The sequence below is a fragment of the Nocardioides antri genome, from assembly GCF_008373765.1.
Lineage (GTDB): Bacteria > Actinomycetota > Actinomycetes > Propionibacteriales > Nocardioidaceae > Nocardioides > Nocardioides antri.
The window spans coordinates 1-55781 of record NZ_VUJW01000008.1 but is presented as its reverse complement, the minus strand read 5'-3'; the positions used below and the strand labels follow the sequence as shown (position 1 = coordinate 55781).

Sequence of the window (55781 nt, the reverse complement as noted above, 5' to 3'; positions counted from 1 at the left end):
CCGTGGCCGGTCGCGCTGCTCGCCGGGGTCGGCGGGCTGGTCGGCGCCGCCGTCCTCGCCCTGGTCGTGCCGGGCGAGCCGACCCGCGCCGACCTTCTCTGGGGCGCGGCCTCCGGGCTCGGGAGCGGCACCGGGAGCGCGTTCCTCTACCGCGGCTTCGCCACCGGCCGGATGGGCGTGGTTGCCCCCGTCTCGGCGGTCGGCGCCGCCGTCGTGCCCGTGGTGGTCGCGGTGGCCACCGGTGAGCGCCCGTCCTCTCTCGTCGCGATCGGCATCGTGCTCGCCCTGCCGGGGATCTGGTTCGTCGCCCGGGGGCCCGAGGCGACCCTCGACCCGGCCGCGCCGCCCGAGCGGGACGCCCCGGCCGCCAGCGGTCTCGTGGACGGGGCACTGGCCGGGCTCGGGTTCGGTGTGCTCTTCGTCGCACTCGGGCAGGTGCCCGACGGCGCCGGGTTCTGGCCCCTCGCGACCGGTCAGGCGACAGCGCTGCTGTCGATCGGCGTCCTCGCGACCGCGCTCGGCGCGTCCTGGGTCCCGACGGCCAGGTCGGAGTGGTGGGGCGCCGTCGCGGGGGTGATCGCGACCGGCGCGGTGCTGTTGTTCCTGCTGGCCAGCCAGACCGACCTGCTCACGGTCGCTGCCGTCCTGACCTCGCTCTATCCGGCGTTCACGATCCTCCTCGCCGCGGTGGTCCTCCACGAGCGGATCTATCGCGGGCAGGCCGCCGGCCTCGCCCTGTGCGGGGCGGCGGTCGCCCTGGTGGCCGCCGGCTGACGACGCGACGAGGGGCAGCCCGACTAGGGTTGTGCCTGCAGCAAGCCGAGGGAGAAAGCGCGATGCCGTCGCACGCCCAGGACGAGGCGCAGACCGACACGTCGCCGCGCCGGCTCCTCCTGCTGCGCGTCGTAACGGTGCTGAGCCTGCTCGCCGGCACCGTGTACCTCACGTGGCGGTGGGGATGGTCGGTCAACTGGGAGCACTGGTGGATCGCGGTCCCGTTGGTGCTCGCCGAGACCTACGCGCTCCTCGACGGCTACCTGTTCGGCATCACGATCTGGAGGGTCAAGCGCCGCGGTGCCGCCCCTCCCCCGTCGCCCGACGCCACTGTCGACGTCCTGATCACCACCTACAACGAGCCGGTCGAGATGGTGACCGCCACGGCGCGGGCCGCGCTCGCGATCGAGTGGCCGCACACCACCTACATCCTCGACGACGGCGCCCGCCCGGAGATGCGGGCTGCCGCCGAGGCGATCGGGGTCGGCTACCTGACCCGCTCCGACGACTGGGACGACCGGCCGCGGCACGCGAAGGCCGGCAACCTCAACAACGCGCTGCTCCAGACCTACGGCGAGTTCCTCCTGATCCTGGACGCCGACCAGATCCCGAAGCCGGAGATCCTGCACCGCACGCTCGGCTGGTTCCAGGACCCCGAGATGGCGCTCGTGCAGACCCCGCAGTGGTTCAGCAACGTCAGCGACTCCGATCCGCTCGGCAGCCAGGCGCCGCTGTTCTACGGTCCGATCCAGCAGGGCAAGGACGGCTGGAACGCGGCGTTCTTCTGCGGGTCGAACGCGGTGATCCGCCGCGAGGCGCTGATGCGGCTCGGCATCACGGGCTACGTCTCCGCGGTCGAGTCGGCGGTCCGCTCCGCGCTCGACGCGTCGGGCCGGATCCTCGCCCGGGCGGCGCGCCGGGCCCGCAAGGAGGACGCCGACACCGCGACCGCGGTGCGCAAGGTGCACGAGGGGGTGCGCAAGGCCCGCGCCGACCTCGACGCCGGAGCGCCGTACGCCGACGTCACCTATCGCTTCCAGCAGACCGTGCGGGAGGCCAGCCGGTCCCTCGTCGACCGCGACCTCGCCGCGATCCGCGCCGACCTGGCCGAGCTGGGCCTCGACCACGACGTCGGGATCAGCCTCGACCCGGGGAGTGGTATCCCGGTGGTGCGCGACGACGTGCTCGAGGAGCTGACCACGCGTGACCTGTCGCCGCTGTCAGCGCTCGAGGAGGTCAGCCGGATCATGCGAGCCGTCGACGTCACCCGCGCCGACGAGGCGCAACCGGTGATGCCGGTCGCGACGGTCTCGGTCACCGAGGACATGGCCACCTGCATGCAGCTCCACGCGGCCGGCTGGAAGTCGGCCTACCACCACGAGGTGCTGGCGACCGGGCTCGCGCCCGAGGACCTCGGCACGATGCTCAAGCAGCGACTCCGGTGGGCGCAGGGCACCCTGCAGGTGCTCCTCAAGGACAACCCGCTGACCAAGAAGGGCCTCACCGCCGGTCAGCGGCTGATGTACTTCGCGACGATGTGGAGCTACCTGTCGGGCTTCGCGGCGCTGGCGTTCCTCCTCGCACCGGTCTTCTACCTGGTCTTCGGCGTGCTGCCGGTCCACGCCTACGGGCTGACGTTCCTGGCACTGTTCACGCCGTACTTCCTGCTCAACCAGCTGGAGTTCCTCATCGTCGGCTACGGCGTGAAGACGTGGCGCGGCCACCAGTACTCCCTGGCCCTCTTCCCGCTCTGGATCAAGGCGTGCACGACGGCCGCCGCGAACGTGTGGTTCGGCCGCGAGCTCGGCTTCATGGTCACCCCGAAGGTCCGGGAGGGTGGCCCCCACCGGTTCCCGTTCCGGCTGATCTGGCCGCAGCTGCTGGTCATGGTGCTGCTCGTCGTCGCGGTGGTGGCCGGAGTCGTGCAGCTGCTGACCGGCAACAACCTGACCGTGATCGGCGTCGGGGTCAACACGCTGTGGGTGGGCTACGACCTCCTGGTCCTCAGTGTCATCATCCAGGCAGGGCTCTATCGGCCCGCCGACCACGACCCGAGCGACGAGCAGAACGACGAGGAGCTGGTGTCCTGATGCAGATCGAGCAGAGCGAGCGGGAGGGTGTCGTCGTGCTGACCACCTCGGGACGGTTCAACATGGTGTCCGCGCCGCGGATGAAGGCCCGGATCGACGAGACCGTGGCCGCCGGCAACCCCCGGATCGTCGTCGACCTGTCGGGGATCGAGTTCATGGACTCCTCCGGTCTCGGTGCCCTCATCGGCGGGCTCAAGACCGCTCGGCAGGCTTCGGGCGACCTGCGGATCGCTGCCCCCGGCGAGCAGGTCGTGACGGTGCTCCGGCTGACGAACCTGGACCGCATCCTCCGGCCGTACGCCAGCGTCGAGGAGGCCGTCAATGGCTGGTGACGGCTACGGCCTCCAGGGGTTCGCGGTGCCGGAGGGCGTCGAAGACCTCCACACCCTGCTGGGCCGCGCCGGCGCCGAGCATCCCGACCTCGACCCCTCCGACCTCATGCTCTTCGAGACTGCGGTGATTGAGATCGCCAACAACGTGGTCGAGCACGGCGTGCCGTCCGGGCAGGTGCGGTGGCGGTTCACGCTCCACGTGCGGCCCGACCAGCTCGAGGCGACCCTGTCCGACTCCGGCGAGGCGCTGACGGACGGGTTCGACCCGACGATGCCCGACGTGCTCGCCGAGGAAGGTCGCGGGCTCCCCCTCGCCCACGCGATCCTCGACAAGATCGAGTACACCCGGCACGACGACGCCAACCACTGGCGGATGGTGCGGCGCCGCACTCCGGACGACGGCGCCTGATGGCCGCGATGCCGGGCGGCTCCGCCAGCGAGGAGGAGAGGGTCGCCGCCGTACGCGACCTCCACCTGCTGGACTCGCCCCCCGAGGAGCGCTTCGACCGGGTCGTGCGGCTGGCGCAGCACATCTTCGACGTGCCGTACGTCGCGGTGAACCTGATCGACGAAGACCGGCAGTTCACCAAGGCTGCGGCGGGCGACCGGTTCGGTCCCCCGTCGACCAGCAAGCCCCGGGCGGAGTCGCTCTGCTCGATCGCGATCCAGGGCGACCGCACGTTGGAGATCCCCGATCTGCGGACCGATCCGGCGTGGGCCGGCCACCCGGTGACCCAGGAGGGCTCCGTCGGCTACTACGCCGGCGCCCCGCTGCGGGCGCCGGGAGGCCATCGCATCGGAGCGCTCTGCCTGGTCGACGTCGCGCCGCGGCGGGAGCTCTCCGTCGGGGAGCAGGCCATGCTGCGGGACCTCGCCGGCTGGGTCGAGCGGGAGCTGGCCACGGGCGCCGAGCTGGAGCAGGGGGCGGAGCTGCAACGACGCCTCCTCCCCCGCGGCATCCCCGACCTCCCCGGCTGGGAGATGGCCGGACAGTGCGAGCAGGCGGGCGCCGTCGGCGGCGACTTCTACGACTGGCAGGTCCTCCGGAACACCGGGCAGGTGCAGGTGGTCCTGGCGGACGTCATGGGCAAGGGCCTGCAGGCCGCGCTGCTCGCGGCCGGCATCCGCGCAATCTTTCGCGGCACGTCGCCCCACAACACACTGTCCGCCAGCGTGCGCCGGGTCGCCGACGACATGGACGAGGACCTCACCGAGATCGGCAGCTTCGTCACGTTCTTCGCCGTCCGGTTCGACCCGGCCGACGGCACCACGGAGTACGTCGACGCGGGTCACGGGCTGGCGTTCCTCGTCGGTCCCGACCGGGCGGTGCGCCTGTCAGGCGACAGCCTCCCGCTCGGCGCCGCGCCCGGCGACCCGTGGGAGCCCCGCCCGGAGCGGATCTCACCCGGCGAGATGCTGGTCATCCTCAGCGACGGGTTCCTCGACGTCCACGGCGACCCCGACCGCGTCCTCGAGGTCGTCCGGGCGGCCGCAGCGACCGACAACGACGCCACTGGGATCGCCTCGAGGCTCGTGCGGAGCGCCCTGGGCCGGCTCACGACCGACGACGTGACGATCGTCGTCGTGCGCCGCCTCGCCGGCTGACCCTACCGACGCCCGAGCGGCGTCCGGGTTGTGTCGCCGCCACCTTCTCCTGCCACTAGGGTCGGGCCCATGGCAGACCTGACCACGGCGCCCACCGCAGTCGACATCGCCGCACAGGTCCGTTCCGGGACCATGACCGCCCGTCGGGCGACCGAGGAGGCACTGGCCCGGATCGCGCGCACCCAGCCCGCCTTCAATGCCTGGCAGGTGGTGCGCAGGGACGCGGCGCTCGCCGAGGCGGATGCCGTCGACGCCCGGTCCGACCGGTTCGCGCTGCCCCTCGCCGGGGTGCCGGTCGCGGTGAAGGACAACGTCCCGGTGATGGGCCAGCCGATGCGGGACGGGTCCGCCGCCTCCGACCCCGCTCCGCAGCCCCGGAACCACGAGGTGGTGCGCCGGCTGCGCGCGGCGGGTGCGGTCGTGGTCGGCCTCACCCGGGTGCCCGAGCTGTGCCTGTGGGGCGCCACCGACTCGGTCTTCGGCATCACCCGCAACCCGTGGGACCGCGAGCGGACGCCGGGCGGCTCGTCCGGCGGGTCGGCCGCAGCGGTGGCGTCCGGGGCCGTGCCGGTCGCCCACGGCAACGACGGGCTCGGCTCGATCCGGATCCCGTCCGCATGCTGTGGGCTGGTGGGGCTGAAGCCCGGGTACGGCGTCGTCCCCTCCGACCTCGGGGCGGGCTCGTGGCACGGGATGGCCGAGAACGGACCGCTCGCCACGACGGTCGCGGACGCGGCACTGGTGTTCTCGGTGCTGGCCGGCGACGCGTCGTACGCCACCGTCGGCGAGCCGGGCACGCTCCGCGTCGCGCTCTCGACCCGGTCACCTGCTGCGGGTGTGCCGGTGTCGAAGGAGTGGTCGGACGCCGCGCGACGGGTCGCCCGCCTGCTCGCGGAGGCGGGTCACCGCGTCGCCGAGCGGACCCCGCGCTACCCGGCCACGCTGATGTCGACGACCACGCTCGCGTTGTGGACCACAGGTGCCGCCGCGGACGCCGACCTCTTCGCCGACCCGACGGCACTGGAGAAGCGCAACGCCCGGCACGTCGCGATCGGGCGGCGGCTGGCCGAGCGCGGCCATCCCAAGCCCGGAGCGCGGGAGCGGTGGCGTGCCCGCGCCGAGGAGTTCTTCGCCGACACCGACGTCCTGCTCACGCCGACCCTTGCCCAGCCGCCGATCAGGGCGAAGGCATGGTCGCGGGGCGGCTACCTCGCCACCGTCCAGGCCAATGCTCGCTACGCGCCGTTCGCGGCGCCGTGGAACATCGCAGGCTGGCCGGCGATGTCCGTGCCGGCCGGTCTCGACGGCGCGGGGCGCCCGCTCGGCGTGCAGCTCGTCGGGCGGCCCGGGTCCGAGGCAACCCTGCTCGCCGTCGCTGCCCAGCTCGAGCAGCTCCAGCCCTGGCCGCGGGTCGCCCCGTCAGCCCGCTGATCAGTCCAGGTAGTCGCGCAGGACCTGCGAACGGCTGGGGTGGCGCAGCTTCGACATCGTCTTCGACTCGATCTGGCGGATCCGCTCGCGGGTGACGCCGTAGACCTTGCCGATCTCGTCGAGGGTCTTCGGCTGGCCGTCGGTCAGGCCGAACCGCATCGACACCACGCCCGCCTCGCGCTCCGAGAGCGTGTCGAGGACGGCGTGCAGCTGCTCCTGCAGCAGCGTGAAGCTGACCGCGTCGGCCGGGACGATCGCCTCGGAGTCCTCGATCAGGTCTCCGAACTCGGAGTCGCCGTCCTCACCGAGCGGGGTGTGGAGGGAGATCGGCTCGCGACCGTACTTCTGGACCTCGACGACCTTCTCCGGCGTCATGTCGAGCTCCTTGGCGAGCTCCTCCGGAGTGGGCTCGCGCCCGAGGTCCTGCAGCATCTGCCGCTGCACGCGGGCGAGCTTGTTGATGACCTCGACCATGTGGACCGGGATCCGGATGGTGCGGGCCTGGTCGGCCATGGCGCGGGTGATGGCCTGCCGGATCCACCAGGTGGCGTACGTCGAGAACTTGTAGCCCTTGGTGTAGTCGAACTTCTCCACCGCGCGGATGAGACCGAGGTTGCCCTCCTGGATCAGGTCCAGGAAGAGCATGCCGCGGCCGGTGTAGCGCTTCGCGAGCGAGACGACGAGCCGGAGGTTCGCCTCGAGCAGGTGGTTCTTGGCGCGACGGCCGTCCTCGGCGATCCACTCGAGCTCTTCGAGGTTCTTCGGGGTGATCTTGGTGCCCTTGGCGAGCTTCTCCTCCGCGAAGAGGCCGGCCTCGATCCGCTTGGCGAGCTCGACCTCCATCTCGGCGTTGAGGAGCGGCACCTTGCCGATCTGCTTGAGGTAGTCCTTGACGGGGTCGGCGGTCGCGCCGGCCACCATGACCTGCTGCTCGGGCTCGTCGGTGTCGTCGGCGGCCGAGACGACGAAGGAGGCCTCCTTCTCGTCCTCCACGATCGTCGGGTCGGACTTGACGTCCTTCTCGAACTGCTCGTCGGGGAGGTCGGGCAGGATCTTCTTGCCGTCGGGGCCGAGGACCGGGACCTCGGCCTCGGGAGCGGCGGCCTCGGCAGTCTTCTTCGCCGGCGTCGCCTTCTTGGCGGCGGCCTTCTTGGCAGGCGCGGCCTTCTTGGCGGGAGCCAACTCCTGCTCCTCGGCGGCGGCCTTCTTGGCCGGCGCCTTCTTGGCCGTGCTCGCGGTGGCGGTCTTGCGCGTGCTCGTCGCGGCCACGGCGCGGCCGGACGCCGGCATGGCGACCGCGATCCCGAGACCGGCGAGGTGGCCCAGGAAGGACTTCAGGTGAGGCGCGGCGACGTCGGCGTCGGCGCACGCCTGCCGGACTTCCTCAGGACTCACGCTGCCCATCGGGGTGGCCCGATCGATGAGGGCGACGATGGAAGGGTGCGCGAGCACCGCAGCGGGGACCTTGCGTGCGTTCGACGACACGAACACCTCTCGATACGCAGAAACTGGCGGTAGGGCGCGGCGAAGCCCGGAGGCGTCAAGACCGCAGACCCCATTCTGCCACGCAGGTGGGAGCGGTCCGCACACCGGTCGACGGGTGGCCGGGCTCAACCGCCCGCGGCCGGGCTGAACGCGGCCGCGAGCTCGCGGAACCGCGCGACCTGGGCGGTTCGCTCGGCGAGCCGCTGCTCCTCGATCGTCCGCGCCGGTGCGTCCTGGAGCAGGCGCTTGGTGGCGGTCACGGCACCGTGCGGGTGAGCCGTGAGCGCGTCGACAGTGGCCGACAGCGCGCCGTCGAGGTCGGCAGCAGGCACGACGACCTGGGCCAGGCCGATCTCCCCCGCCTCCGCACCGGTGACGATGCGCGCCGAGGCGCAGATCTCGAGCGCCCGGGCGTAGCCCACCGCCGCGACCAGCGGCTTGGTGCCGACCAGGTCGGGCACGAGGCCGAGCGCCGACTCCTTCATGCAGAGCCTGGCGTCCTCGGCGACGATCCGCAGGTCGCAGCACAGCGCGAGCTGGAACCCCGCCCCGATGGCGTGCCCCTCGACCACGGCGATCGTGATGAACCGGGGGTCGGTGAGTAGGGCGAACGGTCGCTGGTAGACGTCGATCTGGTCGATGATCGCCTGGTCGTCCAGCGCCAGCGTGGCGACGAAGCTGCCCTCCTCGTCGGTCCTGCCGGGGTCGAGCAGACCGAGGTCGAGCCCGGCCGAGAACGTTCCGCCGGCGCCGCGGAGCACCACGACGCGGACCTCCGGGCCGAGCTCCTCGAGGACCTGCGCGATCCCGGCCCACATCCGGGGCCGCTGGGCGTTGCGCGCCTCGGGTCGATCCAGGGTGATCGTCGCGACCGCCCCGTCGACGTCGAGCCGCAGGTCCGCGTGGGCGAGCTGGTCCGGCGTCACCGGTCAGTCCCTCGCCAGGACGAAGAAGTACGGCGGAGCGCCCCTCAGGTCCATCACGCCGAGGAGCGTGTCGTCGTCCACGCGGCGGAAGACGTCGATGATCGGCAGGTGGTCGTAGACCATCGCGGCGGTCACCACGCCGCGGTGCTCGACCGCCCGGAGGCGCGCGCGATGCTTCGAGGTGCGCAACGCCGGCTTGAGCGCGCCCACTGCGGACCTGGACCGGGACACGACCGCCTGCGGCACCTTGTCGACCATGCCGAGCGGGATCTTGCGGGGCTCGACGGGGAAGATCTCGCCGCCGGGCGTCCGGAAGAGCAGCGGGTGCACGTGGTCGACGTCGTCGAACTGCTTGCCGTACCACCCGGACTGCTCGAGCAGCCCGTCCATCGGGTGCCCGGTCCCGAGCTCGCGACCGCGGTAGCGACCGGTGATCTCGTCGGGACGCACCGCAGGCAGGTCGTCGTAGAGGGCCAGCGCCTCGGCCGGCGTGCACGTCGGCTCGAGGTCGGCCAGGCGGGCTGTCGTCGTGCGGGTCTCGCTCATGGAGGTCTCTCCTTCTCTCAGGCCGACGCCGGCAGCCGGAGGGCGCCGGGGGCGGTGGCCGGGACGACGGGCTGCTTCGGGGCGACCGGCGCGATCCGCTGGTACGGCGCACCGAGGGCCGGCCGGGCGTCCTGCTCGCCCTTGTTCGGCCAGAACGCCATCGCGCGCTCGGCCTGGGCGGTGATCGTGAGCGACGGGTTCACCCCCAGGTTCGCGGTGATCGCGCTGCCGTCGGCGATGTGGAGGCCGGGATAGCCGTAGACCCGCTGGTAGGGGTCGATCACGCCGGTCTCGCGGGAGTCGCCGATCGTGCAGCCGCCGATGTAGTGCGCCGTCGCGGGGATGTTGAAGACGTCGGTCGCGATGTTGCCGGTGTAGCCGTCGGCCTTGTCGGCGTACTCCCGCGCGATCTCGTGCGCCAGCGGGATCCAGTCGGGGTTCGGCTCGCCGCTCCCCTGCTTCGTCTTCAGCAGACCGCCCTTCAGGTAGGAGGTCAGCGAGTTGTCGAGCGACTGCATGACCAGCAGGATCACCGACCGCTCCGACGCGCCCCGGAGGTTGAGCGAGCGCAGGAACGCCACCGGGTGGAGCACGAGCCCGAGCAGGAACCGGAGGAACCGGAAGGCGCCGCCGTCCACCATCGGGACGGTCTGGGCGAACATCGAGTTCTGGCCCTTGCCGTAGGTGCACACCTCCACGTGGGTCTGCGGCTCCGGGTGGATCGACGACGTGATCGCCACACCCTGCGCGAAGTCGGAGCGGGTCCGGCTCTGCACGCCGATGATCGCCTCGGAGTTGCTGCGGGTCAGCTCGCCGAGGCGCGGCGAGAGCTCGGGAAGGGTGCCGTCGTCCTTGAGCCGGTGCAGGAGCTTCTGCGTGCCGAGGGCGGCCGCGGCGAACACGACCTGCTCAGCGGTGAACGTACGACGTCCCTTCCGCAGCTTGCCGTTCGAGCGCTCGGTCTCGACCACGTAGCCCGTGCCCGCGTCGTTCCTGCGGACCGACGTCACCGTCGTCAGCGGGTGGACCTCGGCGCCGTGCTTCTCGGCGAGGTAGAGGTAGTTGGTCGTGGTGGTGTTCTTGGCGTTGTGCTTGCAGCCGGTGAAGCACTCCGAGCAGTGGATGCAGCCCGCCCGGCGCGGGCCCTCACCACCGAAGTAGGGGTCCGGCACCTCGACGCCCTCGTTGCCGTCGTTGAAGAACACGCCGACCTGGGTCCGGTGGAAGGTGTCGGCCACGCCGCGGTCGCGGGCGACCTGGAGCAGCAGCTCGTCCTTCGGCCCCACGCGGGGGTTCTCCACTACCCCGAGCATCCGCTTCGCCTGGTCGTAGTACGGCGCGAGCTCGTCCTGCCAGTCGGTGATGTGGGCCCAGGCGCGGTCGCGGTAGAAGTCGGGCAGCGGCTCGTAGAGGGTGTTGCCGTAGATCAGCGACCCGCCGCCGACGCCCGACCCGCTGAAGACCAGGCACTTGCCGAGCGCGCTGATCCGCTGCGGGCCGGTCAGCCCGAGGCGCGGCGCCCAGATCGACTTGCGGATGTTCCAGTTGGTCTTCGGCATGTTCTCCGCGTCCCAGCGGCGGCCGGCCTCGAGGACACCGACGCGGTAGCCCTTCTCGGTCAGCCGCAGTGCGGCCACGCTGCCGCCGAACCCGGATCCGACGACGATGACGTCGTAGTCGTGGCCCGCCATCACCCCACCACCTCGTAGTCGGCAGGATCGAACTTCGCCTGCGCCTTGTACTGGATCCCGAGGGTCGGCCAGTTGGTCGTGATCCGGCCGTCCTCGTTGCGGTACCACGACGAGCACCCGGTCCACACGCTCCCGGAGAGCTGGGACTGGATGCGCTCGTCGTACTCCTGCTCGACCTCTGGCCGCACGGCGAGCGGGGCGCCGGACGCGGCCAGGTGGCCGACGTACTCGCCGAGGTACTTCGCCTGCGCCTCGAGGAAGTAGATGATCGAGCCGCCACCGGTGTTGGTGTTGGGCCCGTACATGACGAACAGGTTGGGGAAGTGCGGAACGGTCATGCCGTAGTAGGCACGGGCGCCGCCGCGCCATTCGTCGTGGAGGTCGCGACCCTCGCTCCCCTTGATCGACATCGGCGCGAGGAACTCGGTGGCCTTGAAACCGGTGCCCCAGATGATGACGTCGACCTCGTGCACCAGCCCGTCCGCGGTGCGCACGCCGGCGGGGACGATCTCGGTGAGCCGCTGGGTGGTGACGTCGACGTTGGGCTGGGTGAGGGCCGGGAGGTAGTCGTTGGAGAACAGGATCCGCTTGCAGCCGATCTGGTACTTCGGCCAGACCTTCTCGAAGAGACCGGGCCTGGCCCTGGTCGACCGACGCATGTGCCACTTCGAGATCGCCTGGATCGTTGCGGCGAGCGGCTTGGAGTAGACCCAGGCGACGCTGAGGCCCTCGACCACGCCGTACCAGGTGCCGCGCTCGACCAGCTGCGTCGCGGGCACCCGCTCGAAGACCTTGTGGTGGAGCCGCGAGAACTCCCGGTCGAACCGCGGGATGATGTACGGCGGGGTCCGCTGGAAGACGGTCAGGTGCCCGACCTCGGGCTGGATGGCCGGCACGAACTGGATGGCGCTCGCGCCGGTGCCGATCACGGCCACCCGCTTGCCCTTCAGGTCGACATCGTGGTTCCACTCCGCGGAGTGGAACGTCTCGCCGGCGAACGTCTCGGCGCCGTCGATCGCGGGGACGGCCGGGCGCGAGAGCTGGCCCACCGCGGACACGAGGACGTCGACGACGACCGGCTCCCCGGCGTCCAGCTCGACGGTCCACTTCCCGGTGCTGTCGTCGTAGGTCGCGCCGCGGACCTCCGTGCGGAAGCGGACGTGCCGACGGACGTCGTACTTGTCCGCGACGTGGCGCATGTAGTCGAGGATCGCCGGCTGCCGGGAGAACCGGTGGGGCCAGCGGGGGTTGGGCTCGAAGGAGTAGGAGTAGAACGGCGACGGGACGTCGCAGGCCGCGCCCGGGTAGGTGTTCTCGCGCCACACTCCCCCGACGTCGTCGCCCTTCTCGAACACGACGATGTCGTCGAAGCCTTGCTTCTTCAGCTCGATCACGGCGGCCATGCCGCCGAAGCCGGTGCCGATGACGGCGACGGACGGTTTCATCGCTGGCCTCCTCACCGGGCGTGGACCCAGCGGATCAGCCGGGGCAGCAGCCGGACCACCCAGGCCTTGCGGCCGAAGGTGAGCAGGTTGATCGGCGCGGGGAAGCGCTGCGTCGCCACGGCGCGCGGCCGGGTGAACTCGCGGAGGCCCTCCGGCCCGTGGATCCGGCCGAAGCCGCTCTCGCCCCTGCCGCCGAGCGGCAGCGCCGCCATGCCGGCGAAGCCGAGCACCGAGTTGACCGAGACCTGGCTGGTCTCGAGGCGGTCGACGATCTCCTCGGCGTGGCCGCGGGAGAACACCGCGCCGGCGAGCCCGAACGGGGTGTCGTTGGCGAGCTTCACGGCCTCGTCGAGCGACTCGACCGTCGTGACGGTGACCGTGGGGCCGAACGTCTCCTCCTGCACGGCCGACGACGTGTGCGGCGGGTCGAGGATGACCACCGGCTCGATGTAGCGGTCCCCGATGCTCTCGCGGCCTCCGACGACGGCGATGCCGCCACCGGTGAGGGCGTCGTCGACGTGGCGCCGGACGATCTCGATCTGGCTGGGCATGGTCATCGGGCCGTACGACGCCGACTTGTCCGAGCCCGGGCGGATCGTGCGGACCCGCTCGGTGAGCTCCTCGAGGAAGGCGTCGCGCACCGGGCGCTCGACGTAGACCCGCTCGATGCCGACGCAGGTCTGGCCGCTGTTGCCCATCGCCCCGAAGGCGATGGCGTCCGCGGCCCGAGCCAGGTCGGCATCGGCAGCCACGATCGCGGCGTCCTTGCCGCCCAGCTCCATCACGACCGGCACCAGCGACTCCGCGCACGCGGCCATCACCTTGCGGCCGGTGGGGGCCGAGCCGGTGAACGCGAGCTTGTCGACGCCGGCCCGGCAGAGCGCCGCACCGGTCTCCCCGAAGCCGGTGACCAGCGAGAGCACGCCGTCGGGGGCGTCCGGGTTCGCTGCGGCGAAGGCGTCGACGTACCACTGCGCGATGGCGGGGGTGTACTCGCTCGGCTTGAAGACGACGGTGTTGCCGGCGGCCAGCGCGGTGGCGATCGAGCCGTTGGGCGTGAAGATCGGGTAGTTCCACGGGCCGATGACGCCGACGACCCCGTAGGGGAGGTTCTCGACCCGCGCGGTGAAGTTGGCGAGCAGGACGCCGGGCCGGCGCTTCTCCGGGCGCAGCACCTTGCCGGCGTGCTTGGCGACCCACGCGATGTGCTCGAGCGCCAGCATCAGCTCGAGCCGGGCGTCGGTGAGCGGCTTGCCGTTCTCGCGGTGCATCAGCTGGACCAGGTCCTCGCTGTGCTTCGCCAGGTGGCGCTTCCAGCGCAGCAGGGCGTCCCGCCGGCCGTCGTACCCCTGGTCGCGCCACCACGGCGAGGCCTCGCGGGCCCGGGCCACGATCGTGTTCACCTCCTCCGCGGTCTGCACGTCGAAGGTCGCGACGACCTCGTCGGTGGCGGGGTCGGTGCTCACCAGCTGGTGGGTCATCGGTTCTCCTTGCGGGTGGCGTTGTCGAGGACCAGTCGGACGCAGGCCTCGGGGTCGTCGTTGAAGGGCAGGTGCCCGCAGCCGGGCAGGTCGACGTGGCGGGCGAACGGGAGCACGTCGCGGGCGCGGGCGCTCTGGGTGCGGTGCGTGAGGAGGACGTCGCGCGTCCCCCAGGCGATGGTGACCGGGATGTCGGGGAGCCGGCCGGGGTCGTCGCCGGGACGGAGGAAGTAGGAGGCGAAGTCGCGTCGTGCGGCTGCGAAGGCGGGGGCTCCCGCGAGCCCGGCCATGTCGGCCCGCGCGGCGTCCGGGGACACCCGGGTGGGGCGGCCGAACATCGTCCCGAGCGCGAGGACGCGCCCGGCCGGGTGGTCGACCAGCCGGCCCAGCACCGGGCCCGCGGTCCGGGACGCCGTCCGCAGGCCGGTGACCACGCCCTGCGTCCAGCGGAGTCCGGGGCGTCCCCAGAACCCGACCGGGGAGAAGGCCGTCACCGACGCGGCGATCCCGCGACGACCCAGCTCGATCGCGACCCCGCCCCCCATCGAGCTGCCGACCAGGTGGGGTCGCTCGATGCGCTCCTCCTCGAGCCAGCCCGCGAGCCAGTCGGCGAAACCCAGCGGTCCAGGTCGGACGCCGTCGACCAGCGGCGAGGCACCGAACCCCGGCAGGTCGACGGCGATGACCTCGTGGCTCTCGGCCAGCCGGTCGAGGACCGGCTCGAAGCACTGCCACCGGCTGCCGATCCCGTGGACCAGCACGATCGGCTCGCCGGCGCCGCGACGGTCGACGCTGATCAAGGCCGGCCTCCCGTCCGTCGCGCGGCGGGCAGCTCGAGGTCGAGCGCGAGGTCGTTGATCGCGAGCGACGCGCAGTGCTGGACGAACTCGTCCCGCGAGGTGTGGCGCACACCCTCGCTCCAGGCGAGGAACAGCGCGAAGAGCGCGGCCGAGAACCCCAGCAGGGTCCACCCGCTCTCGGGTCCGCGCAGCTCGTCGGCACGCTCCGGCATCACCTCGCCGATCACGGTGAGCACGAACTCGGGCATCGCGGCCTGCGACCGCGGCCGCAGGGTGTCGTCGGCGGCGGACTCGCGGAACAGGATGCGCCCGAGCCGGGGGTCGTCCTCGACGACGGCGACGGCGGTGTCGAACGCCGCGATGATCGCCGCCGTCACCCCCACGCTCTCGGCCGCGTCGACGACCGCAGCCAGGATCGGCGTGCGGATCCGGCTGACGGTCTCGTCGTAGACCGCCTCGAGGAGCTCCTCGCGCGTGGCGAACAGCTCGTAGAAGTAGCGGGGGCCCACCGACGCCTCGCGGCAGGCGGCGCGCATGGTGAGCGCCGCGACGCCCTGGGTGCCGACCAGGTCGATCCCGGCCTCGACCAGGCGCTGCCGGCGGTCGGCCTCCCGGGCGTCGGGGGTCTGCCCCTGCCAGAGCCGGCCGGTGCGCTCCTGGGTGCTGGCGGCTGCCGCGGTGGTGGTCACGACGACGACCGTACAGGAATCAGACGCTTCCGGGAAGCGCCTGATTCCTAAAACTCGGGGCCGGTCATCCGGCCGACGCGGCGGTCGCCTTCTTCTGCTTCTTGTAGTCGCGCACCTTCTGCAGGGAGTCGGCGTCGACGACGTCGGCCACCGACCGGTAGCCCTCCAGGGCGTAGTCGCCGGCCACCGCCTCCCAGCCGTCGGGCCGCACCCCGACCTGCTTGGCGAGCAGCGCGACGAAGATCTGCGCCTTCTGCTTGCCGAAGCCGGGGAGCTCCTGGACCCGCTTGAACAGATCCTTGCCGGTCGTCGCCTCGGTCCACAGGCGGGTCACGTCGCCGTCGTACTTGGACTCCACCAGCGCCGCGAGCTCCTGCAGCCGCGCGGCCATCGACCCCGGGAACCGGTGGATCGCCGGCGGCTGGCTGCACAGCTCCTTGAACTCCTCCGGATCCGCTGCCGCGATGGCGGCCGGGTCGAGCGTGCCGAACCTGCTCAGCACCTTCCAGCCACCACGGAACGCGTGCTCCATGCCGTACTGCTGGTCGAGCATCATGCCGACCACGACGGCGAACGGGTGCTGGTCGAGGACCTCATCGGCTTCCGGCAGGCCGGTCATCTGGAACGACATGAGCTCATCCTCCCCCATGCCGCCAGCGCCGGGCCGGCTGCGTCAGCCCGCCTTGAGGAGCATGAGGTTCCGCTTGCCGGCGTGCTCCAGCTCGCCGATCTTCCGGTAGCCGCGCTGCCGGTGGAACTCCAGCGACGGGGTGTTGGTGTCGTAGACCTCGAGTGCCACGGGGAGGTCGGACTCGATGGCGTCGTACAGCCGCGAGGCGACACCCTGGCGACGATGTGTGTCCGCGACGACGATCCGGTCGAGGTAGACGTAGTCGTCGAGACGGTCCTCGAACCAGTCGTAGCGGGACGAGTCGTAGGCGGCACCGGTCGGGAGGGTGATCACGAACCCCGCGACGTCGCCGTCGACGTCCAGGACCAGGGCCTGGTCGGACTGCTTCACCAGGAGGGCTGCGGACTCGTAGTCCAGCTCGCCGACGCCGTGCAGGGCGTCCTGGTTCAGGTCGACGATCGTGTCGAGGTCGTGCTGCTCGATGGGACGGATGACTGCGTTCTCGTCTGGGCTCATCGACCTCGACGTTACGGAGTCCGGGTGCGGCATTGCCAACCGGAACCGCCGACCGTGCGCCTTCTCACACCGGGGTTTGAGACTCGAAGCGATAGTCATCGAGGTCGAACCGGCTGCTCGTCCACATCGTCGCGAGCGTGGGCGAGGGCCGGAACGGCACGTCGCCGTGGGCGTCGAAGTAGTAGCTGTTGGCGGTCGCGCACGACGGCTGGAAGAAGACCTGGTGCCGGCGACGACCGAGGACCTTCTCGAAGTACCGGTCGTTGGCCTCGGCGGTGACCTCGACCCGGGTCGTGCCGGTCCGTCGGGCCTGCCGCAGGCAGCGGACGATGTGGGCCATCTGGGTCTCGATGAGGTTGAAGTACGACGACCCGTTGTAGCCGTAGGGGCCGAGGATGGTGAAGAAGTTCGGGAAGCCCGGGACGCTGACGCCCTGGTAGGCCTGGAACCGGTGCTCCTCCCACCACGACTCGAGGTCCACTCCCCCGACGCCGGTGACGGAGAACGGCGGCATGTTGCCCTTCTCGAACACCTTGAACCCGGTGGCCAGAACGAGCACGTCCGCCTCGTGCTCGGCGCCCTCGACGGTCCGGACGCCGGTCGGCGTGATCCGCTCGATCGGGCTCGTCTCGAGCAGGACGTTGCTGCGGTTGAACGCCGGCAGGTAGTCGTTCGAGAAGCTCGGCCGCTTGCAGCCCAGTGCGTACGACGGCGTCAGCTTCTCGCGCACCTCCGGGTCCTCGACCGCCCGGCGGAGGTGGGTGAGCCCGATCCGCTCCCCCACGCCGGCGACCGGGACGACGTTGTGGAAGTGGGCGGCCAGCGGGAAGGTCAGCTCCACGAAGGTCTGGCTGACCAGCCGGCTGGCGCGCTTCGCGCCCGGGACGCGCAGGGCGAGGCGGGCCGGCAGCGGCAGCGCCGAGTCCAGCTTGGGCAGGCACCAGATCGGCGTCCGCTGGAACACCGTCAGGTGCTCGACCTCGCGGGCGACGGACGGGATGACCTGCACCGCCGAAGCGCCGGTGCCGATGACCGCGACCCGCTTGCCGGCGAGGTCCACGTCGTGGTCCCAGCGGGCGGTGTGCATGACCGTGCCGGCGTAGTCGTGGATGCCGTCGATCTCCGGCGGCTTCGGCTGGGTGAGCACCCCGGTCGCGCCGACGATGTGCCGGGCGGTGAGCTCCCCGGTCCCGGAGCCTGTCGACGGGTCGGACGTCCCGAGGCGCCACAGGTCGTGGTCCTCGTCGAACGCCGCCGAGGTGACCCGGGTGTTGAGCCGGGTGCGGCGGCGGACGTCGTACTTGTCGACGCAGTGCTCGGCGTAGCGCTTCAGCTCCCGGCCGGGCGCGTAGATCCGGGACCACCCGGCCTGCTGCTCGAACGAGAACTGGTAGCTGAACGACGGGATGTCGACCGCCACCCCTGGATAGGTGTTCCAGTGCCAGGCGCCGCCGACGCCGTCTCCCTCCTCCACCATCAGGTAGTCGTCGAAGCCCGCCTTGTCGAGCAGGATCGCCGCGCCGATGCCGGAGAAGCCGCCGCCGATGATGACGACGTCGTGGTCGGGAGTCATGCCGCCTTCGCCTTTCCGAGAGGGTTCGCAGTGATGAGCACGTCGAGGCGGTGCTCGATGCCCTCGGCCGTCCGGACGCCGTGCTCGACGATGGCGTACACCGGCCAGGCGACGAGCTTGCAGTGCGGCTGCTCGAGCGCACGGTAGTAGGAGGGGCTCACGACCACCTCGCGGCTGCCGAAGCGGCCGGGGGTGAGCAGGCGACGGGTCCACGCGTCCCTGACGGCCATCCGGAGGTGCAGCCGGGCCAGGCTCACCACCGGCCCCACCCTCGGGACCGCCACGGGCACGACCCACACGGGCGAGTCCTGGAACACCTTCACCGCGCGTGCGGACCCGACGACGGCCGGCACGATCCGGGCGGCCTGGTCGGGAGGCACGAGCACGCCGACACTCAGCCCGGTGAGGTCGAACGCGCGCCACTCGTCGCCGTACAGGATCTTCACGACGCGACCGGCTCGTGGGTGACCTCGTCGACCCAGGTCTGCGGCCTGCCGAGGATCCGCGCCGGTACGAACGACGTGACCTTCACCATCGGGTCCGCGAGCAGCCGGTGGTAGGGGTGGGAGCGGTCGATGACCATCGCGGCCTGGGCCTTGAGCACGTGGTAGGCCGGGATCCGGTGGGTGTACTCGCCCCGTCCGCCGATCGTGCGGAACCGCTTCACCGCGTTGTAGAGCTTCTGCTCTGGCAGGCCCATCGCGACGATGTTGTCGCGCATCTTGTTGATCAGCGGCACGAAGACCACGATCAGCCCGAGCACGACCTGCGGCTTGAGGTTGCTCGCCGACTCGACGAGCAGCCGGTGCATCGGACCGGCGCCGATCAGCTCCAGCACCTGGAAGTCGACGGTGATGTGGCGCGCCTCGTCGGAGTTGATGTGCCGGAAGACCTCGTGGCAGACCGGGTCCGAGACCTCGTCGAGGAGGAACTTCACCAGCGCACCGTCGAGCGCACACTCCAGCAGCGGGATCAGGGTCGCGAGCGCCGAGAGCGGGAGCGAGTCTCCGAAGGCGTCGAGGGTCTTGATCGCGAGCTTCACGTTGATGTTGGGCTCGGGGATGCTGCCGTCCTCGTCGAGCATCCCCCACCGCTTCATGAGCGCGAGCTCGGCGTTGGCGTGCTTCTGCTCCTCGGCATGGAAGTACTCGTAGATCTCTCGAACCACCGGCGTCGGCGCCTTCCTGGCCAGGGACGCGAAGCCGCGGGCGCCGACGTGCTCGATCCACACGAGGTCCGCCAGGAACGGCTGCATCTTCGCGCGCAGCTCGTCGGTCATGGTCTCCGCCCCGGGCGCGTCCCATTCGATGTCGGCGAGCGACCACTGCTTGTCCTTGATCGTCTGCAGCATCGCGTCGAAGTCGTAGGTCATCGGTGCTCCTCGTGGGGTTCGGGGTCAGGTGCGAAGTGGCCCATCAGGCCGGCCATGCGGGCGTACGGCGCGGGCGCCAGCCGCTTGAGCCGCCACAGCGCCTTGGCGTCCAGCTGGGGGAGGACGTAGAGGCGGCCGCGGTCGTGGGCGTCGAGCGTCGTCCGGGCGACCCGCTCGGGCGAGAACCCGGTGACGCGGGCGATCCGCCGCGCCACCTGTGCCGCAGCCGGGTCGATCAGCTCACCGCCGAAGATGTTGGTGCGGACGAACGTCGGGCAGAGCACGGTCACGGCCACGCCGGTGCCCGCGAGCTCGGCCGCGAGCGTCTCGGAGAGGCTGACCACGCCGGCCTTGCTGACGTTGTAGGCCGCCATCCGTGGCGCTGCGGTGAACCCGGCGGCCGACGCGACGTTGATGATCCCGCCCCTGCCCTGCTCGCGGAGCAGCGGCACGAACACGTGGCACCCGTGGATGACGCCCCACAGGTTGACGCCCAGCGCGCGCTGCCAGTCGCCGAGCGGCGCCTCCCCGACCGGCAGGCCGCCGGCGCCGATGCCGGCGTTGTTGACCACCAGGTCGACCCGGCCGAGCCACGACCCGGCCGTCACCGACAGCCGGCGGACGTCGTCCTCCACCGCGACGTCGCACGCGACCGCGATCGCGTCGCCACCCGCCTGCTCGACGAGGAGCACGGTCTCCTTGGCCGTGGTCTCGTCGAGGTCCGCGCAGACCACCTGGCCCCCGCGCTTAGCCAGCTCGAGCGCGAAGGCGCGACCGATGCCGCTTCCTGCTCCGGTGACGACGGCGTGGGCTCTCGCCGTACGGCGGCTCATGCTCCCTCGAGGAGCTCGAACGAGCCGCGTCGCTCGACGGCGTCGAGCTCGGCGACCACGAAGTCCGCGGCCCGGGCGATCGCCAGGGCCGCCTCCGGCACCACCCGCGCGAGCGCCTGGAAGACGTGCATCTGCCCGGGCCACACCTCCAGCTCGCAGCGACCGCCGGCCTCCACGAGCGCACGCGCCAGCTCCTCGGCGTCGGCGGCCATCATCTCCCGGCCGCCGGCCTGGACGAGGGTCGGCGGGAAGGCGCCCGCGCCGTCGAACGAGAGCCTCAGCCGTGGCGCCGCGCGATCCTCCTCACCGAAGTAGAGGTCGAGCAGCCGCTGCGCCCGGGCAGCGGAGATCATCGGGTCCCGGCGCAGCCGCTCCCGTGCGGCAGCGAGCTCGAACGTCGGGTCGAAGAGCGGCGAGAACAGCGCGAGCACGGCGGGCGGCCGGGCTCCCTCCTGGAGCAGCTGCAGCGCGAGGTCCACGACGAGGTGGCCGCCTGCGGAGTCGCCGGCGAGCACGATCCGGCCGGGGTCGTGGCCCTCGGCGAGCAGCCACTCGTACGCCGCCCGCACGTCGTCGGCCGCCGAGGGGAAGCGGTGCCGCGGCGCCAGCCGGTAGTCGCAGGCGAAGACCGGCAGGCCGGTCGCCTGGCTCAGCCGGGTGGTGATGCCGCGGTGGGTGCGCGCCGAGCAGAGGGTGTAGGCGCTGCCGTGCACGTAGAGGATCACCGCGTCGTCGCGGCGCGCGCGGGGCCCGCGCACCCACTCCCCCCGCACGGACGGGCCGCGCGGCGTTGACCGGTCGACGCGGACGACCCGGCTGCCGGGAAGGCCCGGTCCGAGCACGGCCAGGCTGGTCGCGACGATCCGGCGGGCGACGAGGAGGCCGGGCCGGGTCGGTGGGACGACGGTCGTCAGGGGCCGGAGGGTGAGCGACGTCATCCGGGCCGCGGCGTGGCTCCTCAGGGAGGCTCGCGTCGGTGGCAGTTTCTGCTGGCGCATGCCATCAGATTGCATTCTGCGGGCAGGTGCCGTCAAGATGTTCCTGTGGAAGTCGCCAAGGTCTCCCGCCGGACGTACGGCGGCAAGAGCGCCGAGCAGCGGCGGAGCGAGCGCCGCGCGCAGCTCGTCAGCGCCGCGCTCGAGATCTGGCAGGAGCAGGGCTGGGCGGCGGTCACCATGCGCGGCGTCTGCGCGCAGGCCGGCCTGACCGACCGGTACTTCTACGAGAGCTTCGCCGACCGCGACGCCCTGCTCGGGACGGTGTGGGACCAGATGCGCGACGAGACTCTCGCGATGCTGCTGGGGGCGCTGGAGCCGGTCGCGGAGCAAGGCGCGCTCGAGCAGCTGCACGCGGCGCTCGACGCCGTCGTGCACCACATCGCGGACGAGCCGGCCCGCGCGCAGATCATCTTCGGCGACCACGCCGGCAGTGCCGTGCTGGAGCAGCGCCGGCGCGACACCGTGCAGATGGCGACCGACCTCATGATCGGCCTGGCGCGGCCCTACCTGCGGGTCGGCGTCGACGAGCAGGCGCTGCGCATCAACGTGCTGCTGGGGATCGGCGGCTTCGTCGAGCTGATGCTGGCCTGGCGGGACGGACTGGTGGAGGCCGGCACCGACGAGATCGTCGAGCGCCTGACCGAGGTGGCCGCCGCCCTGGGCGACCGCTTCCTCAGTCCGATGTCATGACGCCCGCTCCCGGGGGCAGCAGGACCTCCGACCGGGCCGGCCCGACCGGCACCGACTCGGTCGTGCTGAAGAGGACCTCGACGGCCGGCACCGGCCACTCCTGCTCGCCGAGGTTCAGGCGGATGGCGAGCCGGCCGCGGTGCAGGGTCAGCCGGCCCTCGGCCTCGTCGACCGTCGCGTGGCCGAACCGGGGGTCGGTCAGCTCCGGGTGCTCGCGCCGCAGGGCAGCCAGTCGCTGGTAGCCCGCGAGCACCTGTGCGTGCTGCCCGGTCGCGGCCTCCTCCCACTGCAGGACGCTGCGCTGGTACGTCGCGGGGTCCTGGGGGTCCAGGACCTCCTCGGGGTTCCAGCCCATCCGCTCGAACTCGGCGAGCCGGCCCTCGGCGGTGGCGACCGCGAGCTCCGGCTCCGGGTGCGACGTGAAGAACGCGAACGGCGTGCTGGCGGCCCACTCCTCCCCCTGGAAGAGCATGGGCGTGAACGGCGACCCCAGCGTCAGCAGCGCAGCGCAGAGGAGCAGGCTCGGATCGAGGTGCTCCGCCGTACGGTCGCCCCGCGCGCGGTTGCCGATCTGGTCGTGGTTCTGCGCGCACACCACCAGCCGCCAGGCCGGCATGTGCTCGGTGTCCACCGGTCGCCCGTGGGGCCGACCGCGGAAGCTGGAGTAGGTCCCGTCATGGAGGAACCCACGGTTGAGGACCTTCTCCAGGGCACCGAGCGGAGCGAAGTCGGCGTAGTAGCCCTCGGTCTCGCCGGTGAGGGCGCTGTGCACGGCGTGGTGGAAGTCGTCGCTCCACTGGGCGTCGAGGCCGTAGCCACCGCCCTCCCGCGGCGTCACCATCCGGGTGTCGTTGAGGTCGGACTCGGCGATGAGGGCGAGCGGCCGGTTGAGGTGCGTCGACAGGGCCTCGACCTCGCAGGCGAGCTCCTCGAGGAGGTGCATATCGGAGGTGTCCGCGAGGGCGTGCACCGCGTCGAGGCGGAGGCCGTCGACGTGGAAGTCGCGGAGCCACATCAGCGCGTTGTCGAGGATCAGCCGCCGGACCTCGGCCGATCCCTCCTCGTCGAGGTTGACGAGGTCGCCCCAGGTGTTGCGGCCCTCCTTGAGGTACGGGCCGAAGCGCGGGAGGTAGTTCCCCGACGGGCCGAGGTGGTTGTAGACGACGTCTTGGATCACGCCGATCCCCGCGCGGTGGCACGCGTCGACCAGGCGCTGGTAGGCGGCCGGCCCGCCGTACGGTTCGTGGACGGCGGACCAGAGCACCCCGTCGTAGCCCCAGTTGTGCACGCCGTTGAAGGCGTTCACCGGCATCAGCTCCACGAACCCGACGCCGAGCGAGGCGAGGTGGTCGAGCCGCTCGGCCACGCCGTCCAGCGTCCCGGCGGGGGTGAACGTCCCGACGTGCAGCTCGTAGACGGTTGCGCCGGCGAGCTGGCGTCCCGTCCACCCCTGGTCGGTCCAGGCGAAGCCGCCGGGGTCGAACGTCGCCGACCGCTCGTGCACCCCGTCGGGCTGGCGGCGCGACCGCGGGTCGGGCAGCGGCACCGGGTCGTCGTCGAGCAGGTACCCGTACGCGGTCCCGTCCGGGACCGGGCCCGGCTCTTCGGCCGGTGTCCACCAGCCGCCGGACGTCGGCGACATCGCGACGACCTCGTCGCCGAGGCTGAGGCGCACGCGGGACGCCCGCGGTGCCCACACGTCGAAGGTCATGCTTCCTCCCGCACCAGCAGAGCGACCGGCAGGGTGTCGAGCAGCTTGCCGACCGCGGCGTCGGCCGGGCGGTCCAGGAGCGCGTCGCGCCAGCGTCCGTCGGGCAGCTCCAACCTGGTGTCCCCCCAGCCACCGGCCTCGGCCAGTCCGAGCGGCAGCCGGGTCACGACGGTGATCACGCCGCCCCGGTCGAAGGCCAGCGCATGGTCTGCCGCGCTCCCCGTCGCGCGCACCGGGTCGTAGCGGACGAAGAGGTCGGGGCGCTCCCGGCGCAGTCGGAGCGCGGTGCGCACCACGTGCAGCTTGGCCCGGCCGATGTCCTCGGGCCCGGCCGGCCGGTCCGGCGTCGCGGTCTCGTCCAGCAGGGCACGGCGAAGCGTGAAGTCGACCGGCCGCCGGTTGTCGGGATCGACGAGGCTCTGCTCCCACAGCTCGCTTCCCTGGTAGACGTCCGGCACGCCGGGGACGGTCAGGCACAGCAGCTTGGCCGAGAGCGCGTTGCTCCAGCCCGGCCCGGCGAGCCGAGCCGCGGCACGGTCGAGGATCGACCGGAGGTCGGTGTCGTCGTAGGCCGCGTCGACGAGCGCGTGGACCGCCTTCTCGTACGCCGGGTCGGGGTCGGTCCAGGAGGTCCGCTCCCCCGCCTCGCGCATCGCCTTCTCCGCGTAGCCGTGCAGCCGGTCGCGCGAGATCGGCCAGGCGCCGACCGCCGCCTGCCACAACAGGTTCGCGAAGCCAGGGTCCGGTGCGGGGGCGGCCGCGAGCAGCGCGTCGACAGTCTCCTGCCACCATGCCGGGTCCTCGGCGAGGACGGAGATCCGGGCGCGCACGTCCTCGCTGCGCTTGGTGTCGTGGGTGCTGAGGGCCGTCATCGCCGCCGGCCTCGTCTCCTGCCGCCGCGCCATCGCGGCGTGGAAGTCGCCGGGACCGAGCGCGAAGTGGTCGGGGTCGGCGCCCACCTCGTTGAGCGAGGTGAGCCTGCTCCAGCGGTAGAACGCGCGGTCCTCGACCCCCTTCGCCATCACCATCCCGCTGGTCTGCTGGAACCGCAGGGACGGAGCACGCACACGATCCTCGAGCAGGGGCAGGACCACACCGAGCGCCTCGACCAGGTCGGGACGGTCCCGTCGGACCGCGTCGACCGCGGCGGCGAGGTCCTCGCGACCGTCGGGCAGGTAGCTGCGGTAGACACCGAACGCTGCCAGCAGCTCGACAAGGACCGCCTCGACGTCGGCCCGCCAGCGCTCGTCCGGATCGAGGGCGAGCTCGCGGGCCAGCTCACGGGCGATGCGGCGTACCTCCGCGTTGAGGATGGTCTCGGCAACGTGCCGCTTGTTGTCGCGGACGAGGTCCGGCCAGGGCGGCACGCCGTCGCGCAGCCGGTCGTCCAGCGCACCGAGGGCAGCCTCCCCGGCGGGGTCCACCAGGACCCGGTCGATGAGCGCCAGCGCGTCGTAGCCGGTCGTGCCGGCCGTCTGCCAGCGTTCGGGAAGCTCCTCCCCCGGCTCCAGGATCTTCTCGACGACCACCCAGGCCGAGTCGGTGAGACCGGCCAGGTCGTCGAGGTACGCCGCCGGGTGGCGGAGGCCGTCCGGGTGGTCGACCCGGAGCCCGTCGACGAGTCCCTCGCGGAACCAGCGGCCGATCTCCGCGTGCGTGGCCTCGAAGACGTCGCGGTCCTCGATGCGTACGCCGGCGAGGGTGTTGACCGCGAAGAACCGGCGGTAGTTGAGGTGCTGGTCGGCCGCCCGCCAGCCCACCAGCCGGTAGTGCTGCCGGTCGTGGACGACCTGCGGGTCGTCGCTGTCGCCGTCCCTGCCGGGGGCGAGGGGGAACCGGTGGTCGTGGTAGCCGAGCATCCCGTCGACGAGGTGCAGGTTGCCGATCGGGCCGCTCTCGTCGGCCAGGTCGTCGTCACCGACGACCGGGATCAGCACCTTGCCGTCGCCGGCGACCCAGTCGACGTCGAAGAAGGGTGCGAAGCGCGAGTCGCGACCGTGCTGGAGGAGGTCCCACCACCAGCCGTTGGTCGCCGGGCTCTCGATCCCGACGTGGTTGGGGACGATGTCGACGACGATCCCGATGCCGCGCCGGTGCGCCTCGGCCGACAGCCGGGCCAGCGCCTCCGGTCCGCCGCGGGCGGGGTCGATCCGGGTCGGGTCGACCACGTCGTAGCCGTGGGTGCTGCCGGGGTGCGCCTCGAGGAGCGGGGACAGGTAGAGCCAGCCCACGCCGAGGTCGTCGAGGTACGGCAGCAGCGCGAGCGCCGCGTCGAGGTCGAAGTCCTCGGTGATCTGCAGCCGGTAGGTGCTGGACGGGACCGGTGGAACACGGCCGGGCACCGGGCTCATGCGTCGGCCGCCATCGAGGCGACCGAGGCGGCCGGGCTCATGTCGACCTCGGCGGGCTGCTCGTGCCACTGGCGCAGCACCACAACGCTGCGGTAGGGCAGGTCGAAGGTGGTGCCGGCGTCGAGAGCCGCGTCGGCGTCGCACTCGCCGGTCGTGTCCAGCACGATCTGCCACCTCGCGGCGTACTCCGCGTCCGGCAGGGTCACCGACACGGCGTCCCCGGCGTTGAAGAGGATCAGGAAGTGGTCGTCCCTGATCGGCTGGCCCCGCCGGTCGCGGCCGGCGATCCCGTCGCCGTTGAGGTACATGCCCAGCGTCCGCTGGCCGCCGTCCCAGTCCTCGACCTCCATCGGCCGGCCGTCCGGGTGCAGCCACACGATGTCGTTGAGCCGTCCGCCCTCGGCGGTGCGGACCGTCGTGCCCGTGAAGAACCGCTGCCGCCGCAGCGACGGGTGCTCGCGGCGCAGCTGGGTGAGCTCGGCGACGAACTCGCAGAGCGGACGGTCGACGCGTTCCCAGTCGACCCAGCTCAGCGGTGAGTCCTGGGCGTAGGTGTTGTTGTTGCCCTGCTGGGTCCGGCCGAGCTCGTCACCGTGGAGCACCATCGGGACGCCCTGGCTCAGCAGCAGCGTGGCGAGCAGGTTGCGCTGGTCCCGGGCGCGCACGCCGTTCACGACCGGGTCGTCGGTCGGGCCCTCGACCCCGTGGTTCCAGGAGCGGTTGTCGTCGGCGCCGTCGCGGCCGTCCTCGCCGTTGGCCTCGTTGTGCTTCTGCTCGTAGGAGACCAGGTCGCGCAGCGTGAACCCGTCGTGGGCGGTGACGAAGTTGATGCTCGCGACCGGCCGGCGGCCGGAGTGCTCGTAGAGGTCGGAGGACCCGGCGATCCGGCTCGCGAACCCGCCGAGGTTCGGCTCGCCGCGCCAGAAGTCGCGGACCGTGTCCCGGTAGGCGCCGTTCCACTCGGTCCACTGGGGCGGGAAGTTCCCGACCTGGTAGCCGCCCGGCCCGACGTCCCACGGCTCCGCGATCAGCTTGACCTGGCTGACCACGGGGTCCTGCTGGACCAGCTCGAAGAACGTGGCCAGCCGGTCGACGTCGTAGAACTCCCGGGCCAGCGCCGAGGCGAGGTCGAAGCGGAAGCCGTCGACGTGCATCTCGGTGACCCAGTAGCGCAGCGAGTCCATGATCAGCTGGAGCGAGTGGGGGTTGCCGACGTTGAGGGTGTTCCCGGTGCCGGTGTAGTCCATGTAGTACTGGCGGTCGTCGTCGACCAGCCGGTAGTACGCCGGGTTGTCGATGCCCCGGAAGCTCAGCGTGGGGCCGAGGTGGTTGCCCTCGGCGGTGTGGTTGTAGACGACGTCGAGGATGACCTCGATGCCGGCGTCGTGGAGCGCGCGCACCATCGCCTTGAACTCCTGGACCTGCTGGCCCGGCACGGTGGTGGCACCGGCGTACTCGTCGTGGGGCGCGAAGAACCCGATCGTGTTGTAGCCCCAGTAGTTGCGCAGCCCCTTCTGCAGCAGCACGTCGTCGTGGACGAACTGGTGCACCGGCATCAGCTCGACGGCGGTGACGCCCAGCTTCTGCAGGTGCTCGACGACCGACTCGTGGGCGAGCCCGGCGTACGTCCCGCGCAGGCTCTCCGGCACGCCGGGGTGGGTCGCCGTCAAGCCCTTGACGTGCGCCTCGTAGATCACGGTCTCGGCGTACGGCGTGCGCGGCGGCCGGTCACCCTCCCAGTCGAAGTAGGGGTTGATGACCACGCCGAGCATCGTCCGGTCACCGGAGTCCTCGTCGTTGCGCGAGCCCGGGTCGTCGAACTGGTAGCCGAACAGCGACTGGTCCCAGTCGACCTGCCCGAGCGTCGCCTTGGCGTAGGGGTCGAGCAGCAGCTTGTTGGGGTTGCAGCGCATCCCCTGCGCGGGGTCCCACGGCCCGTGGACGCGGTAGCCGTAGCACTGCCCGGGCTGGACCTCGGGAAGGTAGGCGTGCCAGACGTACCCGTCGACCTCGGTCAGCTCGACCCGGGTCTCGGTGCGCTCACCGGAGTCGGCCACGTCGACCAGGCACAGCTCGACCCGCTCTGCGATCTCGCTGTACAGCGTGAAGTTCGTGCCGCTGCCGTCGAACGTCGCCCCCAGGGGGTACGCCGACCCCGGCCACGTCTCCACCACTGTCCAGCCCCTCTCTACGCCTCGGGCCGATCGCCCGGAGGTCCGCTCGGCACCTGGTACCCCGATCCCGGGGTTTCGTCCTCCCCGCCCACCACTGGGCCGGGTCGTCTATGTCACGTCGCCGCCGCGTAGCTGCGGCCGCGCTCGGCGCGCTCCCACAGCGGGTCCGTGACCTGGGTGCCCTCCTGGACCAGGGCGCGCTTGAGCACCTTGTTGGTCGCGGTGCTGGGCAACGCGTCGAGGATCCGCACGAACCGGGGCCAGGCCTTGGGCGACAGGTCCGGCTGGGCGGCGAGGAACTCCGCGAAGTCGTCCGGCTCGAGCACCGCGTCGTCACGCAGCACGAGCGCGACCATCAACTGGTCTCCCCCGGCGGGGTCCGGCACGCCGTACGCCGCGACCTGGCTGATGGCGTCGTGCCGCAGCAGCAGTCGCTCGACGGGAGCGGCCGCGAGGTTCTCGCCGTCGACGCGGAGCCAGTCCGCCGTGCGACCGGCGAGGTAGACGAACCCGTCCTGGTCCCGGTAGGCGAGGTCGCCCGACCAGTACATCCCGTCCTGCATCCGCTCCTGCGTGGCCTCCGGGTCGTTGTAGTAGCCCGAGAAGAACCCCGCGCCGGTGGTGTTGACGAGCTCCCCGACCGCCTGGTCGAGGTTGGTGACGCGTCCGTGCTCGTCGAACACGGCGCGCGGGCACTCGGTGCGCGTCTCGCGGTCGTAGACGGCCACGCCCTCCAGCGGCATCCCGATCGACCCCGGCGGGGTCTCGGGCACCCGGGTGACGACGACGGCGTTCTCGGTCGAGCCGAAGCCGTCCCACACCACGCAACCGAACCGCCGGCCGAACTCGGCGATGTCGCGGTCCGTCGCCTCGTTGCCGAACGCCACCCGGAGCGGGTTGTCCGCGTCGTCGGGCCGCTCCGGCGTCGCCAGCACGTAGGCCAGCGGCTTCCCGACGTAGTTGAGGTAGGTCGCGCCGTACCGGCGGATGTCGTCGAGGAAGGAGCTCGCGCTGAACCGCCGCGCCAGGGCAAGCGTGGCGCCCGCCGCGACCGCGGGGCCGAAGCCGGAGGCGACGGCGTTGCTGTGGAACAGAGGCATCGAGCAGTAGCAGACGTCCGAGCCGGTGAGCGAGAACCGCTCCGCCAGCATGGTGCCGGCGGCGACCACCATGAAGTGCGAGACCTGGACCGCCTTCGGGTCGCCGCTGGTGCCCGACGTGAAGATGAGCATGAACGTGTCGGCCGCCCCGCGCTCCGGGAAGCCCTCGACCCCGGTCTCGGCGTCGGCGGCCAGCGCCGCCCACTCGGGGCGGTCGGTGTCGATGACCGGGATCCCGCCGAGGTCCAGGCCGTCGAGCAGCGGGAGGTGCTCGCCGTCGGTCAGCAGGACCGTGCAGTCGGCGCGTCGTACGTCGGCGGCCAGCGCGGCGCCGCGCCGGGTCGCGTTGACGCCGACCGTGACGTGGCCACCGATCGCGCCGGCCGCGATCGCCATCGCCATCTCCGGAGTGTTCTCCAGGAGGACCCCGACGTGGAGCGGAGCGCCCTCGACCGCCATCGACCGCAGCACCCTGGCCCGCGCGGCCGACTCGGCGACGTACTCCCGCCAGGTCCACGTGCGGTCCTCGAACGCGAGGCCGGGCGCGTCGTCGGCTGCCCGGGCGAGCAGCAGGTCGCGGACGGTCTCCGGCACGGCTACGCGTTCCAGCCGAAGGCGAGGGCTCCGCCGACCAGCAGGCAGAACCACAGCGGGTAGGACAGGACGCCGATCCACACCAGTCGCTTCGGGTGCGGCGACCACCACACGCAACAGAGAACGAAGAGAACGAGCCAGATCAGCACCATGACGACAACGCCCCACCAGGGAGCGACCAGGCCGCTCGCGGCGTAGAGGAAGAACGAGGAGACGGTCAGGATCATCCCGAGGAACGGGGTGAACGAGACCGCGCCGCGGGGTCCGTCGGCGACCGGTTTGATCCGGCGCCGGCGCTCGAAGGCAGCCAAGCTCTTACTTGTCCTCGACGTCGTCGTTCCAGACCGGGTCCTCGTCCCAGGCCTCGGTGCGCTCGGCGGCGCGCTCCAGCGCGCGGGCTGCCTCGGCCTCGGTGTCGTAGGGCCCGAGCCGGTCCTTGTTGGGACAGCCCTCCTCGGGCTCGACAGCGTGGTGCTTGAGGCAGAACCAGTACGCCATGGGTCGAACCTACAGCGTGCGGCGCGACTGCTCCGGACCGGCCGACGTCGGCCGCGCGCCGTGGTCAGTCCCGCCGGTGCCGGTGGATCTCGATGCCCGTGTGGCTCGTGGTCGACCGGCCGCAGGTGACCACCGTGCCGGTGTCGCTGTGGGCGCAGTCCTGGGTCACGAGCGCGTCGGTGCCCGGGCCGGAGTCGACGGAATGGCGACCGCGGCTGCGGCGAGGGCGGCACGCTTCGTGTCGCCAACTATGCCTGGGGAAGGTCCCCCGCGAGCCGCTCCACGCGGAGGACGGCGAGCTCGTGCTCGACGTCGCCGCTCATGGCCGCCGCCAGCCGGAGGTGCGGGAGCGCCTCCCGGTGCCGGGACTGCCGCTCGAGGGCGCGGCCGAGCGCGTGCTGCGCCCAGGCGTCGGAGGGGTCCTCCTCGACCAGCTCGGCGAGCTCGTCGGAGGCCTTCACCAGCTGCGCCCGCATCAGGTAGGCCCAGGCGCGCAGCAGCCGCAGGCCGCGGTTCGACGGCTCCTGCTCGAGCGCCGGCTCCAGCACCTTCAGTGCCTCGCTCGGCGCGCGCCGCTCGAGCAGGTCGTGGGCGGTGCGGTAGGCGCTCTCCGGACGTGCGGTCGTCCCGGGGAAGACGATCCCCGGCGCCTGCAGCGGGAAGTCCGACTGGCTCATGGGTGACTCCAACTCTTGCACGCGGGCGGTGATTCCGTCGTACCACCGCCGGAAGCACTACGCTGGCCGTGGACGGGCCGACCGGGTGACCGCGTGACGCGCCCCTGGAGACAGGGACGGGTCCCGAGGAAAGTCCGGGCTCCACAGAGCAGGGTGGTGGGTAACACCCACCCGGAGTGATCCGCGGGACAGTGCCACAGAGAACAGACCGCCTCATCCCCTCCAGGGATGAGGTAAGGGTGAAACGGTGGGGTAAGAGCCCACCAGCGCCCCGGGCGACCGGGACGGCTCGGCAAACCCCACCCGGAGCAAGGCCAGACAGTGTGCGCCCGAGGGCTGCTCGCCCGAGCACACGGGTAGGCCGCTGGAGGTCGCCGGCAACGGCGGCCGTAGATGGATGGTCACCGACGACAGAACCCGGCTTACAGGTCGGCCCGTCCCCCACCCTCTCCCCGCGCGGCAGCTCAGCTGCAGAACGAGGAGACGTACACGTCGACCCGCCTGACGCCGTTGGCGTCGCGGACGACATGGATCCGCTGCTCGAGCACGGTGCCGGCCATCGGCCCGCTTCCGGCCAGGCGGATCCGGCCCAGCAGCTGCTGCGTGCGTACGGCGCCCGCGGGCTCGACCTCGACCTCGCTGAACTTGCTGAACTTGTTGTAGCGGTAGCGATCCGCGCCGACGGTGAGCGTCCCGACGGTCCGCTCGATGAAGGTCGAGCTGTAGGGACCGCCCTCGGCGCCGGTCGACCGCGAGGTCAGGAAGACCCGGCCCGTCAGCGACGCGGGCACGTCGCAGACCGCGAAGTCGGCGTACTCCACGTCGTAGCGCACCGGCTCGGCGGGTCGCGCCGACGCGGTCCCGCCTCCCCACAGGCCGGCGACGGCGACGGCGAACGAGGTGACGGACAGGGTGATGAGTCGACGCATGGCAATGCCCTCCCACAGTGCTCAATGTTCGTTGAAATTGTAACTACCGTGGATCCGGCCGGGGCGGTTATCGGAGAAGTCGTCCGAGCTTCCAGTCGGCGAGCACGTGGCAGCTGCCCTCCTCGTACCAGTGCAGCTCCAGCCGGTCGGCCCGGCAGGCCGCCGGCAGCACCCCGGCGAGGAGCGCGCGGGTGGTGGCGACCGTGACGGTGGCGGAGCTGTGGTCGAGGGTGACGTGCGGCGCGACGTCGTACTCCCCCTGGTAGGGCGGGCACTGCGGGAACGCCTCCCACAGGGCGTGGGTCAGCGCGGCGAACGGCTCTGCCGGCTCGGGTGGCACGTGGAGGCAGCCGTTGGGGAAGGCCAGGACCTCACGCAGGACGTAGTCGAACGGCTCGGTCGCGTCGGCGATGGCGGCGACCCGGTCGAGGTCGGCAGCCGTCGGCTGCGGGAGGTACGGCGCCAGCGCCGTCACGTGGGCATGGGTGAACGAGGGATCCCGGGCGACCCAGCCGGGCTCGTAGTGCTCCCAGCGACCCCGGACGAACGGCTCCAGCTCCGGCACCGGGACCACCAGGACGGAGTGCCCTCGCCGGTTGCTCACGGCCACAGCCTCCCAGAGCCGGCTCAGGTCCTGGAAATGGACTGACGCGTGTGGTCGGCAAGGACCCGGGTAACGATCCTCAGGGTGATGAGCAATGACAACGAACGTTCCGGAGATGGACGAGTCCGCTGAGGCAGCGGAGTCCGCGGGCATCATGATGCTCCTCACGATCCTGGCGATCCTCTCCGCGGTGGTGCTGCTCTTCGCGTGACGCCGGAGGCAGGGCGATAGGTTCCCCCCATGGCCGATCGCCCCTCCACGACCGGAGCCTCCGTTCTCCCGCCCGACCCCGCCGTCGCCGCCGCCGCGGCGGAACGGCTGGCCGGGCTGGCAACGCCCGCAGGTGCGCTCGGGCGGCTCGGCGACCTCGCCGTCTGGCTGGCCGCGGCGCAGGGTCAGGTGCCGCCGGCACCGCTGACGGACGTCCGGCTGGTGATCTTCGCCGGCGACCACGGCGTCGCGCGGCACGGCGTGTCGGCGTACCCGCCCGAGATCACCGGCGCCATGGTGCGCACCTTCGTCAAGGGGTTGGCGGGCGTCTCGGCGCTCTCCGCCGCCCACGGCGTCCGGGTGCGGGTGCTCGACCTCGGGGTCGACGACGACCTCGAGGGCGTGCCGGCGGAGGTCCGGGCCCGGAAGGTGCGACGGAGCAGCGGCGCGATCCACCTCGAGGACGCCCTCACCCCCGACGAGACCCGGCAGGCGATCGAGGCGGGCCGCGCTGTCGCCGACGAGGAGATCGACGCCGGCGGCCAGCTCTTGCTGAGCGGCGACATGGGCATCGGCAACACCACCCCGGCGGCCGCTCTCGTCGCCGCCGCCCTCGGGATCCCGGCCACCGAGGTGACCGGCCGCGGGACCGGCATCGACGACGCGACCTGGGCCCGCAAGGTGGCGATCGTGCAGCAGGCCCTCGACCGGGCGGGCGACCGCGTCCTCGACCCCGTCGACACGCTCACCGCGCTCGGGAGCGCGGACCTGGCGGGGACCACGGGCTACCTGGCGCAGGCCGCCGCGCGCGGGGTGCCGGTGCTGCTCGACGGCCTGATGTCGGTCGCCTGCGCGCTCACAGCGGACCGGATGGCGCCGGGCGCCGCGGCGTGGTTCGCCGCCGGCCACCGGTCGACCGAGCCCGCCCAGGCGCTGGCCCTCGCGAAGCTCGGCCTGGAGCCCGTGCTCGACCTCGGCCTGCGGCTCGGCGAGGGCTCCGGTGCGGTCGCCGCCGTGCCCGTCCTGCGCTCGGCGGTCGCCGTCCTGCGCGACGTCGCTCTGCTCGTCGACCTGCTGCCGCCCCAGTGAACCCGTGACCTCCGAGCCGGCCGTCGCCGGGCGCAGTCTGCGGCTGGCGCTCGGGATGCTGACGGCCGTCCCCGTGCCTGCGGTGCTGCGAGTGACGCCCGGCGTCGCCACCGGCGCCCTGCTCCTCGCGCCGCTTGCGGCGCTCCCCCTCGGCGCGGTGGTCGGCGCGATCCTGTGGGGCGGTGCGCAGACGACCGTGCCCGCGCTGGCGGTGGCCGTGGTCGCCCTCGGCGTCCTCGCGCTGGGCACCCGGGCGCTGCACCTCGACGGCCTGTCCGACGTCGCCGACGGGCTCACCGCGTCGTACGACCGCGAGCGGTCGCTGGCCGTCATGAAGAGCGGTACGGCGGGCCCGGCCGGCGTGGTCGCCATCGTGCTCGTGCTCGGGGCCCAGGCCGCGGCGCTCGCCACGTTCGTCGGCGACGTCCGGTCGGCCGTCGTCGCCGGCGCGGCCGTCTGCGCCTCGCGGGCCGCGCTCTGGATCACCTGCGCAACCGGCGTCCCGCCCGCCCGGCCGGACGGCCTCGGCTCGACCTTCACCGGACGGGTGCCGGGCTGGTGGACGCTGCTCGGCTGGGCCGGGCTGGCCGCCGCCGCGACCCTCGTGCACCCGTGGCGGGGTCCGCTCGCCGTCGGCCTTGCCGCGCTCGTCGTGATCCTGCTCGTGGGGCGCGCCGTGCGCCGGTTCGGCGGGGTCACCGGCGACGTCTACGGCGCGGCGATCGAGCTGGCGCTGCTGACCCTGCTGGTCGCCCTCGCCGGCGCCTGGACCTAGAGCCTCAGGACTCGCCCGGCGACGACCAGGTGCACCTCGTCGCACACCCCGGCGACCCGCTGGTTGACGGTGCCGAGGAGGTCGCGGAAGAGCCGGCCGGACCGGTGCTCGGGCACGACCCCCAGGCCGACCTCGTTGGTGACGAGGACGATCGGCGTGGTCGCGGCCCGGAGCGTGGCGACGACGCCGGTCGTGCGGGCGGCGACGTAGTCCTCGATCTCGGGGGACGGCGCCTCCCAGAGGCCGGCCTTGGCCAGGATCGCGTCGAGCCAGGTGCCGAGGCAGTCGACGAGCACGGGCCCGGTCGCCTCGGCGAGGGCCACGGCGACGTCGCTGGTCTCGACGGTCGTCCAGGTGTCCGGTCGGCGCTCGCGGTGCCGCGCGACGCGGGCGTGCCAGTCGGCGTCGTCGTAGGTCGGTCCGGCGGCGACGTACGTCGTGGTCGGCTCGCCGGCGAGGAGGGACTCCGCGTGCAGCGACTTCCCGGACCGGACGCCGCCGGTGACGAGGACCAGGCCACTCCGCTGGTCGAGCTTGTCGAGACCCTCAGCCAAGGCGGAGCTCCACCTTGCGGGTCGCCAGGTCGGCGGTCACCAGCCGCACCCTGACGTGGGTGCCGAGCGGGAGCTCGCCGTCACCGACGACGGGCGCCTCGACGCCGATCTCGGACAGGACGACGACGCCCTTGCTGTGGTCGTCCTCGTGGACGCTGGTGATCACACCGGCGAACTCCTCCCCGACCCGTCCCGCGAGCAGACCCGCCTCGATCACGTCGAGCACCGCCCGCTCGTAGGACCCGGCGCGGCGCGCGGAGTCCTCCAGCGTCCTCGGCAGGTCGGGCAGCGCGGTCAGGACCCAGTCGGGCACGGGGTGACCGGCGCACAGCGCGAGGCAGACCTCGCCGGCGTAGCGGTCGCCGAGGCGGCGGAGCGGCGCGGTGACGTGGGCGTAGGGGGCCGCGATCGCGGCGTGCTGGGGCTGGGCCGGCAGCTCCCCGTCGAACGCGGCGTAGCCGCTGCCACGCAGCAGCCGGGTGCAGGCCACGACCATCGCCTGGTGGGAGGGCTTGGTCGTGTCGAGGGAGCGGATGAAGGCGTCGTACGGCGTGCCGTCGGCCCACTCGATGCCGAGTCCCTTCGCGACCCGGTGCAGGCGCTCGACGTCGCGGGGGTCGGCCGGCGGGAGGGTGCGGAGGAGGCCGACCTTGCCGTCGATCATCAGCTGCGCCGCGGCCATCCCGGTCAGGAGCGAGATCTGCGCGTTCCAGAGCTCGACCGGCAGCTGCCGGCGGAGCTCGAGCCGGAAGTCCCCGTCGTCGCTGACGAGCACCTCCTGCTCGGGCAGCGGCAGGGAGATGCCGCCGCGCTCCTGCTCGTGCTGCTCGCGGAGCTGCCCGACCTCGCGCAGCAGCTGCAGCACCTCGCCGGCAGTGCCGTCCTCGAGCGCGGTCTGCGCGGCGGCGTACGTCCAGCGCTCGCGGGAGCGCACCAGGGCTCGCTCGACCGTGACGTCGGTGGGCGCGCCCGTCCGGTCGAGGGTGATCGACCAGAGCAGGGCCGGCCGGGTCTGGTCGGGCAGGAGCGAGGCGGCGCCCTCGGACAACGCGGGCGGGTGCAGCGGGATCCGGGTCTCGGCGCCGTAGAGCGTCTCTCCGCGGGTGTGGGCCTCGACGTCGACCGGGTCGCCCGGGCGGACGAACGCCGCGACGTCCGCGATGGCGTAGTGCACGAGGAACCCGTCGGCGGTGCGCTCGAGGTGGAGCGCCTGGTCGAGGTCCATCGAGCCTTCCGGGTCGATCGTCAGGAACGCGATGTCCGTCCGGTCGAGATCCGGCAGCGCCGGGTCGGCCGCCGCCCGCTCCGCCGCCTGCAGCACCTCGGGCGGGAACTCGGCCGGCAGCTCGAGCTCCTCCTCCACCTTCGCGAGGGCGGCCCGGAACGCCTCGGAGCTCGTCTCGACGCGGACCACGAGGTTGCTCGGCATGCCCCCGACCCTAACCGGGCCGCAGCCTGTCGAAACCGCGAGGCGGAGCCGATCTGCGTTCACCTTCCGCTCATCCGCTGGACCAGCGGCGTTGGCCCACTAGGGTGGGTCCCGATGTTGATCCTGCTGCCGCCGAGCGAGGGCAAAGCCGCTCCGGGCCGGGGCCGACCGCTGGAGCTGGGGGCCCTGTCGCTGCCGTCGTTGACGCCCGCCCGGGAGCGAGTGCTCGACGCGCTGGTCGCCCTGTGCCGTGACCAGCCGGACCACGCCGCGACCGTGCTCGGCCTGTCCCGGACCCAGCTCGACCTGATCCAGCGCAACGCGACGCTGGCCGACGCGCCGACGGCGCGCGCCGACCAGATCTACGACGGCGTGCTCTACGAGGCCCTCGGGCTCGACTCGCTCTCCCCCACCGCGAAGCGACGCGCCGCCTCCCGGCTGGCGATCACGTCCAGCCTGTTCGGGCTGGTGCGCGTCGGCGACCGGATCCCGGCGTACCGGCTCTCCGGCGACGCGACCGTGCCCGGCCTCGGCCCGGTGGCCGGGCTGTGGCGCGAGTCGCTCGGGCCCGCCGTCACCGACGCGATGGGCAAGGGCCTCCTGGTCGACCTGCGGTCGAGCATGTACGCCGGGTTCTGGCGCCCGCCCGCCGAGCTCGCCCCGCGGGTTGCAACCGTCCGCGTCCTCCACGAGGTCGCCGGCCGGCGCCAGGTGGTGAGCCACTTCAACAAGGCGACGAAGGGCCGCCTGGTTCGGGACCTGCTCGAGGACGGCCGCGATCCGCGGACGCCCGGCGCGCTGGCCGACGTCCTCACCGACCTCGGCTGGAAGGTCGAGGTCGCGGAGGAGACCAAGAAGGGCACGCAGCTCGACGTCGTGGTGACCGAGGTCTAGCGCGACGGTCGCTCACTGCAGGGGGAACGGCGACTGGACCCATGCGGGGTCCGGCTCGACGCTCACCTGCGAGACCCACTTGACCCACCAGAACCCTCGGCGGCCGGGGACGACCAGCCTGACGGGCGCTCCGTGGCCGGGCGAGAGCGGGATGCCGCCGACGTGGGTGGCGAGCAGCAGCGACCCGACGTCCTCCGGTGCGAAGCGCCGGCTGTAGCCGGTCACGGAGCGGATCAGGACCGACCCGCTTTCGAGCGGCCCGAGCAAGGTCTCCAGCCGGATCCCCCGCCACGTCTGCTCGGCCCACCACCCGCCGGTGCAGTCCAGGACCACCGTCTCGGTCGCCTCGACCATCGCGAGCAGGTCGACGTAGCGGAGCCGTCGGGCCTCCGCGTCGGGCCGCACGACCGCCAGCTCGTAGGAGTCCGGGTCGATGCCGGGCACGTCGTCGGTGAACCACTGGGTGACCGGCATCGCGGACGGCACGCCGGACCCGACCTCGTAGGACCCGGTCCCGCGGCGCCGGGCGCCGGGGAGACCGACGACCGAGGAGACGGTCTCCACCGCGCCGTACGCGAGGGCGGCGAAGCCGCCGACCGCGATCGCCCGCAACGCCGTACGCCGGGACAGGTCGGCCGCCCGCAGTCGCTGCGGGCGGCGGATCACATGGCCGACTGCCAGCGGCACTGCGGTGACCGCGGCGCCGACGTGGATGTCGAGCGCGCTGACGCCGGCCACCTCGAGCGGACCGATCGTTGCGTGCGCCACGCCGGCCAGCAGGCTGACCACGACGACGACCGCGAAGGCGATGGCGAGCGCATGGGGGCGGCGCCGACGCAGTCCCCCGCGCACGATCACGCTCTTCCACGGCGCGAGCACGAGGATCGCGAGACCCAGGACGCCGTGGGCGACGCTCACGATCCTGGACTCGGGCGAGCCTTCGGTCCCGAAGGCCACCAGACCGGTGACGAACGCCCCCGTGAGCAGCACGAGGAGCGCCACATTGGTCCGCCGGCTCGGCCGGGGCGAAACGCCCACGCCTCCAGTGTGCATCGATCGTGCGCGGCCGTCCGCGGGGAGCGACCGGTCCGTCGTGGCGGGCGTCCGGGGCTAGGTCACCAACGACCGGTGTCGAGCAGGGTCCTGTCCCCCGGCGGCAGCGCGTTGTAGAGCCGCAGCGAGCCCCGGCGGGCCGTGCCCTCCGGAGCGGACGGGTCGGGGAAGAACGAGAGGACCGTCACCGAGGCGGGGCTCAGCTCCATCTTGAACACGGCGTCGAGCGGCGCACCGAGCACGCTCGCGACGAGGGTCTTGATCGGCGTGACATGGCTGACCACCACCACCGTGCGCCCCGCGTGCTGCTCCAGGACCCGGTCGAGGCCGGCCAGGACCCGCGTCTCGACGGTCCGGAACGACTCCCCGCCCGGCGGCGCGGCGTCGAGGTCCCCCAGCCACGCATCGAGACTCTCCTTGTGCTTCTCCGCCACCTCGACGAAGGACAGCCCGTCCCAGGCGCCGAACTCCATCTCGGCGAAGCCGGGCTCCTCCTCGACCGGCAGCCCGAGCTCGGCGGCCACGATCTCGGCCGACTCGCGGGTACGCCGCACCGGTGAGCAGACCACGGCGTCGATCCGGTCCTTGAGCTCCACCAGCCATCCGGCCGCGGCCCGCACCTGCGCGCGGCCCTCGTCGCTCAGGCCTGGGTTGTCGCCACCGAGCCCGCCGGAGAACCGCCGGCCGGAGGTGTGCGCGGTGACGCCGTGGCGCAGCAGCACGAGGGTCGTCGGCGCGCCCGCGGCCTCCTCCGCCCGCTTGCCCGCGACCTCCTCCACGACGGCGGGGTCGGGGCTCTCGATCTCCTCGATCAGCGACTCGGGCTCGTCCGGCTCGCGGTCCGCTGCCGACCCTGCGGCCACGGTGACCCCGTCCCGCTTGCCGTCGAGCGCCTCGTTGGCGAGCCGGTCGGCGTGCTTGTTCTGCTCGCGCGGCACCCAGGTGTAGGTCGTGCCGAACGGCGCGAGGCGGTTGGCCTCCATCGCCAGCGGGCGCATGTCAGGGTGCTTGATCTTCCACCGGCCGCTCATCTGCTCGACGACCAGCTTCGAGTCCATCCGGACCTCGATGTCGGCGCCGGGGGCGTAGAGCTCGGCGAGCCGGAGGCCGGCGATCAGCCCGGAGTACTCCGCGACGTTGTTGGTCGCGATGCCGAGCGTGCGGCCGTCCTCCGCGATGACCTCTCCGGTCTCGGCGTCCTTGAGCACGGCGCCGTACGCCGACGGCCCGGGGTTGCCGCGGGAGCCGCCGTCGGCCTCGATGACGACCGACCGCGGACCGGCGGGGCGGTCCGCCACCTCAGAGCCCGCTCTCGCTGGTGCGGACCAGGATCCGCTGGCACTGCTCGCAGCGGACGACCTCATCCTCCGCCTTGCCGCGGATCCCGGAGAGCTCGGCGGCGTCGAGGCTCATCATGCAGCCGCTGCACTGGCGGGCCCGGAGCTCGGCCGCGCCGACGCCGTTCTTGTTCTCCCGCAGGCGCTCGTAGAGCGCGAGGAGGTCGTCGGGCAGTGCCGCCACGAGAGGTGCGCGTTCGCCCGCGATCCGCTGCAGGTCGGCGTCGATCTCGGCGTACCGGCCGTCCCGGGCCTCGGTAAGCGACGCCAGCTTCTCCTCGGTCTCGGCGAGGTCGGTGCGCATGGCGGCGAGCTCGGTCTGGGCGGCCTCGAGGTCCTCCATGACCTCGAGCTCCTCGTCCTCCAGCGTCACGATGCGGCGCTCGAGCGAAGCGAGCTCGTGCTGCATCCGCTCGAGGTCCTTCGGGTTGCTGATCAGCCCCTGGTCCATCCGGTCCTGGTCGCGCTTGCGGCGTGCCTTCACCTGCTCCACGTCGGCATCGGCCTTCTTCTGCGCAGCAGTGAGGTCGTCGACGACGATCTGCTGGTCGCGGGACCGGCCCAGCACGTCGGACCGGCGGACGGTCAGCGTGGCGATCTCGGCGTTCTCGGGCAGGTGCGCCCGCTGGTGCCGCAGCTTGTCGGCCGCCGCGTCGAGCTTCTGGAGGTCGAGCAGCTTCAGCTGGGCATCGGGGTCGGCCTTCATAGGCCCCTCTCTCTCATAGGCACAGTGTCCAGGGATCGGTGCACACCGTGCTCACCCGGGTGTCGACGTCGTTGCCGAGCGCCTTCTCCAGGCGGGCGGCGACCACGGGCAACCAGGTCCACTCGGCCGCCCAGTGGGCGACGTCGACCAGGGCCGGGCCGTTCTTCTCCACGAACTCCGCCGCCGGGTGGTGCCGCAGGTCGCTGGTCACATAGACGTCGACGTCCGAATCCGCGACCCGGTCCAGCAGGAAGTCCCCGGCGCCGCCGCACACGGCGACCTTCCGGATCATCCGATCCGGGTCGCCGGCGACGCGCACGCCGTGGTGGGTCTTCGGGAGCGCGGCGGCGACGCTCTCGGCGAACTCAGAGAGGGTCGCCGGCGCCAGGGTCCCGACCCGGCCGATGCCGGTCGTGACCGTGCCGGGGTCGGCGAGCTCGACGACGTCGTACGCCGGCTCCTCGTAGGGGTGGGCAGCCAGCATCGCCTCGACGACCTGCCGGCGCAGGTGGCGGGCGAGGACGACCTCGATCCGCACCTCCGCGACCGTCTCGATCTCACCGACGGTGCCGATCATCGGGTTCGCCCCCTCGAGCGGCCGGAACCGGCCCTCGCCCTGGCTGCTGAAGGACGCGAAGTCGTAGTCGCCGATCCGGCCGGCGCCGGCCTCCGCGAGCGCCGCGCGCACCGGCGGTGCGGCGTCGGTCGGCACGAAGACGGTGAGCTTGTCGACCGGCTCGCCCACTGCGGGGACGAGGGGCTCGAGGTCGGTGAGGCCGAGAGCCGTCGCCATCGCCTCGGAGACGCCGTTGACCGCCTGGTCGGCGTTCGTGTGGGCGGTCAGCAGGGCGCAGCCGGCGCCGGCGAGGGCGGCGAGGGTACGACCCTTCGGCGTGGTCGCCGGGAAGCCGTGGACCGGCTTGAGGAACAGCGGGTGGTGGACGACCAGCAGGTCGGCCTTCCAGTCGGCTGCCTCCTCGGCGACGGCCGGGGTCGGGTCGACGGCGAACATGACCTTCTTGACCGAGCGCTCCGGGTCGCCGTACACGAGGCCGACAGCGTCCCAGTCCTCGGCGGTCGCCGGGGGGTACCACTCATGGATCAGGGAGACGAGGTCCGCGAGCGTGGGCATGTCCGCCAACCTACTGGTGGCCCCGTGCGTCGCCGCGGGTTGGTACAGTCCGAAACGCCAGTCGACCTCCATGCAGATGGTGGTCAGGGAACCCGGTGAGAGTCCGGGACTGACGCGCAGCGGTGTGGGTGACGGGCGGGGCAAGAAGTCACTGGATCGAGCCTGTCGAGATCTGGGAAGGCGCTCCGTTCCGGGTGATCCCGAGTCCGAAGACCTGCTGGCCCTTGCGGTAGCCGCCGCGAGGTCATCCGCGGGCGACGCGCAGAGCCCGAGACCTTGCGAGGAGCGCGATGCGCGCCACTGATCTCCGGGACCCCGGCAGCACCCGGACCCGGGCGGACCGGTGCCCCGGCGTCCTCCGCCCGTGGCCCGCCGAGGACGGCGGCCTGGCGCGGGTCCGGGTCCCCGGCGGCCGGCTGACGGCCTCGGCCCTGGCGGCGCTCGCGGCCGTGGCCCACGGGTACGGCGACGGCCGGGTCCGCGTGACCGCGCGGGCGAACCTCCAGCTGCGCGGCCTCCCGCTCGTCGACGGCGTGCTGCCCGAGGAGGTCGTCGCCGCGATCGAGGCGACCGGCCTGCTGCCGTCGCGTGCGCACGACCTGGCGCGGAACGTGATGGTGTCGCCCCTCACCGGCCTGGCCGGCGGACGAGCGGACCTGCGACCGGTGGCCGCCGGCCTGGACAGCCTGCTGCTGGCGGACCCCGCGCTCGCAGGCCTCCCCGGCCGGTTCCTCTTCACTCTCGACGACGGCCGCGGCGACCTCGCCGACCGGCACCCCGACCTCGGGCTGGTGGCCCTCGACGAGCGGACCGCCCAGGTCCGGGTCGGCTCGACGTGGGGCCGGGTGCTCGACCTGGCGGACGCGCCGGCGGCGCTGGCAGGTCTCGCGCTCCTGTTCCTGGACCGACGCGGGTCCGGGCCGACGGCGGCGTGGCACGTCGACGAGCTCGCAAGCGCGCTCGCCGCGCCGCAGGACCCGGCACCGGGCGCGGTCGTCCGGTCGGGTCCGCTCCCGTACGGACCGGTCGCCGGCCTGACCCACGTCGCCGTCACCGACGGCATCGACCGAGCGACCGCCGCCGCCTGGGCGGCCCGGACCCCCGAGGTGGTGATCACGCCATGGCACGGCGTACTGGTCTGAACCCGACGCTCGCACCGCCGCCCCGGCGCTACGAGTACGTCGCCGACGGGCCGGCGATCTACGTCGACTCGTTCGCGACGATCCGCCGTGAGTCCGACCTGTCCCGGGTGCCGGCCGACGCCGAGAAGGTCGCCGTACGGATGATCCACGGCAGCGGTCAGACGGACCTGGTCGACGACCTCGTCATCCACCCCCGGCTCGGACCGGCCGGTCGCGCGGCCCTGGCCGCCGGCGCGCCGGTGCTCTGCGACGCCCGGATGGTCGCGATGGGCATCACCGCCGGACGGCTGCCGGCCGACAACGAGGTCCTCTGCTTCCTCGACGACGACGCCGTCCCCGACCTCGCGCAGGCGTGGCGGACGACGCGCACGGCCGCGGCGGTGTCGCTGTGGGAGCCGCACCTCGAGGGCGCCGTCGTGGCGATCGGCAACGCGCCGACCGCGCTCTTCCACCTGCTCGAGATGCTGATCGACGGCGCGCCGCGTCCCGCTGCGATCGTCGGCTGTCCGGTCGGCTTCATCGGCGCCCGCGAGTCGAAGGAGGCGCTCGTCGCGCTCGCCGCCGAGCACGGCATCGACATCCCCTACGTGACCGTCCGGGGCCGTCGCGGCGGCTCGGCGATGGCGTCCTCGGCCGTCAACGCGCTGGCACAGGAGGCCGAATGAGCGGGCAGCTCTTCGTCGTCGGCATCGGCCCGGGTGACCCGGAGCTGATCACGCTCAAGGCCGCCCGGATCATCGGCGCGGCCGACGTGGTCGCGTTCCACGCCGGGGTCCGCAAGCGGTCCCACGCCCGTCGGATCGCGGGCGACCTGGTGCCGGACGGCGCGATCGAGGAGGAGCTGCGCTATCCCGTCACGACCGGCACCACCGACCACCCGGGTGGGTACGTCGGCGCGCTGGCCGACTTCTACGACGAGTGCGAGGCGCGGGTCACCGGACACCTCGAGGCGGGGCGCGACGTCGTGCTCCTCGCCGAGGGCGACCCGCTGTTCTACGGGAGCTCGATGTACCTCGTCGACCGGCTCCGCGACCGCTTCCCCACCGAGGTCGTCCCCGGGGTCCCGGCGTTCGCCGCCGCCACCGCCGGCCTCGCCCAGCCGCTGGTCCGGCAGACCGACGTCCTCACCGTCCTGCCCGGCACCCTCCCCGAGCCGGAGCTGGCGCGTCGCCTCGCCGACACCGAGGGCGCGATCATCATGAAGCTCGGCCGCACCTTCCCCGCCGTACGCTCCGCGCTCGCGCAGGCCGGCCGGCTCGAGGGGGCGATGTACGTCGAGCGGGCGTCGATGCCGGAGGCGCAGTGGCGGCCCGTCGCCGAGATCGACCCGGCGTCGGTGCCGTACTTCTCGCTGATCGTGGTCCCCGGCGACACCGCCGGCAACCAGACCACCGAGCGGCTGAGGACCCAGGACCGCCTTGGTCTCGAGGCTCGCTGCGCTCGCACCTCGGCCAGCGGCGACGCCCCGCACGAGCTCCTGGTCGTCGGGCTCGGCCCCGGCCCGTCCGCCTGGCTCACCCCGGAGGCTGCCGAGGCACTGGCGGGCGTCGACCACGTGGTCGGCTACGCGCCGTACGTCAGCCGGGTGCCGCAGCGGGCCGGCCTCCAGCGCCACGCCTCGGGCAACACCGTCGAGGTGGACCGGGCGCGGTTCGCGCTCGACCTGGCTTTGCGCGGCGAGCGGGTGGCGGTGGTGTCGGGCGGCGACGCCGGCGTGTTCGGGATGGCGTCGGCGGTCTACGAGGCCGCAGCGTCCGACGAGAGGTACGACGCCGTGGCGGTCACGGTGCTCCCTGGCCTGAGCGCGATCCAGGCCGTGGCGGCGCGGGCGGGGGCCCCGATCGGCGCGGACTTCGCCGTGGTCAGCCTGTCCGACCGCCTGAAGCCGTGGCCGGTCATCGAGCGACGGCTCCGGGCGATCGCCGAGGCCGACCTGGTGCTCGGCATCTACAACCCCGCGTCCCGGTCGCGGCGGGACCAGGTGGTCGCGGCGCAGAAGCTGCTCCTCGAGCATCGCTCCCCCGACACCGTCGTGGTCGTCGGCCGCGACGTGGGTCGCGAGGAGGAGTCCCTCGAGGTGACGACGCTCGCCGGGCTCGACGCCGCCACGATCGACATGAAGTGCCTGCTCCTCGTCGGCGCCTCCTCGACCCGCGTCGCACCCGGTGGCGCGGTCTGGACCCCTCGGTGGGTCGAGTGAGCGCCCGGGTGACCGTCGTCGGGATCGGCGCCGACGGCTGGACAGGACTGTCAGAGGCGGCCCGCGAGCGGGTGCAGGCTGCGGAGGTGCTGCTGGGCGGCGAGCGGCACCTCGGGCTGGTGCCACCCGTGCCCGGCCAGGAGCGCCGGCCGTGGCCGCGCCCGCTGGGCGACCTGCCCGCCCTGCTCGACGAGTACGACGGCCGCCGGGTCGTCGCGCTCGCGTCGGGCGACCCCTACCTGTCCGGGATCGGCACGACTCTCGCCGCCCTCGTCGAGGACCTGGAGGCGATCCCCGCCGCGTCGTCGGTCGCCTGGGCCCGGGCGCGGATGCGCTGGGCGGCGGAGTCGTCCGCGGTGGTCACGCTGGTCGGCCGCGACGTCGACGCCCTGCGCCGCGAGCTCGCGCCCGGCCGGCGCCTGCTGGTGCTGTCGTCCGACGAGACGACACCCGCCGCCGTCGCCGCGCTGCTCCGGGAGGAGGGCCTGGCTGCGAGCCGGATGTCCGTGCTCGGCGACCTGGGCTCCGACGAGGAGCACCGGATCGACGGCACCGCCGCCGAGATGTGGCGGGGCGACCTGCCGCGGCTGCACGTGCTCGCCCTCGAGGTCTCCGGTCCGCCGACCGCGACGACCTCGTGGGCGGCCGGGCTGCCCGACGAGGCCTTCGAGCACGACGGGCAGCTGACCAAGCGGGACCTGCGGGCCAGCGCCCTGTCCCGGCTCGCTCCCCGTCCCGGCGCCCTGCTCTGGGACGTCGGCTCCGGTGCCGGGTCGATCGCGATCGAGTGGCTGCGCGCGCACCCCACGACCGAGGCGGTCGCGATCGAGGTCGACCCCGACCGGGCAGCCCGGATCGCCCGCAACGCCGCCCGGCTCGGCGTCCCCCGGCTGCGGGTCGTGACCGGTCGCGCGCCCGACGCGCTCGCCGACCTGCCGGTCCCCGACGCGGTCTTCATCGGCGGCGGCGGGAGCGAGGAGCTGGTCACCCGCTGCCTCGCAGCGCTCGCTCCGCACGGGCGGCTGGTGGCCCACGGCGTCACGCTGGAGACCGAGCAGCTGCTGGCGTCGTCGTACCAGCGCCACGGCGGGGAGCTCACCCGGATCGCGGTCGAGCACGCCGCCCGGCTCGGTGGCCTCACCGGCTGGACGCCGTTCCGCACGGTGACCCAGTGGACGGTGACCAGATGACGGTCCACTTCGTCGGCGCCGGACCCGGCGCGGCCGACCTGATCACGCTCCGCACGGCACGGCTGCTGAGCGAGGCCGACGTCGTCCTCTACCCGGGCACCTACATCGACGCCGAGGTCCTCGGTCACTGTCGGGCCGAGGCCCGGCTGGTCGACACGCAGCGCCTGGACCTCGACCAGATCACCGCAGCGATGGTCGAGGCCCACGCGGCCGGCCTGGACGTCGTACGGCTGACCTCGGGCGACCCCTCGCTCTACTCCGCGCTGCACGAGCAGGGCCGCCGGCTCGACGCGGCGGGGGTGCCCTGGGACGTGACGCCCGGCGTGCCGGCGTACGCCGCAGCCGCGGCCCTGGTCGGCAACGAGCTCACCGTGCCGCTGGTCGCGCAGTCGGTCGTGCTCACCCGCACCCAGGCCCGTTCGACGGCGATGCCGGAGCGGGAGTCGCTGGCGGCGTACGCCGCGACCGGCGCCACGCTCGTGCTGCACCTGGCGATCACCCGCACGCGCGAGCTGATGGCGGAGCTCGTCCCCCACTACGGCGTCGACTGTCCGGTCGTCGTCGTGCACAGCGCGACCCAGCCGGGCGAGGTCGTCCTGCGCGGCACGGTCGGCGGGGACGCCGCGATCGCGGACCGGGTCGAGGCGGCCGGGCTCCGGCAGGCGGCCGTGATCCTCGTCGGCCCGGCCCTCGCCGAGCGGCCGAACGGCGCCTGCGAGTCGCATCTCTACTCAGCGGAGAGGCAGCGATGACTGCATCGAGGTCCGGCTACCCCTTCAGCGCCGTGGTCGGCGCCGACGTCGAGGCCCCGGGCGGGCCCGACCCCATGGCGCTCGCGCTCATCCTGACGTCGATCTCACCTGAGGTCGGTGGGGTGCTGGTGCGGGGCGAGAAGGGCACGGCCAAGTCGACGATCGTGCGCGCACTCGCGGCGGTGCTGCCGCCGGTCGACGACCACGAGGCGCGGCTCGTCGAGCTTCCGATCGGGGCCACCGAGGACCGGGTGCTCGGCTCGATCGACCTCGAGAGCGCACTGGCCGAGGGCCGGGCGGAGTACCAGCCCGGGCTGCTGGTCAAGGCGCACCGCGGCATTCTCTACGTCGACGAGGTCAACCTCCTGCACGACCACCTCGTCGACGTGCTCCTCGACGCGGCCGCCATGGGACGGGTGACCGTCGAGCGGGACGGCGTCTCGGTCGAGCGCGACGCCCGGTTCGTGCTCGTCGGCACGATGAACCCCGAGGAGGGCGAGCTGCGACCGCAGCTGCTCGACCGGTTCGGGCTCACCGTCGAGGTGGCCGCGCCGCGGGACCCCGCGCTCCGCGCCGAGGTCGTACGACGACGTATGGCCCACGACGCCGACCCGGAGTCGTTCGCCGCCGCCTACGCCGACGCCGAGGACGCCCTGCGGGCGCGGATCGCCGAGGCCCGGAAGCGGGTCGGCGACGTCAGGCTGTCGGACCGGGCGCTGCTGCGGATCGCCGAGGTGTGCGCCGCGTTCGAGGTCGACGGGCTCCGCGCTGACATCGTCATGGCCCGCACCGCGTCGGCGCACGCCGCCTGGCAGGGCCGGGACGACGTCGTGCTCGAGGACGTCGAGGTGGCCGCCCGGCTCGCCCTCCCCCACCGGCGGCGGCGCAACCCGTTCGACAGCCCCGGGCTCGACGACGACCTGCTGCAGGACGCGCTCGGGGAGGACGACCTCGAGCCCGATCCCGAACCTGAGCCCGACCCCGATCCGGACGGTCCCGGTCCCGGCTCGGACTCCTCCGATTCTTCCGAGGAGCCCGGGAGGTCATCCGACGCGCACCCGCCACGGTGCAAGCCTCCTGACGCAACGGGTGAGCCGGACGCGGAGGCGCCCGGAGCGGGCACGACGACGGCCGCGGCCGCGCCGTACCGCACCCGGCTGCTCACCGTCCGCGGCACCGGCACCGGTACGGCGGGCCGTCGGAGCCGGGCGCGCACGGAGACCGGGCGCCGGGTCGGTGCCGAGCGGCCGACCGGCAGCGGCGGGGCGCTGCACCTGGTCGAGACGATCCGAGCGGCGGTGCCGCACCAGCACGGCCGCGGTCGGGTCGCGGGTCGGCTGCTGCTCCGGCCCGAGGACCTGCGGGTCGCCGTGCGCGAGGGGCGCGAGTCCAACCTCGTCCTGTTCTGCGTCGACGCCTCCGGCTCGATGGCCGCCCGGAAGCGGATGGAGCAGGTCAAGACCGCCGTACTGAGCCTGCTGCTCGACGCCTACCAGCGGCGGGACAAGGTCGGACTGGTGACGTTCCGCGGGGACCGCGCGGACCTCGCGCTGCCACCCACCAGCTCCGTGGACGTGGCCGCCGCCCGGCTCGAGGACCTGCCGGCCGGCGGACGGACGCCGCTCGCCGAGGGCCTCCTCGAGGCTGCCAAGGTGCTGGAGCTGGAGCGGATCCGCGACCCGCGTCGCCGGCCGCTGCTCGTCGTCGTCACCGACGGCCGCGCGACAGCGGGCGCCGACGCGGTGGCCCGGTCGCAGTCGGTCGCGGTGTGGCTCGCCGGCACCGGCGTCGCGTCCGTCGTCGTCGACTGCGAGAGCGGCGCGATGCGGATGGGCCTGGCCCGCGTCCTGGCCGACCACCTCGACGCCGAGCACGTGCCGGTCGGCGAGGTGAGCGCGGACGCGCTGGTCGCTGCCGCCCGGGGACGCGCGGCATGACGGCCACGCTCTACGACGTCATCGAGCGACGGCGCGACGTCCGGGCGGAGTTCACCGGCGCGCCGGTCCCGGACGACGTCCTGCTGCGGGTCCTCGGCGCCGCACACCGCGCACCCAGCGTCGGGATGAGCCAGCCCTGGGACTTCGTCGTCGTCCGGGACGCCGCCACCCGGCAGGCCTTCCGCGACCACGTCGCCGGCGAGCGGGACACCTTCGCGGCGTCGCTCCCGCCCGAGAGACGCGCGACGTTCGACAGGATCAAGGTCGAGGGCATCTGCGAGTCGTCGATGGGCGTCGTCGTCACCCACGACCAGTCCCGCGGCGGCACGCACGTGCTCGGACGGCACGCCATCGCCGACACCGGCCTGTTCTCGACCGTGCTCGCCATCCAGAACCTCTGGCTCGCGGCGACCGCCGAGGGCCTCGGCGTCGGCTGGGTCTCGTTCTACCGCGAGCAGTTCCTCCGCGACCTGCTCGGCATCCCCGACCACGTGCGACCGGTCGCCTGGCTCTGCCTCGGCACCGTCTCCCACCTCGAGACCGTGCCCGACCTCGAGCGGCACGGGTGGCGCTCACGCCGCCCGCTGGCCGACGCTGTCCACCACGACACCTGGAGCTCCTGATGCCACAAGGCCAGCCGCTCGTCGTACCCGACGACGGGCTCACCACCCGGCAGCGCCGCAACCGGCCGCTGCTGATGGTCCACACCGGTGACGGCAAGGGGAAGTCGACCGCCGCCTTCGGGCTCGCGCTGCGCGGCTGGAACCAGGGATGGAGCATCGGGGTCTTCCAGTTCGTGAAGTCCGCGAAGTGGCGGCTCGGCGAGCAGACGGCGTTCGAGCAGCTCCCCCCGGGGTTCGGCACCGTGGAGTGGCACAAGATGGGCTCCGGCTGGTCCTGGTCGCGCAAGGCCGGCTCCGAGGACGACCACGCGCTCGCCGCTGCCGAGGGCTGGGCCGAGATCAAGCGCCGGATCGCTGCCGAGGAGCACGACCTCTACCTGCTCGACGAGTTCACCTACCCGATCAACTGGGGCTGGGTCGACCTCGACGACGTGCTGGAGACCCTCGCCAACCGGCCCGGCCACCAGCACGTCCTGATCACCGGCCGCCGCGCCGACCCGCGGCTCGTCGAGGCCGCCGACCTCGTCACCGAGATGACGAAGGTCAAGCACCCGATGGACGCCGGCCAGAAGGGCCAGCGAGGGATCGAGTGGTAACGGTGATCGAGCCCCCTCCGGTGGTCGAGCCTGCCGAGACCCCGCGGCTCGTCGTCGCCGCCCCGGCCACCGGCCAGGGCAAGACCACCATCGCCACCGGGCTGATGGCGGCCCTCACCCGCGCCGGCCACGAGGTGAGCGGGCACAAGGTCGGCCCCGACTACATCGACCCCGGCTACCACGCGCTCGCGTGCGGCCGGCCGGGCCGCAACCTCGACCCCCACCTGGTCGGCGAGGAGCGCGTCGTACCCCTCCTGCTGCACGGCGCCCGGTCCCCCATGCCGGCCGAGGTCGCCGTCATCGAGGGCGTGATGGGCCTGTACGACGGCCGCGTCGGCACCCGCGGGTTCTCCTCCACCGCGCACGTCGCCGCCCTGACCCGCACCCCGGTCGTGCTCGTCGTCGACATCTCCCGGTCGTCCCGGTCGATCGGCGCCGTCGTGCACGGGATGGCGACCTGGGACCGCTCGGTCGAGGTCGCCGGCGTCATCCTCAACCAGGCCGGCTCACCGCGGCACGCCGCCGAGGTCCGCGAGTCGATCGACCTGCCGGTGCTGGGCGTCGTCCCCCGCGACCCCGGCCTCGCCACCCCGTCCCGCCACCTCGGCCTGGTCCCGGCGGCCGAGCGCGGCGAGGCCGCCGAGGTCGTCGACCGGCTTGCCGAGCGGATCGCGGAGACCGTCGACCTGGACGCCGTGCTCGCCCTCGCCCGCACCGCCCCCGCCCTGGATGACGAGCCCTGGAGCCCCTCCAACGCCTTGCCGGTAATTGAGGTGCGAGGCGCGCCAGCGCCGAGACTCGAACCCCCCGGACCCGTCGTCGCGGTCGCGGGCGGACGGGCCTTCACGTTCCGGTACGCCGAGACGGCCGAGCTGCTGGAGGCGGCCGGCTGCCGAGTGGTGACCTTCGACCCGGCGACCGACGCCAGACTCCCCGAAGGCACCCAGGGCCTCTACCTCGGCGGCGGCTTCCCCGAGGTCCACGCGGCCGCGCTGAGCGACAACGCCTCCCTCCGAGCCGAGATCCGGGACGCGGTCCGCGACGGCCTGCCGACGGTCGCCGAGTGTGCCGGCCTGCTCTACCTGTGCCGCACCCTCGACGGCGCGCCGATGGCCGGGGTCGTCGACGCCGACGCGGCGATGACCGAGCAGCTGACCATGCGCTACCCCGAGGCGACGGCCGTCGCTGACTCCTTGCTCGGCCGGGCCGGCGAGCGCGTGACCGGCCACGAGTTCCACCGCACCACGGTCACACCCGCGGCCGGCGCGACCGCTGCGTGGGAGGTCGAGGGCGACCGGGTCGGCTTCGCGACGCAGACCCTGCACGCGTCGTACCTCCACACGCACTGGGCCGGCCACCCGCAGCTCGCCGCTCGGTTCGTCGAGGCGGTGCATGCGCGTGGATGACCCGCTGCGGCACCACGGCGACGTCGAGGTCGGCGGCCTGCTGGACCTCGCCGTCAACGTGTACGACGGACCGCGGCCGACGTGGCTCGACGATGCCCTCCGCGCCTCCCTCGGCGAGGTCGGGTCCTACCCGTCGAGCGACCGAGCCCGTGCCGCCGCCGCCCGGCACCACGGCAGGCCCGAGGACGAGGTGCTGGTCACCGCCGGCGCCGCCGAGGCGTTCACGCTGCTCGCCCGGGGCCGGCCGTGGCGGCGCCCGGCCGTGGTGCACCCGCAGTTCACCGAGCCCCACGCCGCGCTGGAGCAGGCCGGCCACCGGGTCACCGAGGTCGTCGTCCCGCACCCGTTCCTGCTCGACCCCGCCCTGGTCCCCGACGACGTCGACCTGGTCTTCGTGGGCAACCCCACCAACCCGACCGGGGCCCTCCACCCGGCAGACGCGATCCGCGCCCTCCTCCGGCCGGGCCGGGTGGTCGTGGTCGACGAGGCGTTCATGGACTGCGTCCCCGGCCAGACCGAGTCGCTCGCGTCCGAGCGGCTCGACGGACTGGTGGTCGTCCGCAGCCTGACCAAGCACTGGAGCATCCCCGGCATCCGCTCCGGCTACCTCCTCGGGCCGCCCGACCTCGTCGCCGACCTGCAGCGGGGCCAGGTGCCGTGGTCGGTGTCCACGCCCGCAGCCGCCGCGGTCGTCGCCTGCACGACGCCGGAGGCCGTCGAGGAGGGCCGCCGCCGGGCCGAGGAGATCGCCGACTGGCGCAAGGTGCTCGAGGCCGGTCTCGACGGGCTCGGCGTCCCCTACCTGGAGTCCGCGGCGTCGTTCGTACTGGCACAGGTGGGCGCGGGGGTGCACGGGCGCCTGAGAGCGGCAGGCATCGCCGTACGCCGCGCCGACACGTTCCCCGGCCTCGACGAGACCTGGGTGCGAATCGCCGTCCGCCCGCCCGCCACCACCGACCGATTGACCACCGCGCTCGCGGCGATCGTCGACACGCCCCGCTGACCGACGGACAGGCTGTCGACGTACGGCAGCGATGCCCTAGGGTGCTGCTGCGGGCACGAGGAAGCCGGTGAGAACCCGGCACAGTCGCGCTACTGGGATGCCGCCCCCGACGACGGGGCGGACGAGTCAGACCCGAGTGCCACGCAACTCCAACCCATCGAACAGGGACGCAGAATCCCTGAGGAGGACACATGGCGCACCCGTCTGTCGCACCCGTCTCCGGACCGGCCATCAAGGTTCCGGCCGTCGAGATCCCCACCATCCCGCTGCTCCAGCTCGGCACCTGGGTCGTGTTCTACGGCCTGCTGGCGATGCTCGCGATCTTCTTCGTGAGCGCCGACCAGGGCGCGATCTCGCTGCCCGCCGGCAACGCCGTCCACGAGTGGGTGCACGACGCGCGCCACCTGCTCGGCTACCCCTGCCACTGAGCCAGGTCCGACGTGAGCAAGGTCAACCCTGGGCGCAAGCCTGCCCTGACGCCGGCCGCGTTCCTGGTCCGCGGGCTCGTCGCCGGGCTCCTCGCCGGGCTCGTCGCCTTCGGCGTCGCGTTCGCGCTGGGTGAGCCGCACGTCGACCACGCCATCGGCCTCGAGGAGGCGGCAGCCGAGCACCTGACCCCGGAGGAGGTCGCGGCCGAGGAGGCCGCGGCCGCCGAGCCGGGCATGGTGGAGATCTCGCGCGAGAACCAGAAGAGCTTCGGCCTGCTGACCGGCACGGCAGCGGTCGGTACGGCGCTCGGCGGCCTCACCGCGCTCGCAGCGGCCGCCGTCGTCGGCAGGCTCGGACGGCTGTCCGCGCGCGGCTCGACCTTGCTCGTCGCCGGCATCGGGTTCGTGGCGGTGGCGCTGGTGCCGTTCGTGAAGTACCCCGCGACTCCCCCGGCCGTCGGTGACCCGGAAACGATCAGCGACCGGACGGCCGAGTACTTCGCCCTGGTCCTGATCTCCGTGCTCGCCGCCATCGGCGCGGTCGTCGTCGGACGCCGGCTCCTCGGGCGGTTCGACGGCGTCGATGCCGGGCTCATCGCTGCCGGCGGGTTCGTCGCCGTGGTCTCCGCCGCCGGGCTGCTGCTGCCGTCGGTGAACGAGGTCGGCGCCTTCCCGGCGGACCTGCTCTGGCAGTTCCGCCGCTCGTCGATCCTCACCCTCGCCTCGCTGTGGGCGACGATCGCGGTCATCCTGACGGTCCTCGTCGGCCGGCTCCACGACGCCGTGACGGCCGATGCCCAGCGTCGCGCCCTCGCCGCCGGTCTGTGACCCTGTCCCGCGCGCGTAGCCGGGCTGCCGGGCTGCTGCTCGGCTACGCCGCGGACCTCCTGCTGGCCGACCCGCGGCGCGGTCACCCGGTCGCCGGCTTCGGCGCCGTGGCGGGCGCCCTCGAGCGCCGGTGGTGGCGGGACGACCGAGCGGCGGGTACGACGTACGTCGCGACTCTCGTGGGTGGTGCCGTCGCCCTCGGCCTGGTCGCCGAGCGCACCCGTCGTCCACTCCCCCGGCTCCTGGTGACGGCTGTCGCCACGTGGGCGGTGCTCGGCGGCACCTCGCTCGACCGGGAAGGGGCTGCCATCCAGCGGCTGCTCGACGACGGACGGCTCGACGACGCGCGCGTGCGGCTCACCCACCTGGTCGGCCGCGACACCGCGCACCTGAGCGAGTCCGAGGTCGTCCGGGCCGCTGTCGAGTCGCTGGCGGAGAACACCTCCGACGCGGTGGTCGCCCCCCTCGTCTGGGGCGCGGTCGCCGGCGTGCCGGGCCTGCTCGGCTACCGCGCCGCGAACACCCTCGACGCGATGGTCGGCCACCGATCGGCACGGTACGAGCGGTTCGGGTGGGCGGCGGCACGTCTCGACGACGGGCTCAACCTCCCCGGGTCACGGCTCACCGCCGCCCTCGCGGTCGTGCTGGGCGAGGACCGCGTCGGCGCGTGGCGGGCGTGGCGACGCGACGCGGCCGGCCACCCCAGCCCGAACGCGGGCCCGGTCGAGGCCGCGTTCGCCGGCGCGCTCGGCGTCCGGCTGGGCGGGACGAACGTGTACGGCGACCGGGTCGAGCACCGCGCGATCCTCGGCGACGGCCGGGCGCCCGAGCGGGAGGACCTCGCTCGCGTCCGCCGGCTCGCCCGCCGCGTCGGCCTCGCCGCGGTGGCCGTCGCCACCCTTTCCGCCCTCACCCCGCTCGCGCACTGAGCCCGTCAGGTCACCCCGCCGGCGCCCTCAGGACCTTGTCCATCGCCTTCCCCTTGGCGAGCTCGTCGACGAGCTTGTCGACGTGGTGGATCACCTGGTCCAGCTCGGCCTTCGTCCGGCCCTTCTTCGCGACCTTCGTCACGGATCGACCGAGGCGAAGCTGGTGGTGATGATTCGGCTCACCCGACCGAGCATAGGCAGCGGACGTCGCCGGCGGCGGAACCAGCACATCGAGCGAGGAGTCGAAGGACCATGAGGTCAGGACCGAACCCCGAACGACCGACCGACGTGATGTACGGCCTCCTGGTCATCGGACTCACCCTCCAGGTGGCGGGCTGCATCACCGCGGTCGAGCAGGCGCCGCGCACCGAGCTGGGTCAGGGCGGGCTGCTGGAGACCGGCGACCAGGCCTGGATGCTGGCCGGCATCCTCGCCTTCGGGCTCGGCGGTGTGATGTCGCTGATCGCGGTGATCGCGTTCGGCGTACTCCTGGGCATGCGGGCACACGCTCAGCCCTGACGGCGGCAGATCCGGCCTACCTGCGGCGGTGGAAGCGGATGTCACCGTTGGGGAGCTTGTCGGCGTGGAATCTTCGGTCGTGGGCGCGGTGGTGGTGCCAGGAGCAGAGGAGTACGCCGTCGTCGAGGTCGGTCCGGCCGCCCCGTGACCAGGGTGTCTCGTGGTGGGCTTCGCACCAGGTGGCGGGGATCGAGCAGCCCTCGGCGCGACAGCGTTTGTCCCGCAGTCGCAGCGCCTTGCGCTGGGCTGCGTTGTAGAGGCGGCGGGTGCGGCCGAGGTCGAGGATCTCGCCCTTCCCGCCGAGGACGACCGGGATGATCTGCGCGTTGCACGCCAGTCGCCGCGCTTGGGTGGCCGACAGGTTGGCCCCCGCGGTCAGGTCGCCGTCGAGGAGCCCGGCGGTGGCCAGGTCCTGTCGCAGTGAGTCCAGGGTGATGGTGACCATCACCGTGGTCGCATCCCCGCCGTGGACGGGAAGCCTCTCGGGGTCGAGGTGCTCGAGC

General features: G+C 72.9%; 54 protein-coding genes, 1 other RNA gene, 1 pseudogene and 1 riboswitch (1 of these 57 running past the window's edge). Of the genes and pseudogenes, 24 read left to right on the top strand and 32 right to left on the bottom strand.

Annotated features, from left to right (window positions below; all coding sequences use genetic code 11):
• The 6 genes from F0U47_RS13415 to F0U47_RS13390 all read left to right on the top strand — a co-directional run.
• Positions 1–774: the 3' portion of an EamA family transporter gene (locus F0U47_RS13415; protein ID WP_149750984.1), read on the top strand. The gene continues 84 nt to the left of window position 1, outside the view; the window shows 774 of its 858 coding nt (coding positions 85–858); its start codon lies off the left edge, out of view; it ends in the stop codon at positions 772–774.
• Between the two features lie 62 nt (positions 775–836).
• Positions 837–2864 carry a glycosyltransferase family 2 protein gene (locus F0U47_RS13410; protein WP_149750983.1) on the top strand — a complete coding sequence of 676 codons (2028 nt, stop codon included), beginning with the start codon at positions 837–839 and terminating at the stop codon, positions 2862–2864.
• Positions 2864–3196, top strand: a complete 333-nt coding sequence (locus F0U47_RS13405; protein ID WP_149750982.1) for an STAS domain-containing protein — start codon at positions 2864–2866, stop codon at positions 3194–3196. The genes F0U47_RS13410 and F0U47_RS13405 overlap by 1 nt, the downstream gene beginning before the upstream one ends.
• Positions 3186–3605, top strand: a complete 420-nt coding sequence (locus F0U47_RS13400; protein WP_149750981.1) for an ATP-binding protein — start codon at positions 3186–3188, stop codon at positions 3603–3605. Before F0U47_RS13405 ends, F0U47_RS13400 begins: the two co-directional genes overlap by 11 nt.
• Positions 3605–4801, top strand: coding sequence for a PP2C family protein-serine/threonine phosphatase (locus F0U47_RS13395; protein ID WP_149750980.1), 1197 nt, complete (start codon positions 3605–3607; stop codon positions 4799–4801). The genes F0U47_RS13400 and F0U47_RS13395 overlap by 1 nt, the downstream gene beginning before the upstream one ends.
• A 69-nt stretch (positions 4802–4870) precedes the next feature.
• Positions 4871–6232 (top strand): amidase, encoded by a 1362-nt coding sequence (locus F0U47_RS13390; protein ID WP_149750979.1) that lies wholly within the window; start codon positions 4871–4873, stop codon positions 6230–6232.
• Here the strand turns inward: F0U47_RS13390 and F0U47_RS13385 are convergent, their stop codons facing one another.
• The 15 genes from F0U47_RS13385 to F0U47_RS13315 all read right to left on the bottom strand — a co-directional run bounded on the left by F0U47_RS13385 (position 6233) and on the right by F0U47_RS13315 (position 21218).
• On the bottom strand, positions 6233–7723 hold the full coding sequence (locus tag F0U47_RS13385) for an RNA polymerase sigma factor (RefSeq protein WP_246159618.1): 1491 nt from the start codon (positions 7721–7723) through the stop codon (positions 6233–6235). It lies immediately after the preceding gene.
• A gap of 119 nt (positions 7724–7842) precedes the next feature.
• Positions 7843–8643: an enoyl-CoA hydratase/isomerase family protein gene (locus F0U47_RS13380; RefSeq protein WP_149750978.1), complete on the bottom strand. Its 801-nt coding sequence runs from the start codon at positions 8641–8643 to the stop codon at positions 7843–7845.
• Positions 8644–8646: 3 nt separating this feature from the next.
• Entirely contained in the window at positions 8647–9189 is a 543-nt protein-coding gene (locus tag F0U47_RS13375) for a DUF4334 domain-containing protein (RefSeq protein ID WP_149750977.1), read from the bottom strand.
• A gap of 17 nt (positions 9190–9206) precedes the next feature.
• Positions 9207–10880 (bottom strand): GMC oxidoreductase, encoded by a 1674-nt coding sequence (locus F0U47_RS13370; protein WP_149750976.1) that lies wholly within the window; start codon positions 10878–10880, stop codon positions 9207–9209.
• Positions 10880–12325 (bottom strand): flavin-containing monooxygenase, encoded by a 1446-nt coding sequence (locus F0U47_RS13365; protein ID WP_149750975.1) that lies wholly within the window; start codon positions 12323–12325, stop codon positions 10880–10882. The genes F0U47_RS13370 and F0U47_RS13365 overlap by 1 nt, the downstream gene beginning before the upstream one ends.
• A gap of 11 nt (positions 12326–12336) precedes the next feature.
• Entirely contained in the window at positions 12337–13806 is a 1470-nt protein-coding gene (locus tag F0U47_RS13360) for an aldehyde dehydrogenase family protein (RefSeq protein WP_149750974.1), read from the bottom strand.
• The gene (locus tag F0U47_RS13355) at positions 13803–14606 is read right to left on the bottom strand and encodes an alpha/beta fold hydrolase (protein ID WP_223162769.1); all 804 of its coding nucleotides are present in this window, start codon (positions 14604–14606) and stop codon (positions 13803–13805) included. The genes F0U47_RS13360 and F0U47_RS13355 overlap by 4 nt, the downstream gene beginning before the upstream one ends.
• Positions 14603–15295: a TetR/AcrR family transcriptional regulator gene (locus F0U47_RS13350; protein WP_188111345.1), complete on the bottom strand. Its 693-nt coding sequence runs from the start codon at positions 15293–15295 to the stop codon at positions 14603–14605. Before F0U47_RS13350 ends, F0U47_RS13355 begins: the two co-directional genes overlap by 4 nt.
• A gap of 64 nt (positions 15296–15359) precedes the next feature.
• The gene (locus tag F0U47_RS13345; RefSeq protein WP_149750972.1) at positions 15360–15926 is read right to left on the bottom strand and encodes an HhH-GPD-type base excision DNA repair protein; all 567 of its coding nucleotides are present in this window, start codon (positions 15924–15926) and stop codon (positions 15360–15362) included.
• 42 nt (positions 15927–15968) lie between these two features.
• Positions 15969–16442 (bottom strand): GNAT family N-acetyltransferase, encoded by a 474-nt coding sequence (locus F0U47_RS13340; RefSeq protein WP_188111344.1) that lies wholly within the window; start codon positions 16440–16442, stop codon positions 15969–15971.
• 64 nt (positions 16443–16506) lie between these two features.
• Positions 16507–18015 carry a flavin-containing monooxygenase gene (locus F0U47_RS13335; RefSeq protein WP_149750970.1) on the bottom strand — a complete coding sequence of 503 codons (1509 nt, stop codon included), beginning with the start codon at positions 18013–18015 and terminating at the stop codon, positions 16507–16509.
• Complete coding sequence (locus tag F0U47_RS13330; RefSeq protein WP_149750969.1) at positions 18012–18461, bottom strand: NAD(P)/FAD-dependent oxidoreductase; 450 nt, start codon at positions 18459–18461, stop codon at positions 18012–18014. The genes F0U47_RS13335 and F0U47_RS13330 overlap by 4 nt, the downstream gene beginning before the upstream one ends.
• Positions 18458–19387, bottom strand: coding sequence for a ferritin-like domain-containing protein (locus F0U47_RS13325; protein ID WP_149750968.1), 930 nt, complete (start codon positions 19385–19387; stop codon positions 18458–18460). Before F0U47_RS13325 ends, F0U47_RS13330 begins: the two co-directional genes overlap by 4 nt.
• A complete protein-coding gene (locus F0U47_RS13320) occupies positions 19384–20220 on the bottom strand; it encodes an SDR family NAD(P)-dependent oxidoreductase (RefSeq protein WP_149750967.1) in 837 nt (278 codons plus the stop codon). The genes F0U47_RS13325 and F0U47_RS13320 overlap by 4 nt, the downstream gene beginning before the upstream one ends.
• Positions 20217–21218, bottom strand: a complete 1002-nt coding sequence (locus F0U47_RS13315; RefSeq protein ID WP_149750966.1) for an alpha/beta hydrolase — start codon at positions 21216–21218, stop codon at positions 20217–20219. Before F0U47_RS13315 ends, F0U47_RS13320 begins: the two co-directional genes overlap by 4 nt.
• 45 nt (positions 21219–21263) lie before the next feature.
• Between F0U47_RS13315 and F0U47_RS13310 the strand changes: the two genes are divergently transcribed.
• Complete coding sequence (locus F0U47_RS13310; RefSeq protein WP_149750965.1) at positions 21264–21908, top strand: TetR/AcrR family transcriptional regulator; 645 nt, start codon at positions 21264–21266, stop codon at positions 21906–21908.
• On the opposite strand, the gene treZ is transcribed toward F0U47_RS13310, so the two are convergent.
• The 7 genes from treZ to F0U47_RS13275 all read right to left on the bottom strand — a co-directional run bounded on the left by treZ (position 21892) and on the right by F0U47_RS13275 (position 31013).
• Positions 21892–23619, bottom strand: coding sequence for a malto-oligosyltrehalose trehalohydrolase (gene treZ, locus F0U47_RS13305; protein ID WP_149750964.1), 1728 nt, complete (start codon positions 23617–23619; stop codon positions 21892–21894). The two genes, F0U47_RS13310 and treZ, sit on opposite strands and share 17 nt — an antisense overlap.
• Positions 23616–25970, bottom strand: a complete 2355-nt coding sequence (gene treY / locus F0U47_RS13300; RefSeq protein WP_149750963.1) for a malto-oligosyltrehalose synthase — start codon at positions 25968–25970, stop codon at positions 23616–23618. Before treY ends, treZ begins: the two co-directional genes overlap by 4 nt.
• The gene (gene glgX / locus F0U47_RS13295) at positions 25967–28141 is read right to left on the bottom strand and encodes a glycogen debranching protein GlgX (protein ID WP_149751193.1); all 2175 of its coding nucleotides are present in this window, start codon (positions 28139–28141) and stop codon (positions 25967–25969) included. Before glgX ends, treY begins: the two co-directional genes overlap by 4 nt.
• Before the next feature lie 116 nt (positions 28142–28257).
• The gene (fadD1, locus tag F0U47_RS13290) at positions 28258–29838 is read right to left on the bottom strand and encodes a fatty-acid--CoA ligase FadD1 (RefSeq protein WP_149750962.1); all 1581 of its coding nucleotides are present in this window, start codon (positions 29836–29838) and stop codon (positions 28258–28260) included.
• A gap of 2 nt (positions 29839–29840) precedes the next feature.
• Positions 29841–30149: a hypothetical protein gene (locus F0U47_RS13285; RefSeq protein ID WP_149750961.1), complete on the bottom strand. Its 309-nt coding sequence runs from the start codon at positions 30147–30149 to the stop codon at positions 29841–29843.
• 4 nt (positions 30150–30153) lie between these two features.
• Positions 30154–30336, bottom strand: coding sequence for a hypothetical protein (locus F0U47_RS13280; RefSeq protein WP_149750960.1), 183 nt, complete (start codon positions 30334–30336; stop codon positions 30154–30156).
• A 248-nt stretch (positions 30337–30584) separates the two neighbouring features.
• Positions 30585–31013, bottom strand: a complete 429-nt coding sequence (locus F0U47_RS13275) for a tetratricopeptide repeat protein (RefSeq protein WP_149750959.1) — start codon at positions 31011–31013, stop codon at positions 30585–30587.
• A 73-nt stretch (positions 31014–31086) separates the two neighbouring features.
• Here F0U47_RS13275 and rnpB point away from each other — a divergent pair.
• Positions 31087–31454, top strand: an RNA gene (gene rnpB / locus F0U47_RS13270) — RNase P RNA component class A.
• Between the two features lie 23 nt (positions 31455–31477).
• Here rnpB and F0U47_RS13265 read toward each other — a convergent pair.
• Positions 31478–31942, bottom strand: coding sequence for a hypothetical protein (locus F0U47_RS13265; protein ID WP_149750958.1), 465 nt, complete (start codon positions 31940–31942; stop codon positions 31478–31480).
• Between the two features lie 67 nt (positions 31943–32009).
• Positions 32010–32546, bottom strand: a complete 537-nt coding sequence (locus F0U47_RS13260; RefSeq protein WP_246159617.1) for a 2'-5' RNA ligase family protein — start codon at positions 32544–32546, stop codon at positions 32010–32012.
• A 240-nt stretch (positions 32547–32786) separates the two neighbouring features.
• Here F0U47_RS13260 and cobT point away from each other — a divergent pair, with 240 nt between their 5' ends.
• Positions 32787–33845, top strand: coding sequence for a nicotinate-nucleotide--dimethylbenzimidazole phosphoribosyltransferase (gene cobT, locus F0U47_RS13255; protein ID WP_149750957.1), 1059 nt, complete (start codon positions 32787–32789; stop codon positions 33843–33845).
• 4 nt (positions 33846–33849) lie between these two features.
• Positions 33850–34620 carry an adenosylcobinamide-GDP ribazoletransferase gene (locus tag F0U47_RS13250; RefSeq protein ID WP_246159616.1) on the top strand — a complete coding sequence of 257 codons (771 nt, stop codon included), beginning with the start codon at positions 33850–33852 and terminating at the stop codon, positions 34618–34620.
• Here the strand turns inward: F0U47_RS13250 and cobU are convergent.
• Both cobU and F0U47_RS13240 read right to left on the bottom strand, forming a co-directional pair.
• Positions 34617–35174, bottom strand: coding sequence for a bifunctional adenosylcobinamide kinase/adenosylcobinamide-phosphate guanylyltransferase (cobU, locus tag F0U47_RS13245; RefSeq protein WP_149750956.1), 558 nt, complete (start codon positions 35172–35174; stop codon positions 34617–34619). The two genes, F0U47_RS13250 and cobU, sit on opposite strands and share 4 nt — an antisense overlap.
• Positions 35167–36603 carry an RNB domain-containing ribonuclease gene (locus F0U47_RS13240; protein ID WP_149750955.1) on the bottom strand — a complete coding sequence of 479 codons (1437 nt, stop codon included), beginning with the start codon at positions 36601–36603 and terminating at the stop codon, positions 35167–35169. The genes cobU and F0U47_RS13240 overlap by 8 nt, the downstream gene beginning before the upstream one ends.
• Positions 36604–36717: 114 nt before the next feature.
• Here F0U47_RS13240 and yaaA point away from each other — a divergent pair, with 114 nt between their 5' ends.
• Complete coding sequence (gene yaaA / locus F0U47_RS13235; RefSeq protein WP_149750954.1) at positions 36718–37497, top strand: peroxide stress protein YaaA; 780 nt, start codon at positions 36718–36720, stop codon at positions 37495–37497.
• Between the two features lie 12 nt (positions 37498–37509).
• Here the strand turns inward: yaaA and F0U47_RS13230 are convergent, their stop codons facing one another.
• The 4 genes from F0U47_RS13230 to F0U47_RS13215 all read right to left on the bottom strand — a co-directional run bounded on the left by F0U47_RS13230 (position 37510) and on the right by F0U47_RS13215 (position 41725).
• Entirely contained in the window at positions 37510–38535 is a 1026-nt protein-coding gene (locus tag F0U47_RS13230) for a molybdopterin-dependent oxidoreductase (protein WP_149750953.1), read from the bottom strand.
• Between the two features lie 77 nt (positions 38536–38612).
• On the bottom strand, positions 38613–39848 hold the full coding sequence (locus tag F0U47_RS13225; protein ID WP_246159615.1) for a bifunctional RNase H/acid phosphatase: 1236 nt from the start codon (positions 39846–39848) through the stop codon (positions 38613–38615).
• Position 39849: 1 nt separating this feature from the next.
• Complete coding sequence (locus F0U47_RS13220) at positions 39850–40593, bottom strand: zinc ribbon domain-containing protein (RefSeq protein WP_149750951.1); 744 nt, start codon at positions 40591–40593, stop codon at positions 39850–39852.
• A gap of 13 nt (positions 40594–40606) precedes the next feature.
• Entirely contained in the window at positions 40607–41725 is a 1119-nt protein-coding gene (locus F0U47_RS13215; RefSeq protein WP_149750950.1) for a Nif3-like dinuclear metal center hexameric protein, read from the bottom strand.
• A 41-nt stretch (positions 41726–41766) separates the two neighbouring features.
• Positions 41767–41961: riboswitch (cobalamin riboswitch) on the top strand.
• Between the two features lie 54 nt (positions 41962–42015).
• On the opposite strand from F0U47_RS13215, the gene F0U47_RS13210 reads away from it, so the two are divergent.
• From F0U47_RS13210 to F0U47_RS13160, 12 genes and pseudogenes are all read left to right on the top strand, one after another.
• Entirely contained in the window at positions 42016–42867 is an 852-nt protein-coding gene (locus F0U47_RS13210) for a ferredoxin-like domain-containing protein (RefSeq protein ID WP_149750949.1), read from the top strand.
• Positions 42846–43532 (top strand): precorrin-8X methylmutase, encoded by a 687-nt coding sequence (locus tag F0U47_RS13205; protein ID WP_149750948.1) that lies wholly within the window; start codon positions 42846–42848, stop codon positions 43530–43532. The genes F0U47_RS13210 and F0U47_RS13205 overlap by 22 nt, the downstream gene beginning before the upstream one ends.
• Positions 43529–45067: a precorrin-3B C(17)-methyltransferase gene (cobJ, locus tag F0U47_RS13200; protein ID WP_149750947.1), complete on the top strand. Its 1539-nt coding sequence runs from the start codon at positions 43529–43531 to the stop codon at positions 45065–45067. The genes F0U47_RS13205 and cobJ overlap by 4 nt, the downstream gene beginning before the upstream one ends.
• Positions 45064–46257: a precorrin-6y C5,15-methyltransferase (decarboxylating) subunit CbiE gene (gene cbiE / locus F0U47_RS13195; RefSeq protein WP_149750946.1), complete on the top strand. Its 1194-nt coding sequence runs from the start codon at positions 45064–45066 to the stop codon at positions 46255–46257. The genes cobJ and cbiE overlap by 4 nt, the downstream gene beginning before the upstream one ends.
• Positions 46254–47009 carry a cobalt-precorrin-4/precorrin-4 C(11)-methyltransferase gene (locus F0U47_RS13190; protein ID WP_149750945.1) on the top strand — a complete coding sequence of 252 codons (756 nt, stop codon included), beginning with the start codon at positions 46254–46256 and terminating at the stop codon, positions 47007–47009. Before cbiE ends, F0U47_RS13190 begins: the two co-directional genes overlap by 4 nt.
• Complete coding sequence (locus F0U47_RS13185) at positions 47006–48946, top strand: VWA domain-containing protein (protein ID WP_246159614.1); 1941 nt, start codon at positions 47006–47008, stop codon at positions 48944–48946. The genes F0U47_RS13190 and F0U47_RS13185 overlap by 4 nt, the downstream gene beginning before the upstream one ends.
• Positions 48943–49569, top strand: a complete 627-nt coding sequence (gene bluB / locus F0U47_RS13180) for a 5,6-dimethylbenzimidazole synthase (protein ID WP_149750944.1) — start codon at positions 48943–48945, stop codon at positions 49567–49569. Before F0U47_RS13185 ends, bluB begins: the two co-directional genes overlap by 4 nt.
• Positions 49569–50165: a cob(I)yrinic acid a,c-diamide adenosyltransferase gene (gene cobO / locus F0U47_RS21230; protein ID WP_188111342.1), complete on the top strand. Its 597-nt coding sequence runs from the start codon at positions 49569–49571 to the stop codon at positions 50163–50165. Before bluB ends, cobO begins: the two co-directional genes overlap by 1 nt.
• 2 nt (positions 50166–50167) lie before the next feature.
• Positions 50168–52574: pseudogene (gene cobBC / locus F0U47_RS22595) on the top strand (bifunctional hydrogenobyrinic acid a,c-diamide synthase/histidinol phosphate aminotransferase CobBC).
• A 191-nt stretch (positions 52575–52765) separates the two neighbouring features.
• The gene (locus F0U47_RS13170) at positions 52766–53002 is read left to right on the top strand and encodes a CbtB domain-containing protein (RefSeq protein WP_149750943.1); all 237 of its coding nucleotides are present in this window, start codon (positions 52766–52768) and stop codon (positions 53000–53002) included.
• Positions 53003–53014: 12 nt separating this feature from the next.
• Entirely contained in the window at positions 53015–53830 is an 816-nt protein-coding gene (locus F0U47_RS13165) for a CbtA family protein (RefSeq protein WP_246159611.1), read from the top strand.
• Entirely contained in the window at positions 53827–54759 is a 933-nt protein-coding gene (locus tag F0U47_RS13160; RefSeq protein WP_149750942.1) for a cobalamin biosynthesis protein, read from the top strand. The genes F0U47_RS13165 and F0U47_RS13160 overlap by 4 nt, the downstream gene beginning before the upstream one ends.
• 10 nt (positions 54760–54769) lie before the next feature.
• Here the strand turns inward: F0U47_RS13160 and F0U47_RS13155 are convergent, their stop codons facing one another.
• Positions 54770–54901 (bottom strand): DUF2200 family protein, encoded by a 132-nt coding sequence (locus tag F0U47_RS13155; RefSeq protein WP_223162768.1) that lies wholly within the window; start codon positions 54899–54901, stop codon positions 54770–54772.
• A gap of 110 nt (positions 54902–55011) precedes the next feature.
• On the opposite strand from F0U47_RS13155, the gene F0U47_RS13150 reads away from it, so the two are divergent.
• Entirely contained in the window at positions 55012–55278 is a 267-nt protein-coding gene (locus F0U47_RS13150; RefSeq protein WP_149750941.1) for a hypothetical protein, read from the top strand.
• 16 nt (positions 55279–55294) lie between these two features.
• Here F0U47_RS13150 and F0U47_RS13145 read toward each other — a convergent pair.
• Positions 55295–55781: HNH endonuclease signature motif containing protein (locus tag F0U47_RS13145; RefSeq protein ID WP_149750940.1), on the bottom strand; the 487-nt coding region annotated here is incomplete at its 5' end.

Bases quoted from the DNA above. Each gene is read 5' to 3' on its own strand.
- F0U47_RS13410 (WP_149750983.1), top strand. From the start codon at position 837: ATGCCGTCGCACGCCCAGGACGAGGCGCAGACCGACACGTCGCCGCGC.
- F0U47_RS13405 (WP_149750982.1), top strand. From the start codon at position 2,864: ATGCAGATCGAGCAGAGCGAGCGGGAGGGTGTCGTCGTGCTGACCACC.
- F0U47_RS13400 (WP_149750981.1), top strand. From the start codon at position 3,186: ATGGCTGGTGACGGCTACGGCCTCCAGGGGTTCGCGGTGCCGGAGGGC.
- F0U47_RS13395 (WP_149750980.1), top strand. From the start codon at position 3,605: ATGGCCGCGATGCCGGGCGGCTCCGCCAGCGAGGAGGAGAGGGTCGCC.
- F0U47_RS13390 (WP_149750979.1), top strand. From the start codon at position 4,871: ATGGCAGACCTGACCACGGCGCCCACCGCAGTCGACATCGCCGCACAG.
- F0U47_RS13375 (WP_149750977.1), bottom strand. From the start codon at position 9,189: ATGAGCGAGACCCGCACGACGACAGCCCGCCTGGCCGACCTCGAGCCG.
- F0U47_RS13370 (WP_149750976.1), bottom strand. From the start codon at position 10,880: ATGGCGGGCCACGACTACGACGTCATCGTCGTCGGATCCGGGTTCGGC.
- F0U47_RS13365 (WP_149750975.1), bottom strand. From the start codon at position 12,325: ATGAAACCGTCCGTCGCCGTCATCGGCACCGGCTTCGGCGGCATGGCC.
- F0U47_RS13360 (WP_149750974.1), bottom strand. From the start codon at position 13,806: ATGACCCACCAGCTGGTGAGCACCGACCCCGCCACCGACGAGGTCGTC.
- F0U47_RS13345 (WP_149750972.1), bottom strand. From the start codon at position 15,926: ATGTCGTTCCAGATGACCGGCCTGCCGGAAGCCGATGAGGTCCTCGAC.
- F0U47_RS13340 (WP_188111344.1), bottom strand. From the start codon at position 16,442: ATGAGCCCAGACGAGAACGCAGTCATCCGTCCCATCGAGCAGCACGAC.
- F0U47_RS13335 (WP_149750970.1), bottom strand. From the start codon at position 18,015: ATGACTCCCGACCACGACGTCGTCATCATCGGCGGCGGCTTCTCCGGC.
- F0U47_RS13325 (WP_149750968.1), bottom strand. From the start codon at position 19,387: ATGACCTACGACTTCGACGCGATGCTGCAGACGATCAAGGACAAGCAG.
- F0U47_RS13320 (WP_149750967.1), bottom strand. From the start codon at position 20,220: ATGAGCCGCCGTACGGCGAGAGCCCACGCCGTCGTCACCGGAGCAGGA.
- F0U47_RS13315 (WP_149750966.1), bottom strand. From the start codon at position 21,218: ATGCGCCAGCAGAAACTGCCACCGACGCGAGCCTCCCTGAGGAGCCAC.
- treZ (WP_149750964.1), bottom strand. From the start codon at position 23,619: ATGACCTTCGACGTGTGGGCACCGCGGGCGTCCCGCGTGCGCCTCAGC.
- treY (WP_149750963.1), bottom strand. From the start codon at position 25,970: ATGAGCCCGGTGCCCGGCCGTGTTCCACCGGTCCCGTCCAGCACCTAC.
- F0U47_RS13280 (WP_149750960.1), bottom strand. From the start codon at position 30,336: ATGGCGTACTGGTTCTGCCTCAAGCACCACGCTGTCGAGCCCGAGGAG.
- F0U47_RS13275 (WP_149750959.1), bottom strand. From the start codon at position 31,013: ATGAGCCAGTCGGACTTCCCGCTGCAGGCGCCGGGGATCGTCTTCCCC.
- F0U47_RS13265 (WP_149750958.1), bottom strand. From the start codon at position 31,942: ATGCGTCGACTCATCACCCTGTCCGTCACCTCGTTCGCCGTCGCCGTC.
- cobT (WP_149750957.1), top strand. From the start codon at position 32,787: ATGGCCGATCGCCCCTCCACGACCGGAGCCTCCGTTCTCCCGCCCGAC.
- F0U47_RS13240 (WP_149750955.1), bottom strand. From the start codon at position 36,603: ATGCCGAGCAACCTCGTGGTCCGCGTCGAGACGAGCTCCGAGGCGTTC.
- yaaA (WP_149750954.1), top strand. From the start codon at position 36,718: ATGTTGATCCTGCTGCCGCCGAGCGAGGGCAAAGCCGCTCCGGGCCGG.
- F0U47_RS13220 (WP_149750951.1), bottom strand. From the start codon at position 40,593: ATGAAGGCCGACCCCGATGCCCAGCTGAAGCTGCTCGACCTCCAGAAG.
- F0U47_RS13215 (WP_149750950.1), bottom strand. From the start codon at position 41,725: ATGCCCACGCTCGCGGACCTCGTCTCCCTGATCCATGAGTGGTACCCC.
- F0U47_RS13210 (WP_149750949.1), top strand. From the start codon at position 42,016: ATGCGCGCCACTGATCTCCGGGACCCCGGCAGCACCCGGACCCGGGCG.
- F0U47_RS13205 (WP_149750948.1), top strand. From the start codon at position 42,846: ATGGCACGGCGTACTGGTCTGAACCCGACGCTCGCACCGCCGCCCCGG.
- cobJ (WP_149750947.1), top strand. From the start codon at position 43,529: ATGAGCGGGCAGCTCTTCGTCGTCGGCATCGGCCCGGGTGACCCGGAG.
- F0U47_RS13190 (WP_149750945.1), top strand. From the start codon at position 46,254: ATGACGGTCCACTTCGTCGGCGCCGGACCCGGCGCGGCCGACCTGATC.
- F0U47_RS13185 (WP_246159614.1), top strand. From the start codon at position 47,006: ATGACTGCATCGAGGTCCGGCTACCCCTTCAGCGCCGTGGTCGGCGCC.
- bluB (WP_149750944.1), top strand. From the start codon at position 48,943: ATGACGGCCACGCTCTACGACGTCATCGAGCGACGGCGCGACGTCCGG.
- cobO (WP_188111342.1), top strand. From the start codon at position 49,569: ATGCCACAAGGCCAGCCGCTCGTCGTACCCGACGACGGGCTCACCACC.
- F0U47_RS13170 (WP_149750943.1), top strand. From the start codon at position 52,766: ATGGCGCACCCGTCTGTCGCACCCGTCTCCGGACCGGCCATCAAGGTT.
- F0U47_RS13150 (WP_149750941.1), top strand. From the start codon at position 55,012: ATGAGGTCAGGACCGAACCCCGAACGACCGACCGACGTGATGTACGGC.